Origin of the sequence: Salibacterium qingdaonense (assembly GCF_900114715.1) — a bacterium.
GTDB lineage: Bacteria > Bacillota > Bacilli > Bacillales > Marinococcaceae > Salibacterium > Salibacterium qingdaonense.
In genome coordinates, this window is record NZ_FOTY01000024.1 from 1 (window position 1) to 41862 (window position 41862).

Below are 41862 nucleotides of genomic sequence, written 5' to 3' on the forward strand. Positions count from 1 at the left end.
GGAAAGTAAGCCTGATATTCGGATAAATCCGAGGTTCTTTGCGTTGTGGTTCCCCGCTTTAGTTCCCGGGATATCGTTGATTTATGGTGGCCAATCGCCTCCGCAATGGCCTGCATGGACTTGCCTTCTTGCCGAAGGGCTTGAATCTGTCCTCGATCAAATGCCGAAAGATGAGAAAAACACCGCTTTTCTGTGGTACCATGGGAAGTGGTCATCGTTATTCCTCCTGTTATGTTGGGTTTTGGTCAACTTCATCATAACGGAATAACGATGGCTTTAGCTATACCTTTAACTATGCCTTTAGCTGTTGCATTTAATTTTACAATCAAGCAAACGTATAAAATTTCGCTGCTTTATAAAAAACCCTTGCGGGACATGGTGTGAAGTGATAAGATTTTAATGTTTGGAATTGATAATGGGAAAGAACCGCAGGGAAACACTCTGTTTGTTCTTTCAAAGAGTGGGAGGACGTTTTATCGTCCGATCAACCACATCACGGACTAAGGAGGTGTATGTGCGTGGCTAAAAAAGTCGAGAAAGTAGTAAAGTTGCAGATTCCTGCCGGCAAAGCAAATCCGGCACCGCCCGTTGGTCCGGCGCTCGGTCAGGCAGGCGTGAATATCATGGGATTCTGTAAAGAATTCAACGCTCGCACGGCAGATGAAGCAGGTATGATTATTCCTGTTGAAATCTCTGTATATGAAGACCGTTCTTTTACTTTCATTACAAAAACTCCGCCCGCTGCTGTTCTCTTGAAGAAAGCGGCCGGCATTGAAAGTGGTTCCGGCGAACCGCATGTGAATAAAGTAGGTTCGGTTACGAGTGATCAGGTGCGCGAAATCGCTGAAACAAAACAGCCTGACTTGAATGCGGCCGACCTGGATGCAGCGATCCGTATGGTTGAAGGAACGGCCCGCAGTATGGGGCTTAACGTAGAATAAAACACATTGCCTTGCCAAAGGTTGCGACTTCCTTTCCCGACTGGAAAGGATACCTGTTCGCAACCTTTAAAAGTGGGAGGTCTGACCGTTAAAACCACAAATGAGGAGGAATAGCATTGGCTAAAAGAGGTAAAAAATATCAAGACGCTGTCAAGCTGATTGATAAAGAGCAGGTATATAATACTGAAGAAGCCATTGAACTAGTGAAAAAGACATCTATTGCAAACTTTGATGAGACAGTAGAAGCTGCTGTCCGTCTCGGTGTGGATCCGCGTAAAAACGACCAGCAGCTCCGCGGAGCCGTTGTGCTTCCGCACGGGACAGGAAAAACTCAGCGGGTGCTTGTATTTGCCAAGGGCGATAAAGCACAGGAAGCAGAGCAGGCCGGTGCCGACTTTGTAGGAGAGGAAGACCTCGTCAACCAGGTGCAGCAGGGCTGGTTTGATTTTGACGTTGTCATCGCAACTCCGGACATGATGGCGCAAGTTGGTAAGCTTGGTAAGATTCTTGGTCCTAAAGGACTTATGCCGAACCCTAAGACCGGTACGGTAACAATGGATGTAACCAAAGCTGTTGAAGAAGTGAAAGCCGGTAAGGTTGAATACCGCGTCGATAAATCCGGTAATATCCATGCACCGATCGGAAAAGTTTCGTTCGAAACAGAAAAACTGGCTGAAAATTTCAAGGCGTTGGTGGATGCCCTTGTTAAGGCGAAACCGGCAGCGGCAAAAGGAACGTACGTAAGAGGTACAGCTGTGGCTTCCACAATGGGACCAGGTGTGACAATCAGTACTTCCACGCTCAACTTGAAATAATAGATTGACTGCCGGGAAAAAAACCGTTACACTTAACAGCGGTATGAAACGTACTGGTAAGTAAAATATATGAACATTACCGCAGACAGCAGGTGCACCCCGTGCTTAATTTCCTGCCGAGGTAGTTTTGGACATCCTAACCGGGATGGATTGAGACTGACCGCCTTCATGTCTGTGGACATGAAGGTTTTTTAATATTTTTTGTCTGTGGTCCACCATGAGAGCAGGAGGTGTAAAGGATGAGTGCAGTAATTGAACAGAAACAGCAGGTTGTTCAGGAAATCGCGGATAAACTGGAAAGCAGTGTATCCACCGTGGTTGTTGATTACCGCGGCCTGAACGTCGAAGAAGCTACAGAACTTCGGAAGCAGCTGCGCGAAGCGGGAGTGGACTTCAAGGTGTATAAAAACACAATGGTCCGCCGTGCTACAGAGAAAACGAATCTGACAGAACTTGATGAGTTTCTCCTCGGACCAACCGCTGTCGCGACAAGTGCAGAAGATGTTGTAGCTCCTGCCAAAATCATCAACAACTTTGCTAAAGAACACCCGGCACTGGAGATTAAAACCGGCGTGATTCAAGGCCGTGTGGCTTCCCTCGAAGAAATCCGGGAACTTGCAAGTCTTCCTTCCCACGAAGGGCTTGTATCCATGCTGCTTAACGTACTTCAGGCTCCGATCCGCAACTTTGCTCTTGCATCCAAGGCGGTTGCTGATCAAAAAGAAGAAGAAGGCGCGTAAACGAAAACGAGGGATGATTTCCCGTCCCCAAAACAGATATTTATTAAAGGAGGATCTACAATGAGTAAAGAACAAATCATTGAAGAAATTAAAGAGATGTCCGTTCTTGAACTGAACGATCTTGTAAAAGCTATTGAAGAAGAATTTGGTGTAACTGCGGCGGCACCTGTTGCTGTCGGCGGCGGTGGCGAAGCTGCTGAAGCAGAAGAAGAACAGACTGACTTCGACATTATCCTTGCTGACCCAGGTTCTTCCAAGGTTAACGTTATCAAAGTCGTTCGTGAAATCACAGGTCTCGGCCTGAAAGAAGCAAAATCACTGGTTGACGGAACACCGGATACACTCAAAGAAAGTGTAGAAAAAGAAGAAGCAGAACAACTGAAAGGCCAGCTTGAAGAAGCAGGCGCGACAGTAGAACTGAAGTAAGACGGGCAAGACAGAGAGCTTTCTCTTCCAACAGAGGAAGCTCTTTTTCATTATAAGTCTGTCAAGGAAGAGTTGTTTGAGGAAACATCAGAGATCTGTTAAAATGGTCGAACGATGCAAAAGGGTGTGAATAGATGGCAGGCCACTATTTTGATGAAAGCCCGGAACGTAAAAGTGAGCAAAGAGTAGTGACGGCGCAGCTCCGCGGGAAGCGGATGTCGTTTTACAGTGATCACGGTGTATTTTCCAAAAGCGGAGTGGATTACGGTACCCGCATGCTTCTGGATGTTTATCAGTTTCCGGAGACGGAAGGGGATATTCTTGATATAGGGTGCGGATATGGTCCTATTGGACTTACACTTGCTGCTGAGACAACCCGTATAGTATGGATGACAGATGTAAATGAGCGGGCTTTGAACCTTGCCGGGCTGAATACAGAAAAAGCCGGGCTTTTTAACACCCGGATTATGAAGAGTAATCTGTTTGAGGCGCTGGGGGAGGAAAAGTTTGCATCAGTGATCGCCAACCCGCCGGTCAGAGCCGGCAAAGAGACTGTGCATGCTCTTTTTGAAGGAGCGTATGACCACCTCTTAAGCAAGGGGACGTTCTGGACCGTGCTTCAGAAAAAACAGGGAGCTCCCTCTGCAAAAGAAAAACTGGAAACTTTGTTTGACAGCGTGGATATTGAAGCAAGAAAAAAGGGATACTATATTTTTTGCGCAAAAAAGAATTGACCACAACGGTTCGTTGTGTTAATATTGTTTAATGCGTATAAGTATCCTTGTTTCTGCATGCCATTGAACATGTACTCTCTTTATTTTTTATCATTGTACCACGTATAGGAGAAACAAGGGTAGGGAAAAATAATATAATCAGTCTGACATGTGGAAAATAGTGGTTCTTTCGTGAAGGAGATACTATTTTTTTCTTTGTGGGAGAGGTCAGGCACTGAAAGAATGATAACATAATAAGCCTTATCGGACGACACAGATCTCCGATGGTTTCAGGCGCTTATGTTTCTATAATTTTAGCAGCCGCCGTAGGGTTACTTTAGCCTGTGGTAACAGGTTGACATTATGTGATATTTAAGGGGTGACTCAGTTGACAGGTCAACTTATTCAGTTTGGACGCCACCGCCAAAGAAGAACGTATGCCCGTATCAACGAGGTGCTGGATCTTCCGAATCTTATTGAAATCCAGACCGCATCGTATCAATGGTTTCTTGATGAGGGTATCCGGGAGATGTTTCAGGACATTTCCCCAATTGAGGATTTTACAGGGAATCTGGTGCTTGAGTTCATCGATTACAACCTTGGTGAACCTAAGTATTCTATGGAAGAATCCAAAGAACGGGACGTAACCTTTTCTGCACCTTTACGGGTGAAAGTCCGTTTGATGAACAAGGAAACGGGTGAAGTGAAGGAACAGGAAGTATTTATGGGTGACTTCCCGTTGATGACCGATATCGGCACATTCATTATTAATGGAGCCGAGCGTATCATTGTTTCCCAGCTGGTCCGCTCCCCGAGCGTGTACTTTAACGAGAAACTGGACAAGAACGGGAAGAAAGGCCATACCGCTACGGTTATTCCGAACCGCGGAGCCTGGCTGGAGCTGGAGACCGATGCTAAGGATGTTGTGTACGTCAGAATCGACCGTACCAGAAAAGTACCGGTAACCGTGCTGCTCCGTGCACTAGGGTTCGGGTCTGATCAAGAGATCATTGACTTGCTTGGGGAAGATGAGTATCTTCGCAACACCCTTGAGAAAGATAATACGGAGGGCAGTGAAAAAGCACTGCTTGAGATTTATGAGCGTCTGCGCCCTGGCGAGCCCCCGACTGTTGACAGCGCCAAGAGTCTGTTGAATACGAGATTTTTTGACCCGAAACGTTATGACTTTGCCAACGTCGGCCGTTACAAAGCAAATAAGAAACTTCATATCCAGAACCGCCTGTTCAATCAGCGTCTGGCCGAAACACTTGCTGATCCGGAGACGGGAGAAGTTCTTGCCTCTGACGGCGATCTGCTGGACCGGCGTACACTTGACCGCCTGCTTCCATATCTGGAAAACGACATCGGCTTCAAACGGTATACTGTAGCCGGCGGTGTCTTGGAAGAAGCGGATCTGGATGTGCAGTCCATCAAGATTTATCCTCCTGAAGAACAGGAAGAAGATAAAGCAATCCAGGTGATCAGCAACGGCAATATCGATCGTGATGTAAAAAATATTACACCGGAAGACATCGTTTCAACGATCAATTACTTCTTTAACCTGCTCCACGGTGTAGGGTTGACCGATGACATCGACCACCTCGGTAACCGCCGTCTACGTTCTGTCGGTGAACTGCTCCAGAATCAATTCAGAATCGGGCTTTCCCGTATGGAACGCGTTGTGCGTGAACGGATGTCCATTCAGGATCCAAGTTCCATCACACCGCAGGCATTGATAAATATTCGTCCGGTTATCGCTTCGATTAAAGAGTTTTTCGGAAGCTCCCAGCTGTCACAGTTTATGGACCAGACGAATCCGCTCGCTGAGCTGACTCACAAACGCCGTCTTTCCGCACTTGGGCCCGGCGGTTTGACGAGGGAAAGAGCCGGCTTTGAAGTCCGTGACGTCCATTACTCCCACTACGGGCGTATGTGTCCGATTGAAACACCGGAAGGCCCGAACATTGGTCTGATCAACTCTCTTTCCAGCTATGCGAAAGTGAATGAATTCGGATTTATCGAGACCGCCTACCGGAGGGTGGACCACGAGACAGGTATTGTAACAGAGGAGTGCGACTATCTCACGGCGGATGAAGAAGACAATTATATCGTTGCTCAGGCAAACGCAACTCTTACCGAAGACGGAAGGTTTGCCGATGACAACATCATTGCCCGTTTCCGCGGGGAGAACACTCACGTTGCAAAAGAAAAAATCGACTACATGGACGTTTCTCCGAAACAGGTTGTGTCTGCAGCGACCGCGTGTATTCCGTTCCTTGAAAATGACGACTCCAACCGTGCGCTGATGGGATCGAACATGCAGCGTCAGGCTGTTCCGCTGCTTGAACCGGAAGCACCACTTGTCGGAACGGGCATGGAACACGTCACTGCAAGAGACTCCGGAGCTGCGATTGTCGCCCGGCATAAAGGAGTAGTGGAGCGTGTAACGGCACGCGAAATCTGGGTCCGCCGTCTGGAAGACATCGACGGTAAAGAAGTGGAAACAGACCTTGATAAGTATAGAATGTCCAAACACATCCGGTCCAACCAGGGAACCAGCTACAACCAGCGTCCGATTGCCAACGAAGGCGACCGCGTAGAGAGAGGCGAAGTTCTTGGTGACGGTCCATCCATGGAAAACGGAGAGATGGCGCTTGGGCGTAATATTCTGGTCGGCTTTATGACTTGGGAAGGTTACAACTATGAGGATGCGGTTATTCTCAGTGAACGCCTCGTGAAAGACGACGTCTATACGTCCGTCCATATAGAAGAGTACGAATCGGAAGCTCGTGATACGAAGCTTGGTCCCGAAGAAATCACAAGGGATATACCAAACGTCAGCGAAGATGCGCTGAAAGATTTGGATGACCGCGGTATTATCCGGGTTGGCGCTGAAGTGAAGGACGGAGACATTCTGGTCGGCAAGGTTACTCCAAAAGGAATGACGGAGCTGAGCGCGGAAGAACGTCTTCTGCACGCCATCTTTGGAGAAAAAGCGCGGGAAGTCCGCGATACTTCGCTTAAGGTCCCACACGGTGCAGATGGCATTGTGCTTGACGTGAAAATATTCAACCGTGACGACGGCGATGAACTGCCTCCGGGTGTTAACCAGCTCGTCCGGGTTTACCTTGTGCAGAAACGTAAGATTCATGAAGGCGACAAAATGGCCGGACGGCACGGAAACAAAGGTGTTATTTCAAGAATCCTGCCGGAAGAAGATATGCCGTTCCTTCCGGACGGAACGCCGATTGAAATTATGTTGAACCCACTTGGTGTTCCATCCCGTATGAATATCGGCCAGGTGCTGGAGCTGCACCTTGGAATGGCTGCCCGTGAATTGAATGTGCATATGGCTACTCCGGTATTTGATGGTGCCCGGGAAGAAGACGTCTGGGAGACTATTCAGGAAGCCGGTCTTGCCAGGGACGGTAAGACAGTCCTTTATGACGGCCGTACCGGTGAGCCGTTTGACAACCGTGTTTCTGTTGGTGTGATGTACATGATCAAGCTGGCACACATGGTTGATGACAAACTTCATGCCCGTTCCACCGGTCCATACTCCCTTGTTACCCAGCAGCCGCTCGGCGGAAAAGCGCAGTTCGGCGGACAGCGTTTCGGTGAAATGGAGGTTTGGGCACTGGAAGCTTACGGTGCTGCTTATACACTTCAGGAAATCCTTACCGTCAAATCGGATGATGTCGTTGGTCGTGTAAAAACGTACGAGGCTATTGTAAAAGGGGAAAACGTACCTGAACCGGGCGTACCTGAATCGTTTAAGGTCTTAATTAAAGAACTTCAGAGTCTCGGGATGGACGTGAAAATGCTGTCCAGTACAGAAGAAGAAATTGATATGAAGGAACTGGATGATGAAGAAGAGTCCAGCGGCACGTTGAACCTGAAACTGGAATCCAGCGAAAACGGCTGAAGCGGATTCTAAGAAAAAAAGAAGAGGTGCATATGGAATAAAGCACCTCTTCCAACCCTGTTGGATGCCGCTATCCCAAAGTTTCGAAAGGGAGGTTGACCCCTTGATAGATGTGAATAATTTTGAATATATGAAAGTTGGTCTCGCATCCTCGGATAAAATGCGTTCGTGGTCCCGTGGAGAAGTGAAAAAGCCGGAAACGATCAACTACCGTACATTGAAACCGGAGAAAGACGGTCTTTTCTGTGAAAGAATTTTCGGCCCTACAAAAGACTGGGAGTGCCACTGCGGAAAGTATAAACGCGTGCGCTACAAGGGTGTTGTATGTGACCGCTGTGGTGTAGAAGTGACCCGCTCTAAAGTAAGACGGGAACGGATGGGACACATCGAACTGGCAGCGCCGGTTTCCCATATCTGGTATTTCAAAGGTATCCCAAGCCGTATGGGGCTGGTTCTGGACATGTCTCCGCGTTCACTGGAGGAAGTGATTTATTTTGCTTCCTATGTAGTGACCGATACCGGTGACACCCCTCTGGAATACAAACAACTGCTTTCTGAACGCGAATACCGTTCCTATTATGATAAATACGGGCGCAGTTTCACTGCTAAAATGGGTGCGGAAGCCATTCGTAAAATTCTTCAGAACATTGATTTGGAGAAAGAAGTTAAAATGCTGAAAGATGAGTTGGAAACCGCTCAGGGCCAGCGCCGTACAAGAGCTATCAAACGGCTTGAAGTACTCGAATCTTTCCGTCATTCCGGCAACGATCCAGCTTGGATGATTCTCGATGTTCTTCCGATTATTCCGCCGGAAATCCGGCCAATGGTACAGCTTGACGGCGGAAGGTTTGCAACGTCCGATCTGAACGATCTGTACCGCCGCGTTATTAACCGTAACAACCGGCTGAAGCGCCTGCTTGATCTTGGAGCTCCGAATATCATTGTTCAAAACGAAAAACGGATGCTGCAGGAAGCAGTTGACGCACTTATCGATAACGGACGCCGCGGTCGTCCGGTAACAGGACCGGGAAATCGTCCTCTGAAGTCCCTTTCCCATATGTTGAAAGGAAAACAGGGACGTTTCCGTCAGAACCTTCTCGGAAAACGTGTCGACTATTCCGGACGTTCTGTTATCGTTGTTGGTCCGAGTTTGAAAATGTATCAGTGCGGACTTCCGAAAGAGATGGCTCTTGAACTGTTTAAACCATTTGTTATGAAAGAACTGGTCAGCCGTGGTCTTGCACACAATATCAAAAGTGCAAAACGCAAAGTGGAAAGAGTCCACGATGAAGTGTGGGATGTTCTTGAAGAAGTGATTAAAGAGCACCCGGTACTGCTGAACCGTGCACCGACCCTGCACCGTCTCGGTATCCAGGCATTTGAGCCGACACTTGTGGAAGGCCGCGCAGTAAAACTTCATCCGCTCGTCTGCACGGCGTATAACGCGGACTTTGACGGAGACCAGATGGCCGTTCACGTGCCGCTTTCAGCAGAAGCTCAGGCTGAAGCACGTGTCTTGATGCTTGCTGCTCAGAACATCCTGAATCCAAAAGACGGAAAACCAGTTGTTACTCCATCGCAGGACATGGTGCTTGGAAACTATTACCTCACTCTTGAACGTGAAGCAGCTACCGGGGAAGGGTCGATTTTCAAAGATCCAAACGAGGCACTGCAGGCTTACCACAGTGGCTATATTCATCTCCATACGAGAATAGCACTTCCGGTATCAAGCCTTGGAAAAACCAACTTTACAGAAGAGCAGAATAGCAAACTGCTTCTGACAACGGTTGGTAAGATTATCTTTAATGAAATTCTGCCGACGTCCTTCCCGTATGTGAATGAGCCGACGGGAACAAACCTGGAAGTTGCCGTTCCGGAGCAGTATATTGTCGATAAGACCACCAATGTAGCCGAAGAGTATAAAAATCGCGAACTGGTCCCGCCGTTTAAAAAAGGATTCCTTGGTGACGTTATTGCGGAAGTGTTCAAGAAGTTCCAGATTATCGAGACTTCCAAAATGCTGGACCGCATGAAAGACCTTGGCTTCTATTACTCAACGAAAGCGGGTATTACCGTAGGGATCTCAGACATCGTGGTTCTTGAAGACAAACCGGATATTCTGGAAGACGCCGAGAGCAAAGTCGACCAGGTCATGAAGCAGTTCCGGCGTGGTCTCATTACCGATGAAGAACGGTATAACAATGTCATTTCCATCTGGGGTGACGCAAAAGAAGTTATTCAGGATAAACTCCTGAAATCCTTATACACGATGAACCCGATTTATATGATGAGTGATTCCGGAGCCCGTGGTAACGCTTCGAACTTCACGCAGCTTGCAGGAATGCGTGGTCTGATGGCGAATCCGTCCGGACGGATCATTGAACTTCCGATTAAATCAAGCTTCCGTGAAGGTCTTACAGTACTTGAATACTTCATATCTACTCACGGTGCACGTAAGGGACTTGCCGATACCGCCCTTAAGACAGCGGACTCGGGTTATCTCACCCGCCGTCTCGTGGACGTGGCACAAGATGTTATCGTACGTGAGGATGACTGCGGTACGGACCGCGGTCTGGAAGTTGCAGCTCTGCAGGAGGGCACCGAAGTTATTGAAAAACTTCAGGACCGTCTGATAGGAAGAGTGGCTTTCAAGACTGTCCGTCATCCGGAGACAAAAGAAGTAATGGTGAGAAAAGGAAGCTTAATAGATGAAGAAAAGGCAAAAGAAATTGAAGAAGCAGGCGTGGAAAAAGTAACAATCCGCTCTGTCTTCACCTGCGACAGCCGTCACGGCGTCTGCAAGAAATGCTACGGAAAGAACCTGGCTACAGGCTCGGATGTGGAAGTCGGCGAAGCTGTCGGCATCATTGCAGCGCAGTCTATCGGTGAACCTGGTACCCAGTTGACGATGCGTACCTTCCACACAGGCGGTGTAGCAGGAGACGACATCACCCAGGGTCTGCCGCGTATCCAGGAACTTGTTGAAGCAAGGAATCCGAAAGGCCAGGCGGTTATTTCGGAACTGGAGGGTGAAGTAGTAGATATTAAAGAGCACCAGGGCAAAAAAGAGATCACTGTTCAGGGCAGTCTGGAAAACAGAAGCTATACCACTGCCTATGGTGCGCGTCTGAAAGTTGATATCGGCGACACAGTGAAATCCGGTGAACCACTGACGGAAGGGTCGATTGATCCGAAAGAACTCCTGCGTTATACCGGAGTGCAGGAAGTGCAGCGCTATCTCCTGAAAGAAGTACAGAAAGTGTACAGTATGCAGGGAGTTGAAATCAGCGATAAGCACATTGAAGTCATGGTCAGCCAGATGCTTAAGAAGGTCAGAGTTGCTGATCCTGGTGATACTGAAGTTCTGCCGGGCACCATGGTGGAAATCCAGCATTTTGATAACGCCAATCAGAAGGTGCTTGAAAACAACGGCCGTCCGGCAGTTGGTCATCCCATTATTCTTGGAATTACCAAAGCATCGCTTGAGACGGACTCGTTCCTTTCAGCTGCCTCGTTCCAGGAAACAACAAGAGTGCTTACAGATGCCGCCATTAAAGGAAAGCGTGATGAACTGCTCGGTCTTAAAGAAAATGTCATCCTCGGTAAGCTTGTTCCAGCCGGAACCGGAATGCCGCGTTACCGGTCGCTTGAAATGGATAAACCGGAGGAGCAGGAAGCTGAAATTGTGGAAACCGACGAAGAGACGGTACCACAGAATTAAAACAGTGTTGACATCTTTCCACCGCGGTGATATGCTGTCAAAGTGCGCCTAACACCCTGTGCTTTGGAGGATGCAGAATGTCTTATGAAAAAGTTTCACAGGCGGATGAGGTTTTAATTGGTACGAAGCAAACGCTCAAAGCGCTGGAAGCAAACTTCGTCAAAGAAGTAATCGTAGCAGGGGACGCTGAAAACAGAGTTATCAGTAAGGTTATCCTGACCGCTGAATCAAAAGGAGTTCCTGTTTATACAGTGGATTCCATGCGCAGGCTTGGAACAGTCTGTGGAATTGATGTGGGAGCAGCTGCGGTTGCACTGAAAAAGCAATGACGTTTTTGCTGGCAGGCTCTGCCTGCCGGCAAAAACTTTACTTTTGCTTTCTAACGAACCACCTGGAACGGTGGTCTTAAAAACCAGAAAAGAAGGGAGGCAGAATAATGCCGACAATGAACCAGTTGGTGCGGAAAGGCCGTAAGATGAAAACAAAAGCATCTGACTCACCCGCACTGAACAAAGGGTATAACAGTTACAGAAAAATTCCGACGGATCAGAACTCGCCGCAAAAGCGTGGTGTCTGCACCCGTGTTGGAACAATGACACCAAAGAAGCCGAACTCGGCGCTTCGTAAATATGCCCGTGTACGTTTGACCAACCAGATTGAAGTAACAGCTTACATTCCGGGAATCGGCCACAATCTTCAGGAGCACAGTGTTGTTCTTGTGCGCGGCGGCCGTGTGAAGGACCTTCCGGGTGTGCGTTACCATATTGTACGCGGTGCTCTTGATACCGCTGGTGTTCAGAACCGTAAGTCAAGCCGTTCAAAATACGGTACCAAGCGTGCCAAAAAATAAATAACCTTTAAACAACAGGAAAGGAGGAGTTGACTCATGCCTCGTAAAGGACCAGTACCACGCAGAGATGTCCTGCCGGACCCGCTTTATAATTCCAAGCTTGTAACCAGACTGATCAACCGGATCATGCTGGATGGAAAGAAAGGGAAGGCGCAGAACATTCTTTACAAAGCGTTCACCCTTGTCGAAGAAAGATCCGGTAACGATCCGATGGAAGCATTTGATCAAGCACTCAAAAATGTTATGCCGGTTCTGGAAGTTAAATCACGCCGTGTCGGCGGTGCTAACTACCAGGTTCCTATCGAAGTGAAACCGGACCGCCGTACAACACTCGGACTCCGCTGGATTGTCAGCTATGCCCGTCTCCGCGGGGAGAAAACGATGGAGGAACGTCTGGCTAATGAAATTCTGGATGCTTCCAACAACACAGGGTCCGCTGTGAAAAAACGTGAAGACACACACCGTATGGCTGAAGCAAATAAAGCATTCGCTCATTACCGCTGGTAATCAACAGTTATCTAACACCCTACTAATTAATTAGTTATGGAAGAAAGGAGAAATTGAAAGTTCATGGCACGAGAATTCTCCTTAGAAAAAACTCGTAATATCGGGATCATGGCTCACATTGATGCCGGTAAGACCACAGCCACAGAACGTGTTCTGTACTACACAGGACGTATCCATAAAATCGGAGAAACCCACGAAGGTGCTTCCCAGATGGACTGGATGTCTCAGGAACAGGAACGCGGAATTACAATCACCTCCGCTGCAACAACAGCACAGTGGAAAGATCACAGAATTAATATCATTGACACGCCGGGTCACGTCGACTTCACTGTAGAAGTGGAACGTTCCCTTCGTGTACTGGACGGATCTGTCGCAGTGCTGGATGCGCAGTCCGGAGTGGAGCCGCAGACCGAGACTGTGTGGCGCCAGGCTACAACCTACCACGTTCCGCGTATTGTTTTTGTAAACAAGATGGATAAGGTTGGGGCGGACTTTTTATATTCCTGCTCTACATTAACAGATCGTCTTGATGCGAATGCCCATCCGATTCAGCTGCCAATTGGTGCAGAAGACAGCTTCGAAGGAATCATCGACCTGATTAACATGGAAGCTTATTACTACATGGATGATCTTGGTACACGAGCGGAAGCACGTGAGATTCCGCAGGAATATCAGGAACAGGCGGAAAAATACCGCGAATCTCTGATCGAGTCTGTTGCTGAATTTGATGAAGATATGATGATGAAGTACCTTGAGGGAGAAGAAATCAGCACGGATGAGATTAAAACAGCAATCCGTAAAGGCACCTTGAATGTTGAATTCTATCCGGTACTATGCGGGTCCGCCTTTAAAAACAAAGGCGTGCAGCTTATGATTGACGCTGTCATTGACTATCTTCCGTCCCCGCTTGATGTACCTGCTATCAAAGGTTTCCTTCCGGACACCGAGGAAGAAGTGGAAAGAGTGGCGGACGACGAAGGGCCGTTTTCTGCGCTTGCATTTAAAGTCTCCACAGACCCTTATGTCGGGAAACTGACATTCTTCCGGGTATATTCCGGAAGGCTGGATGCCGGGTCGTATGTCCGGAACACTACGAAAGATAAAAGGGAAAGAGTCGGCCGTATTCTTCAGATGCATGCCAACTCCCGTGAAGAGATTTCAACGGTGTACTCCGGTGATATCGCAGGCGGTATCGGATTGAAAGACACAGGTACCGGTGATACACTCTGTGGTGAAAAAGACAGAGTTATCCTGGAATCCATGGACTTTCCGGCACCGGTTATCAACCTGTCCGTGGAGCCTAAATCAAAAGCAGACCATGACAAAATGGGTATTGCTCTTGGCAAACTGGCTGAAGAGGATCCGACATTCCAGACAGAGACAGATGAAGAAACAGGCCAGACCATCATTAAAGGAATGGGTGAGCTTCATCTCGATATCATCATTGATCGTCTGAAGCGCGAATTCAAAGTAGATGCTACTGTAGGCGCTCCGCAGGTTGCCTACCGTGAAACCATCCGCCAATCAGCTGATGTTGAAGGTAAATTTGTACGTCAGTCCGGTGGACGCGGCCAGTACGGTCACGTCTGGGTGACGTTCGAACCTAACGACGAAGGTGCCGGATATGAATTCGTCAACAAGATTGTCGGCGGTGTCGTTCCGAAAGAATACGTTAACTCGGTTCAGCAGGGCATCGGAGAAGCGCTTGACAATGGTCTTCTTGCAGGATATCCAATGGTTGATGTGAAGGCCACGCTGTTTGATGGTTCCTACCACGATGTAGACTCCAATGAAATGGCATTTAAGGTGGCTGGGTCCCTGGCGCTGAAAGAAGCAAAAAATCATTGTAAACCGGTTCTTCTCGAACCATTGATGAGTGTGGAAGTTGTTATGCCGGAAGATTACATGGGAGATGTCATGGGTGACATTACTGCACGGCGCGGACGTGTCGAGGGCATGGAAGCACGCGGTAAATCCCAGGCAATCAAGGCGTTTGTTCCGCTCTCTGAAATGTTTGGTTACGCAACTAACCTGCGTTCCATTACACAGGGGCGCGGTAACTACACGATGTTCTTTGATCATTACGAAGAAGTGCCGAAATCCATTTCGGAAGAGATTGTCTCGAAGAACACCGGAGAATAATTTTGTGTAAATGATTGTCTCTACATTTGTTTTATTGTAAGCTGAAAAAGGTGATTCTCCAGTGGTGATACACCTTTTCGGCTTCCATATAATTAACCTGAATTAAAGGGAGGAAATTCACAATGGCTAAAGAAAAGTTTGATCGTTCCAAAACGCATACGAACATTGGTACTATCGGACACGTAGACCATGGTAAAACAACACTTACAGCAGCTATCACTACTGTACTCAACAAAAATTCCGGTACTGGTGAAGCTAGAGCATACGATACTATCGACAACGCTCCGGAAGAGCGTGAGCGTGGAATCACAATCTCTACTGCACACGTAGAGTACGAAACAGAAACCCGCCACTATGCACACGTGGACTGCCCGGGACACGCGGACTATGTGAAGAACATGATCACAGGTGCTGCGCAGATGGACGGAGCTATCCTTGTTGTGTCCGCAGCTGACGGCCCAATGCCGCAGACTCGTGAACATATCCTGCTTTCCCGTCAGGTTGGCGTACCATCCATCGTTGTATTCCTGAACAAAACAGACATGGTGGACGACGAAGAGCTTCTTGAACTCGTAGAAATGGAAGTACGTGAACTTCTTGGCGAGTATGACTTTGACGGTGACGAAACACCGGTTGTTAAAGGCTCTGCGCTTCAAGCAATCGAAGGTGTAGAAGAGCATGAACAGGCTATTGTTGAGCTGATGGAAGCAGTAGACAACTTTATCCCGACACCGGACCGTGACAAAGATAAGCCATTCATGATGCCGGTTGAGGACGTATTCTCGATCACCGGCCGTGGTACTGTTGCGACAGGCCGTGTTGAACGCGGAATGCTTAATGTTGGTGACGAGGTCGAAATCATCGGAATCGTCGAAGATAAGCGTAAAACAACGGTTACCGGAGTGGAAATGTTCCGTAAGCTTCTTGATTATGCAGAAGCCGGCGACAACATCGGTGCACTTCTCCGCGGTGTGAACCGTGAAGATATCAAACGTGGTCAGGTGCTTGCTAAGCCGAATTCGATCACGCCGCACACGAAGTTCCAGGCGGAAGTTTATGTTCTTTCCAAAGAAGAAGGCGGCCGTCATACCCCTTTCTTTGAAAACTACCGTCCGCAGTTCTACTTCCGTACTACAGACGTGACCGGCATCATCCATCTCCCGGAAGGTGTAGAAATGGTTATGCCTGGAGATAACGTTGAAATGACAGTAGAACTCATCCAGCCGATTGCGATCGAAGAAGGAACGAAGTTCTCGATCCGCGAAGGCGGCCGTACTGTCGGCGCCGGCGTGGTTGCAACGATCGAAAAGTAAGCCGGATAATCTGAAAAGGGATCCTGTCTATAGACAGGATCCCTTTTTTTGGAGCAGAGAACATCAAATCTGCAAGAAGTGTCGTAAATCAAGTTTCAGCCTCGAAAGCTCAAAGCAATGCACGAAAGCATTCAGAGGACAGAACCGTTTATGATATTTCAAGGCGGATATTTTTTAACAAACTGTCTTTATCCAGCATGCTGCCGCTTTTCTTATTTACAAGAATTCAAGAAGAAATGTTAAATTTCTTTTTATAAGTCCTTGCATTCAGAACCTCGAATCATTATAATAGATAAAGTGTGACCGTGGGCTGTAGTTAATGCAATGAAAAGCGTTAAACACTTTTTAGTGCAGGCTGCGCTCATGATCCAGGCGATGATGTGAAAGGTTGCCGACACACCCGGACCCTTTGCCATGGTTGGGGGAGTGGGAAATTTTCACGGAGTATGTCTGTAAAAATCGGGCGATAAAGGAGGGCTTATAATGGCAAATGAAAAGATCCGCATTCGTTTGAAAGCTTATGACCACCGGGTGCTGGACCAATCTGCAGAAAAGATTGTCGACACAGCGAAACGTTCCGGTGCGGGAGTATCAGGACCTATCCCGCTGCCGACGGAGAAATCGGTGTACACGATCCTTCGTGCAACACATAAGTTTAAAGATGCACGTGAACAGTTCGAAATGCGCACGCACAAGCGTTTGATTGATATTGTCAACCCGACACCGCAGACGGTCGATGCGCTCATGCGTCTTGACCTGCCGTCAGGCGTCGATATCGAAATAAAATTATAAAAAATATCATTAATGAGGAGGTGTGACGAATGACCAAAGGAATCTTGGGTAAAAAAATCGGAATGACCCAGCTGTTTAATGAGCAGGGCGAACTGCTTCCGGTTACGGTGATTGAAGCTGAACCAAACGTTGTTCTTCAAAAGAAAACGGCAGAATCGGATGGTTATGAATCTGTTCAACTGGGCGTTTATGATAAAAAGAAAACCAACGCAAGCAAGCCGGAGAAAGGTCATGCAGACAAAGCCGGCGCTGCTCCCAAGCGCTACACTCGTGAGCTCCGCAACGCAGCTGGAGATTACGAAGTTGGTCAGGAAGTCAAAGTAGATACGTTTGAAGCCGGTGAGCTTGTGGATGTCACAGGCACATCAAAAGGAAAGGGATTTGCCGGGGCCATCAAACGCCATAACCAGGCACGCGGACCAATGACACATGGTTCCCATTTCCGCCGCAGTCCCGGTTCCATGGGTGCAATGGGCCATTATCATGTCCTGAAAGGAAAGAAACTTCCTGGACGCATGGGCGGCGGCACTGTGACAGTGCAAAATCTTGAAATCGTCAAAGTAGATACCGAGCGTAATCTTCTTTTGATTAAAGGGAATGTTCCCGGCCCGCGTAAAAGCTACGTAACTCTACAATCCGCTGTAAAAACAGCGAAGTAACGTTTTATAGAAAGGAGGCTCCATTATGCCGACAATAGATCTTATGAACCAAAACGGCTCTAAGGTAGGAGATATCGAACTCTCTGATGCTGTTTTTGGTATAGAACCGAATGTAGATGTGCTTCATGATGCTGTTGTGATGCAGCAGGCTTCAAAGCGTCAGGGCACGCATAAAACAAAAAACCGTTCTGAAAGAAAAGGAGGCGGAGCTAAGCCTTGGCGCCAAAAGGGTACAGGACGTGCGCGTCATGGTTCAATCCGCTCACCACTGTGGGTCAAAGGTGGAATTGTATTTGGGCCGACTCCCAGACAGTACGGCTACAAACTTCCAAAGAAAGTCCGCAGACTTGCGATTAAATCCGCTTATTCCAGTAAAGTAAAAGACAATGAAGTAGTCGTTGTGGACGATCTTCAGCTGGAAGCTCCAAAAACGAAGGATATGATCAAGATTCTTTCCAGTCTTTCCGTGGAAGAGACAGCACTTGTTGTAACCGCTGATTACAATGAGCAGGTAGCGCTATCTGCGCGCAATATTGAAGGAGTTACTTTTGCTACTGTCGATGATGCGAATGCACTTGAGCTTTTAAATCATGACAAACTCATCATTACGCAGGGAGCAGTAGAGAAGGTAGAGGAGGTGCTCGCATAATGGAAGCACGCGATGTGATTAAGCGCCCAGTTATTACCGAACGGTCTGCTGATTTAATGGAAGAAAAGAAATATACGTTTGAAGTAGACGTAAAGGCAAATAAAACACAGATTCTCAAAGCTGTGGAAGAAATCTTTGATGTCCAGGTAGCCAAAGTCAACACGATGAACTACAAAGGTAAATTCCGTCGTTTCGGCCGTTATACAGGCTATAAACCAGACCGGAAAAAAGCAATAGTGACGTTGACTCCGGACAGCGAAGAAATCGAATTCTTCGAAGGAGCATAAATCAATAGCGAAGGAGGGAAAAGAAGATGGCTATTAAAAGAACGAAACCCATTACAAATGGTCAGCGTTTCATGTCTATTAACAAGAACACGGAAGTAACAACAGAAAAACCGGAACGGACGCTGCTTGAACCAAAGCATAAAAAGGGCGGACGCAACAACCACGGTCGTATCACAGTTCGTCATCAGGGCGGCGGTCATAAACAACAGTACCGGCTCATCGATTTCAAACGCGATAAGGATGGAGTACCGGGCCGTGTAGCGACGATCGAATACGATCCGAACCGTTCAGCCAATATCGCTCTCATCCACTATAAAGATGGAGAAAAGCGTTATATTCTCGCACCGAAAAACCTTCGTGTAGGACAGGAGGTTGTCTCCGGACCGGAAGCAGATATTAAAACAGGAAATGCACTCCCGCTTGCGAATATTCCGGTGGGTACCATTATTCACAATATCGAACTGAAACCAGGACGCGGAGCGCAGCTTGTCCGTTCTGCCGGCGCCGAAGCACAGGTTCTCGGTAAAGAAGGCAAGTACGTACTTGTACGTCTTCGTTCCGGCGAAACCCGGCTTATTCTTGCAACATGCAGAGCAACTGTCGGTCAGGTAGGCAACATTGAGCATGAACTGGTTGTTATCGGGAAAGCCGGACGCGGCCGCTGGCTCAACAAACGCCCGGTTGTACGCGGTTCTGCCATGAACCCTGCAGACCACCCACATGGTGGCGGGGAAGGACGCGCTCCAATTGGACGTACGACTCAGGTGTCACCTTGGGGTCAACCTGCTGTTGGTTATAAGACACGTAAGAAGAACAAAGACTCCGATAAATATATCGTCCGCAGACGTAAAAAGAAAAAGAAATAAATCGATAGCGCGCGCAGAATATGCCGCAGCATAAACAACGAAAGGAGGTTTCCTCATGGCTCGCAGTCTAAAAAAGGGACCTTTTGTCGATGACCATTTAATAAAAAAGGTTGAAAACTTGAACGAAAAGAACGATAAGCAGGTAATTAAAACGTGGTCCCGCCGTTCTACAGTATTTCCACAGTTCGTAGGACACACATTCGCTGTATATGATGGAAGAAAGCACGTACCTGTATTTGTTTCTGAAGATATGGTTGGCCACAAACTTGGGGAATTTGCTCCCACCAGAACGTTCAAAGGCCACAAAAATGACGACAGGAAAACAAGACGGTAAGAAGAGGGGAGGTTCTGAAAATGCAAGCTAAAGCAGTCGCGAAACAAGTCCGCATTGCCCCCCGCAAAGCACGGTTAGTTGTTGACCTCGTCAGGGGCAAAGAAATCGGCGAAGCCGTCGGCATCTTAAAGAATACGCCGAAAGCTGCTTCACCGATTGTCGAAAAGGTTCTGAACTCCGCAGTGGCAAACGCGGAACACAATTACGAGATGGAACCGGAAGATTTGTATGTCAGTGAAATTTTTGTAGATGAAGGCGTCACGATGAAACGTTTCCGTCCCCGTGCGATGGGACGCGCTACCGGCATCAGCAAACGTACCAGCCACATTACAGTAGTGGTATCAGAAAAGAAGGAGGGATAATGAGTGGGGCAAAAAGTAAATCCAGTAGGACTTAGACTCGGAGTCATCCGTGACTGGGATTCCAAATGGTTCGCAGAAAACAATTATGCAACGTTGTTGCACGAAGATATAAAAATCCGTGAATATATCGAAAGCCGTCTGCAGGATGCTGCTGTTTCCACCGTGGAAATTGAACGGGCAGCCAACCGTGTGAACATCACCATTCACACCGCAAAGCCGGGAATGGTTATTGGTAAAGGCGGTTCTGAAGTGGAGATTCTCCGTAAAGCACTAAACGAACTCACTGGAAAAAGAGTTCACATCAACATTTCTGAAGTAAAAAATCCAGACTTGGATGCCAGACTGGTCGCTGACAACATCGCGCGCCAGCTTGAAAACCGCGTATCCTTCCGCCGTGCCATGAAACAATCTATTCAACGGACACTTCGTGCCGGCGCACAGGGTATCAGAACAGAAGTTTCCGGACGTATCGGCGGTGCTGATATCGCCCGTAACGAAAGTTATAATGAAGGAACTGTTCCACTCCACACACTGCGTGCCGACATCGATTATGGTACAGCGGAAGCTGACACGACGTACGGTAAACTTGGTGTGAAGATCTGGATTTATCGTGGAGAAGTCCTTCCATCGAAAGGTTCGAACAACGAGGAAGGAGGAGAATAAGTTATGTTAATGCCAAAACGCGTGAAGTTCCGCCGCGAACACCGCGGAAGAACGAAAGGCCGTGCAAAAGGCGGGACAGAAGTTTCTTTTGGTGAATTCGGTCTGCAGGCACTGGATCCGGCGTGGGTTTCCAACCGTCAGATTGAAGCAGCCCGTATTGCGATGACCCGTTATATGAAGCGTGGAGGTAAAGTCTGGATTAAGATCTTTCCGGATAAGCCTTACACTCAAAAGCCGCTTGAAGTACGGATGGGTTCCGGTAAAGGTTCTCCTGAAGGCTGGGTGGCTGTAGTAAAGCCAGGAAAAATTATGTTTGAAATCGCAGGTGTTTCCGAAGAAGTTGCCCGGGAAGCACTTAGACTTGCGTCTCACAAACTTCCAGTGAAAACGAAGTTTGTAAAACGTGAAGAAGTGGGTGGTGAGGCAAATGAAAGCTAATCAATTCAGAGACTTGACCTCAACAGAAATAGAAGAACAGACACAGACCCTGAAAGAAGAGCTCTTTAATCTCAGATTTCAGCTGGCAACCGGACAACTTGAAAATCCTGCCCGCCTTCGCAATGTCCGCAAGGATATCGCACGCGCTAAAACAGTGCTGCGTGAACGTGAGCTCGGTCTGAACAAAGCATAAAACAAGAGGGGAGGTTTGGCATAAAATGGCTGAACGTAACCAGCGGAAAGTCTATACCGGCCGTGTTGTTTCCGACAAAATGGACAAAACAATTTCGGTCTACGTCGAAACGTATAAAAAAGATTCCCTTTACGGCAAGCGTGTTAAAGATTCAAAGAAATTTAAGGCGCATGATGAGGACAATGCAGCAAAGCATGGAGACATTGTTAAAATCATGGAAACCCGCCCGCTTTCTAAAGATAAACGCTTCCGTCTTGTAGAAGTTGTTGAGGAATCCGTTATTATCTAAACAATCTTTTGTGAAGAAGGGAGGTTAAACGTCTATGATTCAAGAAGAAACCATGCTGAAAGTTGCTGATAACTCCGGTGCCCGCGAAATCAAAACCATTAAAGTACTGGGCGGCTCAGGACGCAAAACAGCCAATATCGGTGACATGATTGTATGTTCTGTGAAGCAGGCAACACCAGGTGGCGTTGTCAAGAAAAATGAAGTGGTTCGTGCTGTCATTGTACGTTCGAAAAGTGGTGCGCGCCGTCCGGATGGGTCTTATATCCGTTTCGGTGAAAATGCAGCCGTTATTGTCCGGGACGACAAAAGTCCCCGTGGAACACGTATTTTCGGACCAGTAGCACGGGAACTGCGCAGTTCTCAATATATGAAGATTGTTTCCCTCGCCCCGGAAGTTCTTTAATAAAAGCCAGTATGGCCCGATGAAGGAGGTGCGATCATGAGTCAACCGAAACTCCATGTGAAAACAGGCGATAAAGTCAAAGTCATCACAGGAAAAGATAAAGGCAGAGAAGGCGTCATCTTGAAGGCATTTCCAAGCCAGTCCCGTGTACTGGTTGAGGGTGTAAATGTTGTTAAAAAACACGAAAAGCCTTCTCAGGAAAATCCCCAGGGCGGCATATCCAATCAGGAAGCACCGATTCATGTCTCCAATGTGATGCCGCTGGATCCAAGCACGAATGAACCGACAAGAGTCGGATTTAAAATAGAAGACGGCAAAAAAATCCGTATCGCCAAAAAATCCGGCGAAGCCCTTGATAAGTAAGTCGTTGAGGAAAGGAGGTCCCTTTAATGAACGCGCTCAGAGAAAAATTCAAAAACGACATTGTGCCTCATCTGCACAATAAATACGAATACTCTTCCGTAATGGGAGTGCCAAAGGTCGAAAAGATCGTAATTAACATGGGAATCGGCGATGCAGTGCAGAATCCGAAAGCCCTTGATAAAGCAGTGGAAGAACTTTCACTTATCAGTGGTCAAAAACCACTTATCACCAAAGCAAAGAGATCCATTGCAGGATTTAAGGTACGTCAGGGTATGCCGATCGGTACCAAAGTTACTCTCCGTGGACCAAGAATGTATGAGTTCCTGGAAAAGCTGATTAACGTTTCCCTTCCGCGTGTCCGTGACTTCCGCGGTGTTTCGAACAAAGCCTTTGACGGCCGCGGCAATTTCACGCTTGGTGTGAAAGAGCAGTTAATTTTCCCGGAAATCGAATACGATAAAATAGATAAAGTACGAGGCATGGATATTGTCATCGTAACATCAGCCGAGACGGACGAAGAAGCTTATGAGCTGCTCGACCAGATGGGCATGCCGTTTAAAAAATAAATTGAACATGTAAAGGAGGTAAATGGACCTTGGCAAAAAAATCGATGGTCGCCAAACAGCAACGTCCTCAAAAGTTCAAAGTGCGCGAATATACGCGTTGCGAGCGTTGCGGACGTCCTCACTCCGTTATGCGTAAATTTAAACTCTGCCGGATTTGTTTCCGCGAGTTAGCCTATAAAGGACAAATTCCAGGCGTTAAAAAAGCCAGCTGGTAAGCCCGAGACAGGGAAGGAGGTAAATCGATATGGTCATGACTGATCCAATAGCAGATATGCTGACCCGCATCCGGAATGCGAACACGGTCCGCCACGAGAAGCTTGAACTTCCGGCATCGAATCTGAAAAGTGAAGTTGCCAATATCCTCAAGCAGGAAGGCTTTGTCCGCGATGTGGAGTCTGTAGAAGACAATAAACAGGGACTTATCCGTATCTTTTTGAAATACGGTGCGGAAAATGAACGTGTTATTACAGGACTGAAACGAATCAGTAAACCCGGACTCCGCGTTTACGCCAAAGCAGAGGAGCTCCCTCGTGTTCTCGGCGGACTGGGAATTGCAGTTATTTCAACGTCCTACGGTGTAATGAGCGATAAAGAAGCAAGGAAAAAACAAATCGGCGGCGAAGTACTTGCTTACGTTTGGTAATGAAAACTGAGTCAGAACGGAGGTGTATTGAATGTCACGTATTGGTGTAAAACCTATTGAGCTCACAAGTGATGTTACGGCAGCGTTGGAGGGTAACACAATCACGGTAAAAGGACCAAAAGGGGAATTGACCCGTAACCTTCATCCTGAAATTAAAGTAAACGTCGGTGAAGAAGAGATCACATTCGAACGTCCAAGTAATAATAAGCAGCACCGCTCTCTTCATGGCACAACCCGCAGTATTGTGAACAACATGGTGGAAGGTGTCAAAAACGGATTCGAAAAAAACTTGGAACTTGTCGGTGTCGGTTACCGCGCAAGCAAATCCGGGGAAAAAGTGGTATTGAACGTCGGCTATTCCCATCCGGTTGAAGTGGCACCGGAAGAAGGAATCGAACTGGAAGTACCATCGAATACCAAAATAGTGGTTAGAGGAATTGACAAGGAACGTGTCGGAGCCACGGCTTCCAACATTCGTTCTGTAAGACTTCCAGAGCCTTACAAAGGTAAAGGCATCCGTTATGAAAACGAACATGTCCGTCAAAAAGTAGGTAAGACTGGTAAGTAACGTTTCCGCTAATCGTCACGAAAGGAGGAACGCAGCATGACAACAAAATCCAAAAAGTATGCAAACCGGAAAAGACGCCACGCCAGTATCCGGCAGAAAATTAAAGGCACAAGTGAGCGTCCGCGTTTAAACGTATTCCGTTCTTCCAAGCACATCTATGCACAGCTTATTGATGATGAAAAAGGGGTTACCCTCACATCTGCTTCGACGATGGAAAATGGTATGGATGTCGAGAACGGCGGCAACAAAGAAGCAGCAAGCAAAATTGGTGAAGTTGTAGCTAAACGCGCATCTGAAAAAGGTTACGAGACCGTTGTATTTGACCGTGGCGGTTTTGTTTATCACGGACGTGTGCAGGCTTTGGCTGATGCAGCACGCGAAAACGGACTACATTTCTAAAATGATGGGAGGGAAACACATGCAGATTGATGCCAGTAAACTTGATGTTGAAGAAAGAGTTGTAGCGATAAATCGTGTAGCTAAAGTTGTGAAAGGCGGCCGCCGCTTTCGTTTCGCAGCTATTGTCGTTGTAGGTGACCGTAACGGACACGTTGGATTCGGCATGGGTAAAGCCGTTGAAGTACCGGAAGCGATTCGTAAAGCTGTAGATAACGGCAAAAAGAATCTGGTTCAGGTTCCGATCAGCGGAACAACCATTCCACACCAGATTGTCGGCCATTTCGGCGCCGGGAATGTTCTGTTGAAGCCGGCCTCCGAAGGTACCGGAATCATTGCAGGCGGACCGGTCCGCGCTGTACTTGAACTTGCAGGTGTGCAGGATATTCTTTCTAAATCTCTCGGTTCCAACAACCCAATTAACATGATACGCGCTACAATTACAGGTCTGACTGAACTTAAATCAGCAGAGCAGGTTGCCAGACTACGTGGTAAAAGCGTTGAAGAATTGTTAGGATAAGGAGGGAAAGAATATGGCCAATAAAGTGGAAATCACCCTCAGCCGCAGCTTAATCGGAAGACCACAGGAACAGCGTGATACTGTAGAGGCGCTGGGTCTCCGCAAAGTTAATCATTCCGTTGTGAAAGAAGATAATTCTGCAATCCGCGGTATGATTAATAAAGTATCTCATTTATTGACGGTAAAAGAACGGAACGCGTAACGTAAGATTTCTGTGATAGGGAGGTGTCATCATGAAACTGCATGAGTTGAAGCCGTCTCACGGTCCAAACACAGCCCGCAAGCGTGTGGGACGTGGACAAAGTTCCGGTAAAGGTAATACGGCCGGACGTGGAGAACACGGTCAGAATTCCCGCAGCGGCGGTGGTGTCCGTCCAGGCTTTGAGGGTGGTCAAAACCCCATTTACAAACGTCTGCCAAAGCGTGGTTTTACTAATCCAACACGCAAAGAGTTCGCCATTGTAAATGTAGAAAAGCTCAACCGTTTTGATACGGGGACGGAAGTCACGCCGGAACTGCTTATTGAAACAGGCGTTGTCAAAAACGCCGGAAGCGGCATTAAGATTCTTGGTAACGGCAGTGTTGATAAAGAACTCACTGTTAAGGCAAACAAGTTCTCTGCTTCCGCAGCAAAAGCAATTGAAGCGGCAGGCGGAAAAACAGAGGTGATCTAATGTTCCGCGGAATTTCCAATATTTTTCGCGTGAAAGATCTGCGAAACAAAATTCTCTTCACACTCACCATGTTAGTTATTTTCCGGATCGGGAGTTTCATTCCGGTACCGGGATCTAACAATGATGTGTTGAATTTTGCGGACCAAGCGAACGCGTTCGGCTTTCTGAATACGTTCGGGGGCGGCGCGCTGTCTCAATTCTCGATTTTTGCCATGGGTGTTATGCCCTATATCACGGCATCCATTGTCGTCCAGCTTTTAAGGATGGACGTTGTGCCGAAATTTACAGAATGGGCGAAACAGGGTGAAGCCGGACGGAAGAAGATGGCCCAGTTCACGCGGTATTTCACTGTCATACTTGCTTTTTTGCAGGGTCTTGGAATGTCGATAGGGTTTAACAACATCTTTTCAGGCTTAATTCCTGATCCGAGCATTCCGAAGTATATTTTTATTGCTATTGTTATGACGGCTGGAACCACTTTTCTTATGTGGCTTGGTGAACAGATTACAGCCAAAGGTGTCGGTAACGGGATTTCGATTTTAATCTTTGCAGGTATTGCTGCCGGTATTCCAAGTGGAATAAACCAGCTGTATGCCACCCAGATACAGGATGCCGACCGGCTTTTCACCGGTATTGTCACGGTGCTTTTCCTGGCTATCGGGGTCCTTGCCATTATCGTGGGCGTCATTTATGTTCAGCAGGCTCTGCGGAAAGTCCCGATTCAGTACGCAAAGCGTCTGGTAGGGCGGAGTCAGGCTGGCGGGCAGTCGACCCATCTTCCATTAAAAGTGAACTCGGCCGGCGTTATTCCGGTGATTTTTGCTCTATCCTTATTTATATTCCCTCCAACTGTAGCCGGGTTTGTCGGAGAGGATAATGCTGCTGCGCAGTGGGTTATCCAGAACTTCGATTACACACAGCCTGTTGGAATGGTTGTTTATGCGGCTTTGATCATCGGTTTCACGTACTTTTACACATTTGTTCAGGTTAACCCCGAACAGATGGCAGATAATCTGAAAAAGCAGGGAGGATACATCCCAGGTATCCGACCGGGTAAAACAACAGAAACTTACATCCGCCGGGTTTTATACCGGCTGACATTTGTCGGTGCTTTGTTTCTGGCCGTTGTTGCGATTATCCCTGTTTTTTTCATTGCGCAGCTTGGTCTGCCGCAGTCGATTCAGATCGGCGGCACCGGACTGCTTATCGTTGTAGGCGTGGCGCTTGATACGATGAAACAAATCGAAAGCCAGCTTATACAAAGAAGCTATAAAGGGTTTATTAAATAAAGATAGGTGAGGGAAAGGAAGCTGTCCTGCAGCGTTTTTTCCCCGGCTGAAATCGGAAACGTTGGAGGAGATATCATGAATTTGATATTAATGGGGCTGCCCGGTGCCGGTAAAGGCACGCAAGCCGAAAATATTGTAGAAAAACACGGCATCCCTCATATTTCCACCGGAGATATGTTTCGCGCTGCTATCAAAAATGAAACGGAACTCGGTAAACAGGCAAAATCGTATATGGATGCCGGTGAACTCGTACCGGATGAAGTAACGGTTGGTATTGTCCGGGAAAGACTCGGGCAACCTGACTGCAGTGAAGGATTTCTACTGGATGGTTTTCCGCGGACCGTCGCGCAGGCAGAAGCACTGGAAGGTATTCTTTCAGATTTGAACACATCTTTAGACTATGTTCTTAACGTTGAAGTGGAAAAGGACAAACTGGAAAAAAGATTAACAGGGCGCCGGGTCTCACCGACCAGCGGAAGAACGTACCATATTGAATTTAATCCGCCGCAGCAGGAAGGCATCTGCGATGTGGACGGAAGCGAGCTCATCCAAAGAGATGATGATAAGCCGGAAACCGTACGTAAAAGACTTGACGTAAATATTGAACAGCAGCAGCCTTTGATTGATTTCTATAACGAAAAAGGTTACCTTCGCAATATCGATGGAGATCAGGACATTGACAAAGTATTTCAGGACATTGAAGAACTATTGAAAGGACTTCATGCATGATTATTTGTAAAACCGATCGAGAACTCGGTATAATGCGGGAAGCGGGTAAAATTGTCGCGCTGACCCATGAAGAAATGCGCAGGCATATTCAGCCGGGCATTACGACCCAGCAGCTGAATGACATTGCCGATGCATTTATCCGTAACCACGGAGCAGTTCCGTCATTTAAAGGCTATGGAGGCTTCTCCGGCAGCATATGCGTCTCTGTAAACGAAGAATTGGTACATGGAATTCCGGGCAGCCGCAAGCTCAAAGACGGCGATATCATCTCCATTGACATCGGAGCAGATTACAATGGATACCACGGAGATTCTGCCTGGACGTATCCGGTTGGAGATATTTCGGCAGAAGACCAGCGTCTGCTTGATGTGACCGAGGCTTCTCTTTTTAAAGGGTTGAACGAAGCACAGCCGAAAGAACGTCTTTCCAATATCTCCAATGCAGTACAAACGTATGTGGAACCACACGGGTTTTCGATTGTACGGGAGTATGTCGGACACGGTGTCGGCCAGGATCTGCATGAAGATCCTCAGATTCCTCATTTTGGTCCGCCGGGGAAAGGCCCGCGCCTGAAACCCGGGATGGTGTTGGCCGTAGAACCAATGGTTAACGCAGGTGAGCGTTACGTTCATACACTTTCGGATAACTGGACAGTTGTAACAACCGATGGCAGAAACTGTGCTCATTTTGAGCATACCATTGCAATAACCAATACAGGTTTTGAGATTTTAACAAAAGCCTGATGTTAAAGGTGATGCGAGGATGAATGATGCTGAATCGCCGCCCGGGGTCGGTCGGATCGTCCGTATTGTACAGGGTCGGGAGACCGGCAACTACGCGGTTGTCATTGGAGTGGTGAGTGAGCGTTTTCTGCTTCTGGCAGATGGGGAAAAACGCAAATTCGACCGGGCTAAGAAGAAAAATATAAGCCATGTGGAGGTTACTCCGCATGTTTCCAATGAAGTCAAACGAAGTATTGAGGAAACCGGGCGTGTTACCAATGCAAAATTAAGGTTTGCTTTAAGCAGTGCGCAGGAACAGCCGCAATTGCTGAAGGAAGGAGAGTAATGCATGGCCAAAGATGACGTTATTGAAATGGAAGGGACCGTAGTTGAGCCGCTTCCAAACGCAATGTTCCGGGTGGAACTGGAGAATGGGCACAAGATTCTCGCTCACGTTTCCGGTAAAATTCGGATGCACTTTATCCGTATCCTTCCCGGAGATAAGGTAACTGTTGAAATTTCGCCGTACGATTTGTCCCGTGGACGGATTACGTACCGCTATAAATAAATGCTGACGGACTGTGCAGCCTGGATAACAGATCTGTAATTGTGTATGCTCTCGCATGTACTCCGCACAGTTAAGGAGGTAAACAAACATGAAGGTGAGACCATCAGTCAAACCAATTTGTGAAAAATGCAAGGTCATTCGCCGTAAAGGTACGGTCATGGTGATCTGCTCCAACCCGAAACACAAACAAAAACAAGGCTAAGAAAAGGAGGTGCAGCGTAAATGGCACGTATCGCAGGTGTTGATATTCCACGTGATAAAAGACTTCCCATTTCACTAACTTACGTATACGGTATCGGAAAGTCCCTTGGTCAGCAGATTGTAGAGGAAGCCGGTATTGATGCAAGTACCCGTGTCCGCGATCTGACCGAAGAAGAACTGGGCCGTGTCCGTTCCATTGTCGACGACAACTATCTGGTGGAAGGGGATCTCCGCCGGAATCATTCCCTGAACATCAAGCGTCTTATTGAAATCGGAAGCTACCGAGGTATCCGTCACCGTAGAGGACTTCCGGCAAGAGGACAGAAAACGAAGAACAATTCCCGTACCCGTAAAGGTCCGCGCCGTACGGTAGCGAACAAACGGAAATAAACAAGTAAAGGAGGTACATGTATTATGGCTAAAACCAGAACAAACACCCGTAAACGCCGTCAGCGTAAAAATATAGAGTCCGGGGTCGCCCATATCCGTTCCACGTTTAACAATACGATTGTTACCATCACGGATACACAGGGAAATGCACTGTCGTGGGCAAGTGCAGGAGCTCTTGGATTCAAAGGGTCCCGTAAATCCACTCCTTTTGCGGCTCAAATGGCTGCAGAGTCAGCTGCAAAAACCGGCATGGAACACGGTCTCAAATCCGTTGAAGTTGCGGTGAAAGGTCCGGGAGCCGGCCGTGAAGCGGCAATCCGTTCCCTGCAGGCAACTGGTCTTGAGGTGAGCATCATCCGCGATGTGACTCCGGTCCCTCATAATGGCTGCCGTCCACCGAAACGTCGTAGAGTGTAACCCGAGAGAGGTATTAGTTTTCCCTGAAATGTCAATAATGGGTAAGGCTTTGAAAACGGAACTCCTGCTTATTATTGACGAAAAAGGTGTGTCATATTGTCGGGAACTGCCTATTGCAACATCCCGGGATGCTGAATTACAGCTCTTGGGTGTGGACGTTTTGAAGGAGGGTATATACCAGAATGATCGAAATCGAAAAGCCTAATATCGAGACGGTTGAAGTAAGCGAGGATACCAAATACGGCAAATTTGTCGTAGATCCGCTCGAACGCGGTTATGGTACTACATTGGGAAACTCCTTGCGTCGAATCCTTTTATCCTCCCTTCCAGGGTCTGCTGTCACTACGGTTCAGATTGACGGCGTTCTTCATGAATTCTCCACCATCGAAGGTGTTGTCGAGGACGTAACTACGATTGTCCTGAACTTGAAGAAGCTGGCTCTGAAGATATACTCCGATGAAGAGAAAGTATTGGAGATTGACGCGCAGGGCGAAGGTGTCGTCACCGCCAAAGATATCACCCATGATAGTGATGTCGATGTCCTTAACACGGACCTGCACATCGCAACGCTGACCAAAGGTGCCAACTTTCATATGCGTATGACCGCACAGCGCGGCCGTGGTTATGTGCCGGCGGAAGGTAATAACAGCGATGACCTGCCGATTGGTGTACTTCCGGTTGATTCCATTTATACTCCGGTGGACCGTGTCAATTACCAGGTGGAAAACACACGTGTTGGACAAATCACCAATTATGATAAATTGACCTTGGATGTATGGACAGATGGAAGTATCCGTCCGGAAGAAGCTATTTCGCTCGCCGCTAAAATTATGAATGAACATCTAAATATCTTTATCGGGCTGACGGATCAGGCTCAAAATGCGGAAATTATGGTAGAGAAGGAAGAAGATCAAAAAGAAAAGGTTCTGGAAATGACGATCGAAGAGCTGGATCTTTCGGTTCGTTCCTATAACTGCCTGAAACGCGCCGGTATTAATACCGTACAGGAGCTGACGCAGAAGTCTGAAGAGGATATGATGAAGGTTCGTAATCTCGGACGCAAGTCGCTTGAAGAAGTACAGGAGAAACTGGGAGAACTTGGACTCGGTCTTCGCAATGAAGACTAATCCAGTGTAACCTTAGTGTCCCGGAAAAAGGAGGGAAATATACATGTCTGCATATCAAAAATTAGGACGCGACAGTTCCGCACGTAAAGCATTGTTCCGTGATCTGGTCACAGACCTCATCATCAATGAGCGTATTGAAACGACGGAAGCAAAAGCAAAAGAACTGCGTCCCATTGCTGAGAAAATGGTAACACTCGGAAAACGTGGTGATCTGCATGCGCGCCGTCAGGCAGCTCAGGTTATCCGTAAAGAATCGGCAGATGAAGAAAACAGCCAGGATGCCATTCAGAAACTATTCGATGATGTTGCTCCGCGCTATGAAGAGCGCCAGGGCGGTTATACGAGAGTTCTGAAAGTAGGCCCTCGTCGCGGCGATTCAGCTGAGTTGGCGATTATTGAATTTGTATAAACGTACGCGTTTATGCTTTCTTTTCGTGAAAAAGCGTATAAATAGGGTTGCAAGGGCAGGACTACCTGATACAGGGAGACGTCTGTGCCCTTTTTTTATTTCTTTTGAAGACGTCTGTGCCCGCCTTCAGCTGGAAATTCCGCTTTATTGTTAACCTTTCATCATAAATGTGTTAACATTTTAAGAGCGATAATGAGAGCAGCGAGGGGTAAACATGGCGGCGATTCAATTTAAACAGGTGATGTATCACTATAACGAAACAGATATGCCGGCACTGGTGGATGTTGATGCCGAGGTGAAAGACGGAGAGTGGACAGCTGTCATCGGTCCAAATGGATCCGGGAAGTCTACGCTGGCCCGTCTGTGTAACGGACTTCTTCTTCCATCAAAAGGCGAAGTGAACGTTCACGGAGCATCTACGAAAGATGATGCTGTCCTATCCGGCATACGCCGCAGGGTTGGTATGGTTTTTCAGAACCCGGATCATCAATTTGTAGCACCAACTGTGCGGGATGACATAGCATTTGGAATGGAAAATGCCGGCGTGGCAAGAGCCGAGATGAAGCGCCGGATCCAGAAAGTGGCGGAACAGACAGGAGTCCACCACCTTCTTGATACGGAACCGCACCGCCTGTCCGGCGGTCAAAAACAACGCGCGGCCATTGCAGGGGTGCTGGCTCTTAACCCGGATATTATGATTCTGGATGAGGCATCTTCCATGCTCGATCCAGCCGGAAAGAAGGCGGTCATGGAGACGGTCCGGCACCTTCATAAAGAAGAGGGCATGACCGTGCTGTCCATTACACACAGTCTGCATGAAGCCATGGAGGCGGACAGAGTCTGGTATATGGAAGAAGGGCGACTGCTGCATGATTGTCGTACGTCCGATATCATGCAGCATTTGGATCTGCTGGAGGAACTGAATATGCCGCTCCCTTATTCATTCGCTCTTTTGAAGCAGGCACGGCAGGCCGAAAACCTGGATCCGTTTTGGCTCCAGGCCATCCGGGAGGCGGTGGAATGAACGTATCGGCAGAGCATCTAAACCATATATATATGCCGAAAACCCCACTTGAAACCCATGCCTTACGGGACATTTCCTTTGATGTGCCGGATGGTTCCGTTACAGCTGTCATCGGGCGGACAGGATCCGGTAAATCTACGCTTGTCCAGCACCTGAATGGTCTTTTAAAACCGACTACAGGTCAGGCGGAGGTTGGTGGACACCGCATCCATCCGAAAATGAAGCGAAAAGAAATAACGGCTCTGCGAAAACAAGTCGGTATGGTATTTCAATACCCGGAACATCAACTTTTTGAGGAAACGGTTGAAAAGGATATCATGTTCGGCCCGCTTAATTTGGGATATTCAAGGGAAGAGGTGCAGCAGATACTGCCGGATCTTCTAGAAAAAGTAGGGCTGGATGATTCGCTCCTGCCTCGTTCTCCATTTGATCTAAGCGGCGGACAGATGCGCCGGACGGCCATCGCCGGTGTTCTTGCGATGAAACCGTCTCTCTTGATTTTGGACGAACCGACTGCCGGACTGGATCCCGAGGGACAGCAAAACATGATGCGTCTCTTTGAGAACTGGCATCAAAAGAACGGGACGACAATTATCATGATCACGCATCAAATGGAAGAGGCAGCTGTACTGGCGGACAATGTACTCGTAATAGAGAACGGAATGATATGCATGGAAGGAAGCCCCGAAGAGATCTATAAGAGAGAGGCAGAGCTCAGAGAACTGGATCTTGATCTTCCGGAACGGACGAAGGTATTGCAGCGAATTGAAGCACAAACCGGCATAACGTTCTCTTCGCTTTCTCTTTCCCCGGAAGAAGCGGTCGAAGAAATGAGCAGGCATCAGCCGGGGAGGAAGACGGATGTTTGAGCATGTTGTTGTCGGCCAGTACCTTCCCGGTCATTCTTTTTTACACCGGATGGATGCACGTGCGAAGCTGGTGACCGTATTTCTGTTTGTATGCACGGTTTTCATGGTGGACTCCTGGTTTGCATATGGAACGCTCGGCAGTACCGCGGCCGCAGCGTTTATCATTTCCGGAGTGTCGCTGCGTTACATGCGCAAGGGGATGTTTCCGGTCTTTCTCTTAGTGTTGTTTACATTTTTACTGCACGCCCTGTTTACCCGTGAAGGGGAGGCATGGATAAGTGTCTGGGGTTTCACTTTATACAGCGGCGGAGTGGAAGAAGGCCTGTTTATCGCTCTGCGGCTGCTTATGCTTGTGTTTATCACGTCGCTTTTGACGCTGACGACCAGTCCGATTGATTTAACTGATGCACTGGAGCAGTTGTTCCGCCCGTTTCAGCGTTTTGGCGTACCGGCACGGGACATTGCCATGATGATGTCTATTGCCATACGATTTATTCCGACCCTCCTGCAGGAAACGGAGAAGATCGTGAAGGCCCAGATGTCCAGAGGAGCGTCATTTCACCATGGATCGTTAAAAAAGCGCGCACAGGCTTTTACAGCGCTTCTCGTGCCGCTCTTTATGCGGGCCTTTAAGCGTGCAGAAGATCTGGCGCTTGCAATGGAGGCAAGAGGCTATAACAGTGGAGCAGGCCGTACGAAGCTCAGGCAGCTGGTATGGGGCTGGCGTGACACGACGGCCTGTTTGTTTACAGCAGCGCTGGGTGTCTTCTTGATTGTGTTCGGAAAATAAGGAGAGATACTCATGCAGAGAGTAAAAGCAGTTGTCCGTTATGACGGAACACACTTTTCAGGATGGCAGGTGCAGCCCGGTAAGCGGACGGTGCAGCTGGAGATGGAACGGGTGCTCACAAAGATTCATAAAGGAGAGCATGTGCCGGTGGTGTCTTCCGGGAGAACGGATTCTTCGGTCCATGCGCTCGGCCAGGTGATCCATTTTGATACGACACTTGCCGTTCCGGAAGAAAAATGGCCGAAAGCTCTGAACCAGCTGCTCGCAGCGGACGTCCAGGTGACGGAGGCAGCCTTTGTGGATTCTTCTTTTCACGCCCGTTTTGATGCACTTGAAAAAACGTACCGGTACCGGGTTCACCTCACGAAAGAAAGAGATATTTTCAGACGTCATTATGTTTATTTTTATCCTTATCCAATCAGTGTGGAGGATATTAAACGGGCCGCCCCGCACCTTACCGGCACCCACGACTTTTCTTCCTTCTGTTCCTCCCGTACCGATGTGACAGATATGGTCCGCACGGTGCATGAGGTGGGTGTGGAAGAACGCGGAGATGAACTTCTTTTTACCTTCCGTGGAAGCGGCTTTTTGTATAACATGGTACGAATTATGACAGGTACGCTGCTTGAAGTCGGAAAAGGGCTGCGCCGGCCGGAGGATATGCCGGCTGTGATAGAAGCGAAGCAGCGGGAATCCGCCGGAAACACGGCGCCGGGCCATGCCTTATACCTGTTGGAAGTCCGTTATGAGTGAAATAATATACAAACAACGAATCCGTGCGTTGCAGGCATTGACATAAGCATGTCGATATTATATGATATAGTTTGGCATTTCAAATCCCACTAGCCCCGGGATCGGAAATGAAAACGATGAAGATGAGTGCAACCAAATAAACGAAACGTACATGATACAGGATCAGGAGGGAAAACAATGCGTACAACTTACATGGCAAAGCCTGGTGAAGTAGAACGAAAGTGGTACGTGATTGACGCGGAAGGCGAAACACTCGGCCGTCTTGCCAGTGAAGTAGCGTCACTTCTCCGCGGCAAGCATAAGCCGCAGTATACCCCGCATATTGACACAGGTGATAACATCATTTTGATTAATGCATCGGGTATTAAGCTCACCGGAAGCAAGCTTGAGGACAAGTATTACTACAGTCACAGCCAGTATCCGGGCGGACTGAAACAGACCCGTGCGATGGATATGCGCCAGAACAAACCGGAGCGTATGCTGGAACTGGCTGTAAAAGGGATGCTTCCAAAAGGATCTCTCGGCCGTCAGCAGGCGAAGAAGCTTCACGTCTACGCCGGCTCGGATCATAAACACGAAGCACAACAACCGGAGAAGTACGAACTTCGCGGATAAAACAAAAGGGAGGGTATTCACTTGGCACAAGTTCAATATTACGGCACCGGACGCCGTAAAAATTCCGTAGCCCGTGTTTTTGTTGAACCAGGCGACGGAAATATTACCATTAATGACAGAAGCATTGACGAGTATTTTGACCTGGAAACGCTGAAGCTTGTTGTGAAGCAGCCGCTCGCAGAAACAGGCACAGAAGGACAGTATGACCTGAAAGTCAACGTCGACGGCGGCGGCTTTACTGGTCAGGCCGGCGCAATCCGCCACGGTCTTTCCCGCGCTCTGCTGGACGTAGATCCTGATTTCCGTAAAACGCTGAAAGACGCTGGTTATCTGACCCGCGATTCCAGAATGAAAGAACGGAAAAAGTACGGTCTCAAATCCGCACGCCGTTCTCCGCAGTTCTCGAAGCGTTAAAATTCCCTTTATACATTGGGTGCAGCCCTCTTTGTTCCTTGTTGGAGCAGAGAGGGCTTTTTATTTTGTGAAGGACAAAGCAGAAAAGAGCAGGGATGCGCTTTGGTTTTTCAGGGGGCTGCCGCCTTATCGACCGTTTGCTCCCTCATTCAGCAGGTGGATGAACCGCTGCGGCCATTAGCAGCCTGGAAAGGAAGCACACTGCCCGCGGAATACTGTTTGATGGACACTACGGTACTTAAGATGTGAAATAGTGGCTTACGGCAGATGTGTCGGAGCCATTAACCGCCCGAACCGGCTTTCCAGTGTCCATAAAAACAGTTTTTACGCACACTACGTTTAATCTTCGGGCACTTAGTGTCCATCCACCCAAAAAAGCGAAGCGCACCTAAAAATCGAAAACCCGGTCACCTGTAACGGCTGTGGGCCTGCTGAACGCCTTGGTGCAGAACTGGCATATACCGTTAGTATGGCAGCGCCGATCCATCACATACTATGACGTGAAGGGGGAGGTCAGATGGGGATTGTCATATCACTGGAGCCGCACCGTATCCAAAAGGAATGGAAGGAAGAAAAGCGCCTCCTGCAGGATCTTGATGTGCGGGAAGTGAAAGCAACGGCGGAAAAAGTTTTTACGCCGGTGTTCCACCGGTTTGAGTTTCCGTATTCCTTTCTGGAGGAAGCCTGCATGGATCTTGCTTTGGAAGCTTTTTTATCCGGGGGAAAATTCAGTCGGTATGTGGAAAACCGGGCACTGCCTTTCACGTTTCAGCTGCAGGCTGGCGCGGCAGCCGGCGGGATTGCCGAAGAACTGTATGAATTTATGCAGTGCTGGGTGGAAGACGACCCGGGCTGTTATTATAAAGAGATGAAAGAAGCGGTCGACTCCTTTATTATGTATTGGTGGAAACGAGGTCTTGAAACCGGCGTAAGAAAGCAGTCCACGGATTTTCGAAAGCGATGATGTTGTGTAATAAATGACCCGCCCCCTCATATAAATAAAACAAGCTGGGTTATCGATAAAGGAGCGGGCGTTTTATGAAAAAATGGCTTGGTATTGCCATTCTGTTCATAGTATTAGCAGCGTCGGGCTGGCTTATACAGAGCTGGATGATGCCGCAGACAGTGACTTCGTGGAACACACCATTATCAGGAAAAGTGATTATTCTGGATCCGGGACACGGCGGGGTGGACGGCGGCGCCTCCACCCGGGGGGAGGAGATCCTGGAAAAGGATGTAGCGCTTTCCATAAGCTTTATGCTGCGTGATTATCTGCAGGAAGCAGGGGCTCTTGTATTGATGACACGTGAAGGGGACTACGATTTAGCCGGCAGCGATGTAAAAGGATACAGCCGTCGTAAAACGGAAGATCTCCATAAACGCCTCGATATTGTGAACGAAAGCGGGGGAGATTTATTTCTCAGCCTGCACTTGAATGCTGTTCCTTCCACCCGTTGGAGTGGAGCGCAGACGTTTTATCAGCCGAGTGTTCCGGAAAATGAGACATTGGCCAGGCTCATTCAAACAGAGATGAGAGAGGTGCTGGAGCGGACAACCCGGGAGACGAAAGGAATAAGGGAAATTTTTCTATTGAATCAGGCGGATATACCAGGAGCACTCGTGGAGGCTGGCTTTCTGTCTCATCCCGAGGAAGGGCGGCTTCTTGGGAAAAAAGAACATCAAAATAAAATCGCGGTTTCTATTTACCGCGGAATTCTTCGGTACTACGGAGGGGAAGAACCAGAAGCTCTGTAGTTGCAAACGTTTGAAAAAGATGCCGTAAAAACGGTATGCTGTAGGAGAAGCATACAGCGCTGTAAAGGAAGGTGTCCGATTTGTTAACCGAAGAACAAATCCGCGAGGCTCTCGAGAAAATCCAGGATCCGGATCTTCATAAAAGCATCGTGGAAACCGGAGGAGTCCGGGAGATAAAAATAAAAGAAGACAACGTCAGTCTTAAGATTGCGCTTGCCAAGACCGGAACAGCCGAGCAGATGCAGGTGCAGCAGAACATTGTACAGATAGTAAAAGAAGCAGGCGCTGAATCAGTCGGCCTGCGTTTTGATACGTTGTCAGATGAAGAAGTAAGAGAAATGGGCGGAGCCGAAGACGAAGAAGAAGAAGGAAAACCTTCCCTTCTCTCAGAGAACAACCCGGTCGAGTTTATTGCGGTGACAAGCGGGAAAGGCGGGGTAGGCAAATCGACAGTCTCCGTCAATATCGCAACATCCCTTGCTAAAGCCGGAAAGAGAGTCGGCATTATTGATGCAGATATCTACGGTTTCAGTGTACCGGATATGATGGGCATTGAAGACCGTCCAACCGTGCAGGGAGAAACGATTTATCCGGTGGAACGCTTTGGTGTCAAAGTGATTTCCATGGGCTTTTTCGTGGAAGATAACGCCCCTGTCGTCTGGAGAGGACCAATGCTCGGTAAAATGCTGAATAACTTTTTCAATGAGGTCGAGTGGGGAGATCTTGACTACCTGATTCTCGACCTGCCTCCAGGAACAGGAGACGTGGCACTCGATGTGCACACGATGCTGCCTGAATGTAAGGAACTTGTTGTGACAACGCCGCACGCAACTGCTGCTTTTGTCGCAGCCCGTGCCGGAGCCATGGCGATCAAGACAAACCATCAGATTCTCGGTGTGATTGAAAACATGGCCTACTTTGAAAGCAAAAAAACCGGGGAGCTGGAGTACATTTTTGGTCAGGGCGGCGGCGATCGTCTGACAGAAGAGCTGAAAACAGAAATGTTCGGCCGGATCCCGCTCGGCCAGCCGGATATGGAAAAAGAAGACTTCGCTCCATCCGTGTATGAATCCGACCATCCAATCGGAGAAATATACAACGATATCACAAGCCGTATCATGGAAAAGATCGGCAAGTAAGGAAAAGGAGCTGTATCAAAAGGTACAGCTCCTTTTCTGTAATATAGAAAATTCACCTCAGGCAGAAGCGGAAGGCGGCGACGCCAGCGGTAAGCGTCCGCCTGCAGCGGATGCCTTAACGTTTAACGGCTTTTGATACAGCCCCTTTTTAAAACAAGGACACACATGGTTCTTAACTGCCTCCGCCGCTGGAAGAAGAACCACCACTTTGGCCGCCTTCCTTGCTCATCTGCTTTTCCGCTACTTTATCAAGAATTTTGGTTATTTTCGTTTTAAAACGCGGACTTTCCATCGCTTCACTCATAATCGTCATAACCTGCTGCCGGTACTCTTTCCCTTTCATCAATTCCAATGTTGCTTTTTCCATCTCCGGATCTTTCATCACATCCATCATCATCTGCTGATATTCCGGATCTTTCATTAAGTTTTTCAGCATCTTTTCATTATTTTTCTGCATGCTGTCGGCAAAGGTTTTGGAGAACTTCGGATCTTTCAGCATTTCCTGCCAGAAGGATTTTCCTTTCTCAGCGGTCAACGTATCTTCCACTGTTTTTTTGAGAATCTCCTGGTCCATGACGATTTTTTCGCGCATCTTTTCGTCACTCATGATGTCGCTTATTGCTTGTTTGCCTTCATCAGACTTCAGCAAATCAACGAGCATTTTTTTTGTTTCTTCGTATTTAGGACTCCCCTGATCTTCGGCGGCTTGAGCACAGCCGGTCAATAATAAGAAGAAAAATAAAGACAACGTGATTTTTTTCAGCAGGGTCGGCATGAATCCACGCTCCTTTCCATGACATGAATGCGGTGGTGTTTTGATTAACATGCCTCAGATATGAAAAAATTATGCATATAACAGAGGCTGTGTAGCTTTTTGCCGGATTGATTGGTAAAATCAGTACGGAAATGATTCATTCATAAAGAGGAGCGCGATAGCGTTGAATACACGAAAGCTTGTTTATTTGTTTTTTTCCACTCTGCTGATCGGGGCATCGAGTGGTGCTGTTATCGGAGTGCTGCTTGATACGGATACATACTTCGGCGGTGGTTTTCTTAATTTCTTTTTTGGTCTGCTTTGGATGTTCGGGGTGAGTGCTGCGATTAGTCTGGTTGCACAGATGGGGTACTTTGCCTACCTTACATTGCAGCGGCTTGCCTTGGGATTATTTAAATCCGTAACACTTTGGAACCGCATCCAGGTGGTACTTGTTCTCTTCGTCCTGTTTGATCTGGTTTATCTGCGGTATATTTCATTTGCCGAACCAGGGGAAACACTTGCCGGTTTTATGGTGATGCCTCTGCTGCTTCTGGCGTACAGCGCAGTGGTTGCGTTTTGGAAGCGGCGGGAGACGAATAAAGAAACCTTTGTACCAGCTCTGTTTTTTATGTTTGTGGTGACGACAATTGAGTGGGTTCCTGCGTTAACGGTTGATGTTGTGAATGATACGAAATGGCTCTGGATTTATGTCACCCCGCTCCTTGCCGCCAACACATGGCAGCTGCTTCTTTTGCACCGTTTGACAGGCGACGGCCGGAAGAATGCCTCCTGATTAAACAAACGTTTGATCAGGAGCAGGCGGGGGCGCCGGAGAGTTTACGGTGCAGCCAGCTCCTCTACGTCTGTCTCCGCCTGGGAAATAAGCTCATCAAGCGAGGAAAAAGTATATCCTTTTTCACGGAGATCCTCAATAATTACAGGCAGCGCTTCGCCTGTCTGTCTGGCAGAATCGGAAGCGTTAAGCAAAATAACGTCACCCGGCTGCAGTGCGCCTGTTACATCAGATACGATTTGTTTCACTCCGGGATTTTCCCAGTCGTCCCCTCCTACACTCCAATGTACGGTAGTGTATCCGGATTTAGTGATTGTTTCCAGAACAGAAGGAGTGAAATCGCCGTGCGGTGGACGGAAATACTCCACATCGATACCGGTGACATCATTGATTTTTTTATGACTCAAATTCAAATCCCTTACGATTGCCTCTTCGTCCATGTTCGGATAATGGTCATATCTGTAGCCATGACTGCCGATTGTATGACCATCTTCCATCATCCGTTCCATGATGTCGGGATGACGTTCCGCCCATGCTCCGGAAACAAAGAACGCTGCTTCGACTTCCTTTTCTTTTAATATATCAAGAATGGGGACGGCCCGGTCTTCTCCCCAGCTGATATTGAATGTTAAGGCGGTTTTTTTCTCATCAATGTCAGCCCGGTAAAAAGCAGAAGGTCCTTCTTCCGTCGAGAAAACAGGAAGAACGGAACGGTTCATCCAGGCCCCTCCGATTACAATGAATAAGGCGATAGCTGTCAGAATGTACATACGCATGCGACGGCTGCTGAGAATCCAAACTTTTCTGGGCAACGCGTTCGTCTCCTTTCCTCAGGTAGTCCTGTCCTAACTATATTCCTTATAGGACAAGATATGACGGAGCGGACCGTTGAAACATTATTCTTATACACGAAAAGGAACGGCATACCTCAGGGCAGCGTAACGAAGCCTCTTGATAGTAACTTAGGGAGGGATGATGAAAAAAATGAAGGATAAATTAAGTTTTTTGTAGAAAAGGATTGACCGTACCCTGCCTGCGTGTTAAATTATTAAATGCGCCATCGAGAGAGGCGGACATTTCAACGAACATTCACATTTTGTTGTTGACTTTATTTTCGTTGAGTGATATTATGAATAAGTCGCTAATTAAGCGGCGGTGACATCTGCCCTTTGAAAATTGAATGAAAGTCAAGCGTCTGTCAATTCAAATGGTCTACGGACCATACAGATAAGAAACACAAGCACAGCATCAAACTTTTTTAATGGAGAGTTTGATCCTGGCTCAGGACGAACGCTGGCGGCGTGCCTAATACATGCAAGTCGAGCGCGGGAAGCGGACGGAAA

The 41862-nt window shown here is 47.9% G+C and carries 56 protein-coding genes, 1 rRNA gene and 1 other annotated feature; of the genes, 54 read left to right on the forward strand and 3 right to left on the reverse strand.

Annotation, left to right across the window (positions count from 1 at the left end):
• On the reverse strand, positions 1 to 215 hold a 215-nt coding region (locus BM058_RS14235), incomplete at its 3' end, for a helix-turn-helix domain-containing protein (protein ID WP_143083037.1).
• A gap of 303 nt (positions 216 to 518) precedes the next feature.
• On the opposite strand from BM058_RS14235, the gene rplK reads away from it, so the two are divergent.
• The 52 genes from rplK (at position 519) to BM058_RS14495 (ending at position 38969) form a co-directional block, all read left to right on the forward strand.
• On the forward strand, positions 519 to 941 hold the full coding sequence (rplK, locus tag BM058_RS14240) for a 50S ribosomal protein L11 (protein ID WP_090927723.1): 423 nt from the start codon (positions 519 to 521) through the stop codon (positions 939 to 941).
• Between the two features lie 116 nt (positions 942 to 1057).
• Positions 1058 to 1756, forward strand: a complete 699-nt coding sequence (gene rplA, locus BM058_RS14245) for a 50S ribosomal protein L1 (protein ID WP_090927724.1) — start codon at positions 1058 to 1060, stop codon at positions 1754 to 1756.
• Between the two features lie 61 nt (positions 1757 to 1817).
• Positions 1818 to 1958 (forward strand) — a sequence feature (ribosomal protein L10 leader region).
• Positions 1959 to 1995: 37 nt separating this feature from the next.
• Positions 1996 to 2496 carry a 50S ribosomal protein L10 gene (rplJ, locus tag BM058_RS14250; RefSeq protein ID WP_090927725.1) on the forward strand — a complete coding sequence of 167 codons (501 nt, stop codon included), beginning with the start codon at positions 1996 to 1998 and terminating at the stop codon, positions 2494 to 2496.
• A 60-nt stretch (positions 2497 to 2556) separates the two neighbouring features.
• Positions 2557 to 2922 (forward strand): 50S ribosomal protein L7/L12, encoded by a 366-nt coding sequence (rplL, locus tag BM058_RS14255; RefSeq protein ID WP_090927726.1) that lies wholly within the window; start codon positions 2557 to 2559, stop codon positions 2920 to 2922.
• Between the two features lie 134 nt (positions 2923 to 3056).
• Complete coding sequence (locus tag BM058_RS14260) at positions 3057 to 3656, forward strand: class I SAM-dependent methyltransferase (RefSeq protein WP_090927727.1); 600 nt, start codon at positions 3057 to 3059, stop codon at positions 3654 to 3656.
• A gap of 367 nt (positions 3657 to 4023) precedes the next feature.
• Positions 4024 to 7560 (forward strand): DNA-directed RNA polymerase subunit beta, encoded by a 3537-nt coding sequence (gene rpoB / locus BM058_RS14265; RefSeq protein WP_090927728.1) that lies wholly within the window; start codon positions 4024 to 4026, stop codon positions 7558 to 7560.
• A 103-nt stretch (positions 7561 to 7663) separates the two neighbouring features.
• Positions 7664 to 11281, forward strand: coding sequence for a DNA-directed RNA polymerase subunit beta' (gene rpoC, locus BM058_RS14270; RefSeq protein ID WP_090927729.1), 3618 nt, complete (start codon positions 7664 to 7666; stop codon positions 11279 to 11281).
• Between the two features lie 77 nt (positions 11282 to 11358).
• Positions 11359 to 11610 (forward strand): 50S ribosomal protein L7ae-like protein, encoded by a 252-nt coding sequence (locus BM058_RS14275; protein ID WP_090927730.1) that lies wholly within the window; start codon positions 11359 to 11361, stop codon positions 11608 to 11610.
• A gap of 107 nt (positions 11611 to 11717) precedes the next feature.
• Positions 11718 to 12131 carry a 30S ribosomal protein S12 gene (rpsL, locus tag BM058_RS14280; protein ID WP_090927731.1) on the forward strand — a complete coding sequence of 138 codons (414 nt, stop codon included), beginning with the start codon at positions 11718 to 11720 and terminating at the stop codon, positions 12129 to 12131.
• Positions 12132 to 12167: 36 nt separating this feature from the next.
• A complete protein-coding gene (rpsG, locus tag BM058_RS14285; protein WP_090927732.1) occupies positions 12168 to 12638 on the forward strand; it encodes a 30S ribosomal protein S7 in 471 nt (156 codons plus the stop codon).
• 63 nt (positions 12639 to 12701) lie between these two features.
• Positions 12702 to 14780: an elongation factor G gene (gene fusA / locus BM058_RS14290; protein ID WP_090927733.1), complete on the forward strand. Its 2079-nt coding sequence runs from the start codon at positions 12702 to 12704 to the stop codon at positions 14778 to 14780.
• Between the two features lie 122 nt (positions 14781 to 14902).
• Entirely contained in the window at positions 14903 to 16093 is a 1191-nt protein-coding gene (gene tuf, locus BM058_RS14295) for an elongation factor Tu (protein ID WP_090927734.1), read from the forward strand.
• Positions 16094 to 16576: 483 nt separating this feature from the next.
• Positions 16577 to 16885 (forward strand): 30S ribosomal protein S10, encoded by a 309-nt coding sequence (rpsJ, locus tag BM058_RS14300; protein WP_026702399.1) that lies wholly within the window; start codon positions 16577 to 16579, stop codon positions 16883 to 16885.
• A 29-nt stretch (positions 16886 to 16914) separates the two neighbouring features.
• Complete coding sequence (gene rplC / locus BM058_RS14305; protein ID WP_090927735.1) at positions 16915 to 17544, forward strand: 50S ribosomal protein L3; 630 nt, start codon at positions 16915 to 16917, stop codon at positions 17542 to 17544.
• Positions 17545 to 17569: 25 nt separating this feature from the next.
• The gene (rplD, locus tag BM058_RS14310; protein ID WP_090927736.1) at positions 17570 to 18193 is read left to right on the forward strand and encodes a 50S ribosomal protein L4; all 624 of its coding nucleotides are present in this window, start codon (positions 17570 to 17572) and stop codon (positions 18191 to 18193) included.
• Complete coding sequence (gene rplW / locus BM058_RS14315) at positions 18190 to 18480, forward strand: 50S ribosomal protein L23 (protein WP_090927737.1); 291 nt, start codon at positions 18190 to 18192, stop codon at positions 18478 to 18480. Before rplD ends, rplW begins: the two co-directional genes overlap by 4 nt.
• A gap of 26 nt (positions 18481 to 18506) precedes the next feature.
• Positions 18507 to 19346: a 50S ribosomal protein L2 gene (gene rplB / locus BM058_RS14320; protein WP_090927738.1), complete on the forward strand. Its 840-nt coding sequence runs from the start codon at positions 18507 to 18509 to the stop codon at positions 19344 to 19346.
• Between the two features lie 55 nt (positions 19347 to 19401).
• The gene (gene rpsS / locus BM058_RS14325; RefSeq protein ID WP_090927739.1) at positions 19402 to 19680 is read left to right on the forward strand and encodes a 30S ribosomal protein S19; all 279 of its coding nucleotides are present in this window, start codon (positions 19402 to 19404) and stop codon (positions 19678 to 19680) included.
• 20 nt (positions 19681 to 19700) lie between these two features.
• Entirely contained in the window at positions 19701 to 20042 is a 342-nt protein-coding gene (rplV, locus tag BM058_RS14330) for a 50S ribosomal protein L22 (RefSeq protein ID WP_090927740.1), read from the forward strand.
• Between the two features lie 3 nt (positions 20043 to 20045).
• Complete coding sequence (gene rpsC, locus BM058_RS14335; RefSeq protein WP_090927741.1) at positions 20046 to 20705, forward strand: 30S ribosomal protein S3; 660 nt, start codon at positions 20046 to 20048, stop codon at positions 20703 to 20705.
• A gap of 3 nt (positions 20706 to 20708) precedes the next feature.
• On the forward strand, positions 20709 to 21143 hold the full coding sequence (gene rplP, locus BM058_RS14340) for a 50S ribosomal protein L16 (RefSeq protein ID WP_090927742.1): 435 nt from the start codon (positions 20709 to 20711) through the stop codon (positions 21141 to 21143).
• On the forward strand, positions 21133 to 21336 hold the full coding sequence (gene rpmC / locus BM058_RS14345; protein ID WP_090927743.1) for a 50S ribosomal protein L29: 204 nt from the start codon (positions 21133 to 21135) through the stop codon (positions 21334 to 21336). The genes rplP and rpmC overlap by 11 nt, the downstream gene beginning before the upstream one ends.
• Positions 21337 to 21361: 25 nt before the next feature.
• Positions 21362 to 21625, forward strand: a complete 264-nt coding sequence (gene rpsQ / locus BM058_RS14350; RefSeq protein ID WP_090927744.1) for a 30S ribosomal protein S17 — start codon at positions 21362 to 21364, stop codon at positions 21623 to 21625.
• A 34-nt stretch (positions 21626 to 21659) separates the two neighbouring features.
• Positions 21660 to 22028: a 50S ribosomal protein L14 gene (gene rplN / locus BM058_RS14355; RefSeq protein ID WP_090927745.1), complete on the forward strand. Its 369-nt coding sequence runs from the start codon at positions 21660 to 21662 to the stop codon at positions 22026 to 22028.
• A 36-nt stretch (positions 22029 to 22064) separates the two neighbouring features.
• Entirely contained in the window at positions 22065 to 22391 is a 327-nt protein-coding gene (rplX, locus tag BM058_RS14360) for a 50S ribosomal protein L24 (RefSeq protein ID WP_090927746.1), read from the forward strand.
• A 26-nt stretch (positions 22392 to 22417) separates the two neighbouring features.
• Entirely contained in the window at positions 22418 to 22957 is a 540-nt protein-coding gene (gene rplE, locus BM058_RS14365; protein WP_090927747.1) for a 50S ribosomal protein L5, read from the forward strand.
• A 29-nt stretch (positions 22958 to 22986) separates the two neighbouring features.
• Positions 22987 to 23172 (forward strand): type Z 30S ribosomal protein S14, encoded by a 186-nt coding sequence (locus BM058_RS14370; RefSeq protein WP_090927748.1) that lies wholly within the window; start codon positions 22987 to 22989, stop codon positions 23170 to 23172.
• 29 nt (positions 23173 to 23201) lie between these two features.
• A complete protein-coding gene (rpsH, locus tag BM058_RS14375; RefSeq protein ID WP_090927749.1) occupies positions 23202 to 23600 on the forward strand; it encodes a 30S ribosomal protein S8 in 399 nt (132 codons plus the stop codon).
• A 31-nt stretch (positions 23601 to 23631) separates the two neighbouring features.
• On the forward strand, positions 23632 to 24168 hold the full coding sequence (gene rplF, locus BM058_RS14380) for a 50S ribosomal protein L6 (protein ID WP_090927750.1): 537 nt from the start codon (positions 23632 to 23634) through the stop codon (positions 24166 to 24168).
• A gap of 36 nt (positions 24169 to 24204) precedes the next feature.
• A complete protein-coding gene (gene rplR, locus BM058_RS14385; protein ID WP_090927751.1) occupies positions 24205 to 24567 on the forward strand; it encodes a 50S ribosomal protein L18 in 363 nt (120 codons plus the stop codon).
• Between the two features lie 19 nt (positions 24568 to 24586).
• Positions 24587 to 25084, forward strand: a complete 498-nt coding sequence (gene rpsE, locus BM058_RS14390) for a 30S ribosomal protein S5 (protein ID WP_090927752.1) — start codon at positions 24587 to 24589, stop codon at positions 25082 to 25084.
• A 13-nt stretch (positions 25085 to 25097) separates the two neighbouring features.
• Positions 25098 to 25286, forward strand: a complete 189-nt coding sequence (gene rpmD, locus BM058_RS14395) for a 50S ribosomal protein L30 (RefSeq protein WP_090927753.1) — start codon at positions 25098 to 25100, stop codon at positions 25284 to 25286.
• Positions 25287 to 25317: 31 nt separating this feature from the next.
• Positions 25318 to 25758, forward strand: coding sequence for a 50S ribosomal protein L15 (gene rplO, locus BM058_RS14400; RefSeq protein ID WP_090927755.1), 441 nt, complete (start codon positions 25318 to 25320; stop codon positions 25756 to 25758).
• Complete coding sequence (gene secY, locus BM058_RS14405) at positions 25758 to 27047, forward strand: preprotein translocase subunit SecY (RefSeq protein ID WP_090927757.1); 1290 nt, start codon at positions 25758 to 25760, stop codon at positions 27045 to 27047. The genes rplO and secY overlap by 1 nt, the downstream gene beginning before the upstream one ends.
• 75 nt (positions 27048 to 27122) lie before the next feature.
• Positions 27123 to 27776 carry an adenylate kinase gene (locus tag BM058_RS14410; protein ID WP_090927760.1) on the forward strand — a complete coding sequence of 218 codons (654 nt, stop codon included), beginning with the start codon at positions 27123 to 27125 and terminating at the stop codon, positions 27774 to 27776.
• On the forward strand, positions 27773 to 28519 hold the full coding sequence (map, locus tag BM058_RS14415; RefSeq protein WP_090927762.1) for a type I methionyl aminopeptidase: 747 nt from the start codon (positions 27773 to 27775) through the stop codon (positions 28517 to 28519). Before BM058_RS14410 ends, map begins: the two co-directional genes overlap by 4 nt.
• Before the next feature lie 19 nt (positions 28520 to 28538).
• A complete protein-coding gene (locus tag BM058_RS14420) occupies positions 28539 to 28844 on the forward strand; it encodes a KOW domain-containing RNA-binding protein (protein ID WP_090927764.1) in 306 nt (101 codons plus the stop codon).
• Positions 28845 to 28847: 3 nt separating this feature from the next.
• Entirely contained in the window at positions 28848 to 29066 is a 219-nt protein-coding gene (infA, locus tag BM058_RS14425) for a translation initiation factor IF-1 (RefSeq protein ID WP_022794490.1), read from the forward strand.
• A gap of 88 nt (positions 29067 to 29154) precedes the next feature.
• Positions 29155 to 29268: a 50S ribosomal protein L36 gene (gene rpmJ / locus BM058_RS14430; RefSeq protein ID WP_026702374.1), complete on the forward strand. Its 114-nt coding sequence runs from the start codon at positions 29155 to 29157 to the stop codon at positions 29266 to 29268.
• Between the two features lie 20 nt (positions 29269 to 29288).
• Positions 29289 to 29657, forward strand: a complete 369-nt coding sequence (gene rpsM, locus BM058_RS14435) for a 30S ribosomal protein S13 (protein ID WP_090927766.1) — start codon at positions 29289 to 29291, stop codon at positions 29655 to 29657.
• 24 nt (positions 29658 to 29681) lie between these two features.
• A complete protein-coding gene (gene rpsK / locus BM058_RS14440) occupies positions 29682 to 30074 on the forward strand; it encodes a 30S ribosomal protein S11 (protein WP_090927768.1) in 393 nt (130 codons plus the stop codon).
• Positions 30075 to 30256: 182 nt separating this feature from the next.
• Positions 30257 to 31201: a DNA-directed RNA polymerase subunit alpha gene (locus tag BM058_RS14445; protein ID WP_090927770.1), complete on the forward strand. Its 945-nt coding sequence runs from the start codon at positions 30257 to 30259 to the stop codon at positions 31199 to 31201.
• A 43-nt stretch (positions 31202 to 31244) separates the two neighbouring features.
• Positions 31245 to 31610 carry a 50S ribosomal protein L17 gene (rplQ, locus tag BM058_RS14450; RefSeq protein WP_090927771.1) on the forward strand — a complete coding sequence of 122 codons (366 nt, stop codon included), beginning with the start codon at positions 31245 to 31247 and terminating at the stop codon, positions 31608 to 31610.
• 214 nt (positions 31611 to 31824) lie between these two features.
• Positions 31825 to 32634, forward strand: coding sequence for an energy-coupling factor transporter ATPase (locus BM058_RS14455; protein WP_090927773.1), 810 nt, complete (start codon positions 31825 to 31827; stop codon positions 32632 to 32634).
• Positions 32631 to 33503, forward strand: a complete 873-nt coding sequence (locus BM058_RS14460; RefSeq protein ID WP_090927775.1) for an energy-coupling factor transporter ATPase — start codon at positions 32631 to 32633, stop codon at positions 33501 to 33503. Before BM058_RS14455 ends, BM058_RS14460 begins: the two co-directional genes overlap by 4 nt.
• A complete protein-coding gene (locus tag BM058_RS14465) occupies positions 33496 to 34293 on the forward strand; it encodes an energy-coupling factor transporter transmembrane component T family protein (protein WP_090927777.1) in 798 nt (265 codons plus the stop codon). The genes BM058_RS14460 and BM058_RS14465 overlap by 8 nt, the downstream gene beginning before the upstream one ends.
• Before the next feature lie 12 nt (positions 34294 to 34305).
• Positions 34306 to 35046, forward strand: a complete 741-nt coding sequence (gene truA / locus BM058_RS14470; RefSeq protein ID WP_090927779.1) for a tRNA pseudouridine(38-40) synthase TruA — start codon at positions 34306 to 34308, stop codon at positions 35044 to 35046.
• A 177-nt stretch (positions 35047 to 35223) separates the two neighbouring features.
• A complete protein-coding gene (rplM, locus tag BM058_RS14475; protein ID WP_090927781.1) occupies positions 35224 to 35661 on the forward strand; it encodes a 50S ribosomal protein L13 in 438 nt (145 codons plus the stop codon).
• Between the two features lie 21 nt (positions 35662 to 35682).
• Positions 35683 to 36075: a 30S ribosomal protein S9 gene (gene rpsI, locus BM058_RS14480; protein ID WP_090927783.1), complete on the forward strand. Its 393-nt coding sequence runs from the start codon at positions 35683 to 35685 to the stop codon at positions 36073 to 36075.
• 517 nt (positions 36076 to 36592) lie between these two features.
• The gene (locus tag BM058_RS14485) at positions 36593 to 37039 is read left to right on the forward strand and encodes a DUF2521 family protein (RefSeq protein ID WP_090927785.1); all 447 of its coding nucleotides are present in this window, start codon (positions 36593 to 36595) and stop codon (positions 37037 to 37039) included.
• A gap of 74 nt (positions 37040 to 37113) precedes the next feature.
• Positions 37114 to 37830 (forward strand): N-acetylmuramoyl-L-alanine amidase CwlD, encoded by a 717-nt coding sequence (gene cwlD / locus BM058_RS14490; protein ID WP_090927789.1) that lies wholly within the window; start codon positions 37114 to 37116, stop codon positions 37828 to 37830.
• An 80-nt stretch (positions 37831 to 37910) separates the two neighbouring features.
• Entirely contained in the window at positions 37911 to 38969 is a 1059-nt protein-coding gene (locus BM058_RS14495) for an Mrp/NBP35 family ATP-binding protein (RefSeq protein ID WP_090927791.1), read from the forward strand.
• Between the two features lie 172 nt (positions 38970 to 39141).
• Here BM058_RS14495 and gerD read toward each other — a convergent pair whose 3' ends face one another.
• Positions 39142 to 39744, reverse strand: a complete 603-nt coding sequence (gerD, locus tag BM058_RS14500) for a spore germination lipoprotein GerD (protein ID WP_090927793.1) — start codon at positions 39742 to 39744, stop codon at positions 39142 to 39144.
• Positions 39745 to 39907: 163 nt separating this feature from the next.
• On the opposite strand from gerD, the gene BM058_RS14505 reads away from it, so the two are divergent.
• On the forward strand, positions 39908 to 40519 hold the full coding sequence (locus BM058_RS14505) for a KinB-signaling pathway activation protein (protein WP_090927796.1): 612 nt from the start codon (positions 39908 to 39910) through the stop codon (positions 40517 to 40519).
• A 44-nt stretch (positions 40520 to 40563) separates the two neighbouring features.
• On the opposite strand, the gene BM058_RS14510 is transcribed toward BM058_RS14505, so the two are convergent.
• Positions 40564 to 41331, reverse strand: coding sequence for a polysaccharide deacetylase family protein (locus BM058_RS14510; protein WP_090927798.1), 768 nt, complete (start codon positions 41329 to 41331; stop codon positions 40564 to 40566).
• Positions 41332 to 41777: 446 nt separating this feature from the next.
• Between BM058_RS14510 and BM058_RS14515 the strand changes: the two genes are divergently transcribed.
• Positions 41778 to 41862: ribosomal RNA gene (locus BM058_RS14515) — 16S ribosomal RNA — on the forward strand; the annotation flags it as partial.

Coding starts and splice junctions, on each gene's coding strand:
- rplJ (WP_090927725.1), top strand. CDS start 1,996: ATGAGTGCAGTAATTGAACAGAAACAGCAGGTTGTTCAGGAAATCGCG.
- rplL (WP_090927726.1), top strand. CDS start 2,557: ATGAGTAAAGAACAAATCATTGAAGAAATTAAAGAGATGTCCGTTCTT.
- BM058_RS14260 (WP_090927727.1), top strand. CDS start 3,057: ATGGCAGGCCACTATTTTGATGAAAGCCCGGAACGTAAAAGTGAGCAA.
- BM058_RS14275 (WP_090927730.1), top strand. CDS start 11,359: ATGTCTTATGAAAAAGTTTCACAGGCGGATGAGGTTTTAATTGGTACG.
- rpsL (WP_090927731.1), top strand. CDS start 11,718: ATGCCGACAATGAACCAGTTGGTGCGGAAAGGCCGTAAGATGAAAACA.
- rpsG (WP_090927732.1), top strand. CDS start 12,168: ATGCCTCGTAAAGGACCAGTACCACGCAGAGATGTCCTGCCGGACCCG.
- fusA (WP_090927733.1), top strand. CDS start 12,702: ATGGCACGAGAATTCTCCTTAGAAAAAACTCGTAATATCGGGATCATG.
- tuf (WP_090927734.1), top strand. CDS start 14,903: ATGGCTAAAGAAAAGTTTGATCGTTCCAAAACGCATACGAACATTGGT.
- rpsJ (WP_026702399.1), top strand. CDS start 16,577: ATGGCAAATGAAAAGATCCGCATTCGTTTGAAAGCTTATGACCACCGG.
- rplC (WP_090927735.1), top strand. CDS start 16,915: ATGACCAAAGGAATCTTGGGTAAAAAAATCGGAATGACCCAGCTGTTT.
- rplD (WP_090927736.1), top strand. CDS start 17,570: ATGCCGACAATAGATCTTATGAACCAAAACGGCTCTAAGGTAGGAGAT.
- rplB (WP_090927738.1), top strand. CDS start 18,507: ATGGCTATTAAAAGAACGAAACCCATTACAAATGGTCAGCGTTTCATG.
- rpsS (WP_090927739.1), top strand. CDS start 19,402: ATGGCTCGCAGTCTAAAAAAGGGACCTTTTGTCGATGACCATTTAATA.
- rplV (WP_090927740.1), top strand. CDS start 19,701: ATGCAAGCTAAAGCAGTCGCGAAACAAGTCCGCATTGCCCCCCGCAAA.
- rplP (WP_090927742.1), top strand. CDS start 20,709: ATGTTAATGCCAAAACGCGTGAAGTTCCGCCGCGAACACCGCGGAAGA.
- rpmC (WP_090927743.1), top strand. CDS start 21,133: ATGAAAGCTAATCAATTCAGAGACTTGACCTCAACAGAAATAGAAGAA.
- rpsQ (WP_090927744.1), top strand. CDS start 21,362: ATGGCTGAACGTAACCAGCGGAAAGTCTATACCGGCCGTGTTGTTTCC.
- rplN (WP_090927745.1), top strand. CDS start 21,660: ATGATTCAAGAAGAAACCATGCTGAAAGTTGCTGATAACTCCGGTGCC.
- rplX (WP_090927746.1), top strand. CDS start 22,065: ATGAGTCAACCGAAACTCCATGTGAAAACAGGCGATAAAGTCAAAGTC.
- rplE (WP_090927747.1), top strand. CDS start 22,418: ATGAACGCGCTCAGAGAAAAATTCAAAAACGACATTGTGCCTCATCTG.
- rpsH (WP_090927749.1), top strand. CDS start 23,202: ATGGTCATGACTGATCCAATAGCAGATATGCTGACCCGCATCCGGAAT.
- rplF (WP_090927750.1), top strand. CDS start 23,632: ATGTCACGTATTGGTGTAAAACCTATTGAGCTCACAAGTGATGTTACG.
- rplR (WP_090927751.1), top strand. CDS start 24,205: ATGACAACAAAATCCAAAAAGTATGCAAACCGGAAAAGACGCCACGCC.
- rpsE (WP_090927752.1), top strand. CDS start 24,587: ATGCAGATTGATGCCAGTAAACTTGATGTTGAAGAAAGAGTTGTAGCG.
- rpmD (WP_090927753.1), top strand. CDS start 25,098: ATGGCCAATAAAGTGGAAATCACCCTCAGCCGCAGCTTAATCGGAAGA.
- rplO (WP_090927755.1), top strand. CDS start 25,318: ATGAAACTGCATGAGTTGAAGCCGTCTCACGGTCCAAACACAGCCCGC.
- secY (WP_090927757.1), top strand. CDS start 25,758: ATGTTCCGCGGAATTTCCAATATTTTTCGCGTGAAAGATCTGCGAAAC.
- BM058_RS14410 (WP_090927760.1), top strand. CDS start 27,123: ATGAATTTGATATTAATGGGGCTGCCCGGTGCCGGTAAAGGCACGCAA.
- map (WP_090927762.1), top strand. CDS start 27,773: ATGATTATTTGTAAAACCGATCGAGAACTCGGTATAATGCGGGAAGCG.
- BM058_RS14420 (WP_090927764.1), top strand. CDS start 28,539: ATGAATGATGCTGAATCGCCGCCCGGGGTCGGTCGGATCGTCCGTATT.
- infA (WP_022794490.1), top strand. CDS start 28,848: ATGGCCAAAGATGACGTTATTGAAATGGAAGGGACCGTAGTTGAGCCG.
- rpmJ (WP_026702374.1), top strand. CDS start 29,155: ATGAAGGTGAGACCATCAGTCAAACCAATTTGTGAAAAATGCAAGGTC.
- rpsM (WP_090927766.1), top strand. CDS start 29,289: ATGGCACGTATCGCAGGTGTTGATATTCCACGTGATAAAAGACTTCCC.
- rpsK (WP_090927768.1), top strand. CDS start 29,682: ATGGCTAAAACCAGAACAAACACCCGTAAACGCCGTCAGCGTAAAAAT.
- BM058_RS14445 (WP_090927770.1), top strand. CDS start 30,257: ATGATCGAAATCGAAAAGCCTAATATCGAGACGGTTGAAGTAAGCGAG.
- rplQ (WP_090927771.1), top strand. CDS start 31,245: ATGTCTGCATATCAAAAATTAGGACGCGACAGTTCCGCACGTAAAGCA.
- BM058_RS14455 (WP_090927773.1), top strand. CDS start 31,825: ATGGCGGCGATTCAATTTAAACAGGTGATGTATCACTATAACGAAACA.
- BM058_RS14460 (WP_090927775.1), top strand. CDS start 32,631: ATGAACGTATCGGCAGAGCATCTAAACCATATATATATGCCGAAAACC.
- BM058_RS14465 (WP_090927777.1), top strand. CDS start 33,496: ATGTTTGAGCATGTTGTTGTCGGCCAGTACCTTCCCGGTCATTCTTTT.
- truA (WP_090927779.1), top strand. CDS start 34,306: ATGCAGAGAGTAAAAGCAGTTGTCCGTTATGACGGAACACACTTTTCA.
- rplM (WP_090927781.1), top strand. CDS start 35,224: ATGCGTACAACTTACATGGCAAAGCCTGGTGAAGTAGAACGAAAGTGG.
- BM058_RS14485 (WP_090927785.1), top strand. CDS start 36,593: ATGGGGATTGTCATATCACTGGAGCCGCACCGTATCCAAAAGGAATGG.
- cwlD (WP_090927789.1), top strand. CDS start 37,114: ATGAAAAAATGGCTTGGTATTGCCATTCTGTTCATAGTATTAGCAGCG.
- gerD (WP_090927793.1), bottom strand. CDS start 39,744: ATGCCGACCCTGCTGAAAAAAATCACGTTGTCTTTATTTTTCTTCTTA.